Annotated in this window: 51 protein-coding genes, 1 tRNA gene and 1 pseudogene (1 of these 53 running past the window's edge); 24 read left to right on the forward strand and 29 right to left on the reverse strand. The window is 43.2% G+C overall.

Going from position 1 to position 48,231, the window contains the following annotated elements; genetic code table 11:
- The 18 genes from ACX0G7_RS09820 to ACX0G7_RS09905 form a co-directional block, all read right to left on the reverse strand.
- Nucleotides 1-2,382: the 5' portion of a DNA methyltransferase gene (locus ACX0G7_RS09820; RefSeq protein ID WP_458923285.1), read on the reverse strand. The gene continues 138 nt to the left of window position 1, outside the view; 2,382 of the gene's 2,520 nt are visible here — the first part of the coding sequence; it begins with the start codon at nt 2,380-2,382; its stop codon lies beyond the left edge, outside the window.
- Nucleotides 2,379-3,107 (reverse strand): hypothetical protein, encoded by a 729-nt coding sequence (locus tag ACX0G7_RS09825; RefSeq protein WP_458923286.1) that lies wholly within the window; start codon nt 3,105-3,107, stop codon nt 2,379-2,381. The genes ACX0G7_RS09820 and ACX0G7_RS09825 overlap by 4 nt, the downstream gene beginning before the upstream one ends.
- Nucleotides 3,061-3,819 (reverse strand): hypothetical protein, encoded by a 759-nt coding sequence (locus ACX0G7_RS09830; protein ID WP_458923287.1) that lies wholly within the window; start codon nt 3,817-3,819, stop codon nt 3,061-3,063. The genes ACX0G7_RS09825 and ACX0G7_RS09830 overlap by 47 nt, the downstream gene beginning before the upstream one ends.
- Before the next feature lie 37 nt (nt 3,820-3,856).
- Entirely contained in the window at nt 3,857-4,231 is a 375-nt protein-coding gene (locus ACX0G7_RS09835) for a helix-turn-helix domain-containing protein (protein ID WP_458923288.1), read from the reverse strand.
- Nucleotides 4,232-4,351: 120 nt separating this feature from the next.
- A complete protein-coding gene (locus ACX0G7_RS09840; RefSeq protein WP_458923289.1) occupies nt 4,352-4,633 on the reverse strand; it encodes a hypothetical protein in 282 nt (93 codons plus the stop codon).
- A 17-nt stretch (nt 4,634-4,650) separates the two neighbouring features.
- On the reverse strand, nt 4,651-5,211 hold the full coding sequence (locus ACX0G7_RS09845; protein WP_458923290.1) for a hypothetical protein: 561 nt from the start codon (nt 5,209-5,211) through the stop codon (nt 4,651-4,653).
- A 13-nt stretch (nt 5,212-5,224) separates the two neighbouring features.
- Entirely contained in the window at nt 5,225-5,488 is a 264-nt protein-coding gene (locus ACX0G7_RS09850; protein ID WP_458923291.1) for a hypothetical protein, read from the reverse strand.
- A 1-nt stretch (nt 5,489) separates the two neighbouring features.
- A complete protein-coding gene (locus tag ACX0G7_RS09855; RefSeq protein WP_458923292.1) occupies nt 5,490-5,792 on the reverse strand; it encodes a hypothetical protein in 303 nt (100 codons plus the stop codon).
- The gene (locus tag ACX0G7_RS09860) at nt 5,789-6,184 is read right to left on the reverse strand and encodes a hypothetical protein (RefSeq protein WP_458923293.1); all 396 of its coding nucleotides are present in this window, start codon (nt 6,182-6,184) and stop codon (nt 5,789-5,791) included. Before ACX0G7_RS09860 ends, ACX0G7_RS09855 begins: the two co-directional genes overlap by 4 nt.
- A gap of 8 nt (nt 6,185-6,192) precedes the next feature.
- Nucleotides 6,193-6,606, reverse strand: a complete 414-nt coding sequence (locus tag ACX0G7_RS09865; RefSeq protein ID WP_458923294.1) for a hypothetical protein — start codon at nt 6,604-6,606, stop codon at nt 6,193-6,195.
- 261 nt (nt 6,607-6,867) lie between these two features.
- Nucleotides 6,868-7,608 carry an MBL fold metallo-hydrolase gene (locus tag ACX0G7_RS09870; protein ID WP_458923295.1) on the reverse strand — a complete coding sequence of 247 codons (741 nt, stop codon included), beginning with the start codon at nt 7,606-7,608 and terminating at the stop codon, nt 6,868-6,870.
- Complete coding sequence (locus tag ACX0G7_RS09875) at nt 7,608-8,537, reverse strand: recombinase RecT (RefSeq protein ID WP_458923296.1); 930 nt, start codon at nt 8,535-8,537, stop codon at nt 7,608-7,610. The genes ACX0G7_RS09870 and ACX0G7_RS09875 overlap by 1 nt, the downstream gene beginning before the upstream one ends.
- A gap of 29 nt (nt 8,538-8,566) precedes the next feature.
- Nucleotides 8,567-10,588, reverse strand: a complete 2,022-nt coding sequence (locus ACX0G7_RS09880; RefSeq protein ID WP_458923297.1) for an AAA family ATPase — start codon at nt 10,586-10,588, stop codon at nt 8,567-8,569.
- Between the two features lie 91 nt (nt 10,589-10,679).
- Nucleotides 10,680-11,258, reverse strand: a complete 579-nt coding sequence (locus tag ACX0G7_RS09885; protein ID WP_458923298.1) for an HNH endonuclease signature motif containing protein — start codon at nt 11,256-11,258, stop codon at nt 10,680-10,682.
- Nucleotides 11,259-11,323: 65 nt separating this feature from the next.
- Nucleotides 11,324-11,470: a ribbon-helix-helix domain-containing protein gene (locus ACX0G7_RS09890; RefSeq protein ID WP_458923299.1), complete on the reverse strand. Its 147-nt coding sequence runs from the start codon at nt 11,468-11,470 to the stop codon at nt 11,324-11,326.
- Nucleotides 11,471-11,559: 89 nt separating this feature from the next.
- Nucleotides 11,560-11,895 (reverse strand): hypothetical protein, encoded by a 336-nt coding sequence (locus ACX0G7_RS09895; protein WP_458923300.1) that lies wholly within the window; start codon nt 11,893-11,895, stop codon nt 11,560-11,562.
- A gap of 431 nt (nt 11,896-12,326) precedes the next feature.
- Nucleotides 12,327-12,635, reverse strand: coding sequence for a hypothetical protein (locus ACX0G7_RS09900; protein ID WP_458923301.1), 309 nt, complete (start codon nt 12,633-12,635; stop codon nt 12,327-12,329).
- Nucleotides 12,636-12,711: 76 nt separating this feature from the next.
- The gene (locus ACX0G7_RS09905) at nt 12,712-12,930 is read right to left on the reverse strand and encodes a hypothetical protein (protein WP_458923302.1); all 219 of its coding nucleotides are present in this window, start codon (nt 12,928-12,930) and stop codon (nt 12,712-12,714) included.
- A 98-nt stretch (nt 12,931-13,028) separates the two neighbouring features.
- On the opposite strand from ACX0G7_RS09905, the gene ACX0G7_RS09910 reads away from it, so the two are divergent.
- The 3 genes and pseudogenes from ACX0G7_RS09910 to ACX0G7_RS09920 all read left to right on the forward strand — a co-directional run.
- A complete protein-coding gene (locus tag ACX0G7_RS09910) occupies nt 13,029-13,556 on the forward strand; it encodes a hypothetical protein (RefSeq protein ID WP_458923303.1) in 528 nt (175 codons plus the stop codon).
- A gap of 411 nt (nt 13,557-13,967) precedes the next feature.
- Complete coding sequence (locus ACX0G7_RS09915) at nt 13,968-14,519, forward strand: DUF4468 domain-containing protein (protein WP_458923304.1); 552 nt, start codon at nt 13,968-13,970, stop codon at nt 14,517-14,519.
- Between the two features lie 237 nt (nt 14,520-14,756).
- Nucleotides 14,757-14,816: pseudogene (locus tag ACX0G7_RS09920) on the forward strand (SHOCT domain-containing protein); the annotation flags it as partial.
- Here the strand turns inward: ACX0G7_RS09920 and ACX0G7_RS09925 are convergent.
- Together ACX0G7_RS09925 and ACX0G7_RS09930 are read right to left on the reverse strand one after the other, a co-directional pair.
- On the reverse strand, nt 14,809-15,957 hold the full coding sequence (locus ACX0G7_RS09925) for a phage integrase SAM-like domain-containing protein (protein WP_458923305.1): 1,149 nt from the start codon (nt 15,955-15,957) through the stop codon (nt 14,809-14,811). The pseudogene ACX0G7_RS09920 and the gene ACX0G7_RS09925 overlap by 8 nt on opposite strands.
- A 122-nt stretch (nt 15,958-16,079) precedes the next feature.
- Nucleotides 16,080-16,150: transfer RNA gene (locus ACX0G7_RS09930), tRNA-Cys, on the reverse strand.
- A gap of 111 nt (nt 16,151-16,261) precedes the next feature.
- Here ACX0G7_RS09930 and ACX0G7_RS09935 point away from each other — a divergent pair.
- From ACX0G7_RS09935 to ACX0G7_RS09960, 6 genes are all read left to right on the forward strand, one after another.
- Complete coding sequence (locus tag ACX0G7_RS09935) at nt 16,262-17,137, forward strand: nucleoside phosphorylase (RefSeq protein ID WP_458923306.1); 876 nt, start codon at nt 16,262-16,264, stop codon at nt 17,135-17,137.
- A gap of 69 nt (nt 17,138-17,206) precedes the next feature.
- A complete protein-coding gene (dapF, locus tag ACX0G7_RS09940) occupies nt 17,207-17,995 on the forward strand; it encodes a diaminopimelate epimerase (RefSeq protein WP_458923307.1) in 789 nt (262 codons plus the stop codon).
- Nucleotides 17,996-18,057: 62 nt separating this feature from the next.
- Nucleotides 18,058-18,996 (forward strand): magnesium transporter CorA family protein, encoded by a 939-nt coding sequence (locus tag ACX0G7_RS09945; protein WP_458923308.1) that lies wholly within the window; start codon nt 18,058-18,060, stop codon nt 18,994-18,996.
- Between the two features lie 11 nt (nt 18,997-19,007).
- Nucleotides 19,008-19,523: an NUDIX domain-containing protein gene (locus tag ACX0G7_RS09950; RefSeq protein WP_458923309.1), complete on the forward strand. Its 516-nt coding sequence runs from the start codon at nt 19,008-19,010 to the stop codon at nt 19,521-19,523.
- 125 nt (nt 19,524-19,648) lie between these two features.
- The gene (gene ahcY / locus ACX0G7_RS09955) at nt 19,649-20,977 is read left to right on the forward strand and encodes an adenosylhomocysteinase (protein ID WP_458923310.1); all 1,329 of its coding nucleotides are present in this window, start codon (nt 19,649-19,651) and stop codon (nt 20,975-20,977) included.
- Between the two features lie 171 nt (nt 20,978-21,148).
- The gene (locus ACX0G7_RS09960) at nt 21,149-21,577 is read left to right on the forward strand and encodes a tellurite resistance TerB family protein (RefSeq protein ID WP_458923311.1); all 429 of its coding nucleotides are present in this window, start codon (nt 21,149-21,151) and stop codon (nt 21,575-21,577) included.
- A gap of 6 nt (nt 21,578-21,583) precedes the next feature.
- On the opposite strand, the gene ACX0G7_RS09965 is transcribed toward ACX0G7_RS09960, so the two are convergent.
- Entirely contained in the window at nt 21,584-22,492 is a 909-nt protein-coding gene (locus ACX0G7_RS09965; protein ID WP_458923312.1) for a YihY/virulence factor BrkB family protein, read from the reverse strand.
- A 97-nt stretch (nt 22,493-22,589) separates the two neighbouring features.
- Here ACX0G7_RS09965 and ACX0G7_RS09970 point away from each other — a divergent pair, with 97 nt between their 5' ends.
- The 4 genes from ACX0G7_RS09970 (at nt 22,590) to ACX0G7_RS09985 (ending at nt 26,131) form a co-directional block, all read left to right on the forward strand.
- Nucleotides 22,590-23,105 (forward strand): hypothetical protein, encoded by a 516-nt coding sequence (locus tag ACX0G7_RS09970; protein ID WP_458923313.1) that lies wholly within the window; start codon nt 22,590-22,592, stop codon nt 23,103-23,105.
- Between the two features lie 238 nt (nt 23,106-23,343).
- Complete coding sequence (locus ACX0G7_RS09975) at nt 23,344-24,771, forward strand: T9SS type A sorting domain-containing protein (protein WP_458923314.1); 1,428 nt, start codon at nt 23,344-23,346, stop codon at nt 24,769-24,771.
- 111 nt (nt 24,772-24,882) lie between these two features.
- Nucleotides 24,883-25,188, forward strand: coding sequence for a YtxH domain-containing protein (locus tag ACX0G7_RS09980; RefSeq protein ID WP_458923315.1), 306 nt, complete (start codon nt 24,883-24,885; stop codon nt 25,186-25,188).
- Nucleotides 25,189-25,333: 145 nt separating this feature from the next.
- Nucleotides 25,334-26,131, forward strand: coding sequence for a DUF2452 domain-containing protein (locus ACX0G7_RS09985; protein WP_458923316.1), 798 nt, complete (start codon nt 25,334-25,336; stop codon nt 26,129-26,131).
- A 29-nt stretch (nt 26,132-26,160) separates the two neighbouring features.
- On the opposite strand, the gene ACX0G7_RS09990 is transcribed toward ACX0G7_RS09985, so the two are convergent.
- Nucleotides 26,161-26,853, reverse strand: a complete 693-nt coding sequence (locus tag ACX0G7_RS09990) for an aspartate/glutamate racemase family protein (protein ID WP_458923317.1) — start codon at nt 26,851-26,853, stop codon at nt 26,161-26,163.
- A gap of 189 nt (nt 26,854-27,042) precedes the next feature.
- On the opposite strand from ACX0G7_RS09990, the gene ACX0G7_RS09995 reads away from it, so the two are divergent.
- The 3 genes from ACX0G7_RS09995 (at nt 27,043) to ACX0G7_RS10005 (ending at nt 30,284) form a co-directional block, all read left to right on the forward strand.
- The gene (locus ACX0G7_RS09995; protein WP_458923318.1) at nt 27,043-28,098 is read left to right on the forward strand and encodes a threonine aldolase family protein; all 1,056 of its coding nucleotides are present in this window, start codon (nt 27,043-27,045) and stop codon (nt 28,096-28,098) included.
- A gap of 56 nt (nt 28,099-28,154) precedes the next feature.
- Entirely contained in the window at nt 28,155-29,807 is a 1,653-nt protein-coding gene (pgi, locus tag ACX0G7_RS10000; protein WP_458923319.1) for a glucose-6-phosphate isomerase, read from the forward strand.
- A 120-nt stretch (nt 29,808-29,927) separates the two neighbouring features.
- Nucleotides 29,928-30,284 (forward strand): hypothetical protein, encoded by a 357-nt coding sequence (locus ACX0G7_RS10005; protein ID WP_458923320.1) that lies wholly within the window; start codon nt 29,928-29,930, stop codon nt 30,282-30,284.
- A gap of 72 nt (nt 30,285-30,356) precedes the next feature.
- Here the strand turns inward: ACX0G7_RS10005 and ACX0G7_RS10010 are convergent, their stop codons facing one another.
- The 3 genes from ACX0G7_RS10010 to ACX0G7_RS10020 all read right to left on the reverse strand — a co-directional run bounded on the left by ACX0G7_RS10010 (nt 30,357) and on the right by ACX0G7_RS10020 (nt 35,016).
- Entirely contained in the window at nt 30,357-32,459 is a 2,103-nt protein-coding gene (locus ACX0G7_RS10010) for a zinc-dependent metalloprotease (protein WP_458923321.1), read from the reverse strand.
- Nucleotides 32,460-32,581: 122 nt separating this feature from the next.
- Nucleotides 32,582-33,034 carry a DUF3276 family protein gene (locus ACX0G7_RS10015; RefSeq protein ID WP_458923322.1) on the reverse strand — a complete coding sequence of 151 codons (453 nt, stop codon included), beginning with the start codon at nt 33,032-33,034 and terminating at the stop codon, nt 32,582-32,584.
- Nucleotides 33,035-33,174: 140 nt separating this feature from the next.
- Nucleotides 33,175-35,016 carry an ABC transporter ATP-binding protein gene (locus tag ACX0G7_RS10020; RefSeq protein ID WP_458923335.1) on the reverse strand — a complete coding sequence of 614 codons (1,842 nt, stop codon included), beginning with the start codon at nt 35,014-35,016 and terminating at the stop codon, nt 33,175-33,177.
- Nucleotides 35,017-35,118: 102 nt separating this feature from the next.
- On the opposite strand from ACX0G7_RS10020, the gene ACX0G7_RS10025 reads away from it, so the two are divergent.
- The 6 genes from ACX0G7_RS10025 to ACX0G7_RS10050 all read left to right on the forward strand — a co-directional run bounded on the left by ACX0G7_RS10025 (nt 35,119) and on the right by ACX0G7_RS10050 (nt 43,971).
- The gene (locus ACX0G7_RS10025) at nt 35,119-36,048 is read left to right on the forward strand and encodes an alpha/beta hydrolase (protein ID WP_458923323.1); all 930 of its coding nucleotides are present in this window, start codon (nt 35,119-35,121) and stop codon (nt 36,046-36,048) included.
- A gap of 93 nt (nt 36,049-36,141) precedes the next feature.
- Complete coding sequence (locus tag ACX0G7_RS10030; RefSeq protein ID WP_458923324.1) at nt 36,142-36,708, forward strand: biliverdin-producing heme oxygenase; 567 nt, start codon at nt 36,142-36,144, stop codon at nt 36,706-36,708.
- Nucleotides 36,686-38,209, forward strand: a complete 1,524-nt coding sequence (locus ACX0G7_RS10035; protein WP_458923325.1) for a GAF domain-containing protein — start codon at nt 36,686-36,688, stop codon at nt 38,207-38,209. Before ACX0G7_RS10030 ends, ACX0G7_RS10035 begins: the two co-directional genes overlap by 23 nt.
- Before the next feature lie 29 nt (nt 38,210-38,238).
- Complete coding sequence (locus ACX0G7_RS10040) at nt 38,239-42,720, forward strand: chemotaxis protein CheB (RefSeq protein ID WP_458923326.1); 4,482 nt, start codon at nt 38,239-38,241, stop codon at nt 42,718-42,720.
- 3 nt (nt 42,721-42,723) lie between these two features.
- Nucleotides 42,724-43,128: a response regulator gene (locus tag ACX0G7_RS10045; protein ID WP_458923327.1), complete on the forward strand. Its 405-nt coding sequence runs from the start codon at nt 42,724-42,726 to the stop codon at nt 43,126-43,128.
- Nucleotides 43,129-43,839: 711 nt separating this feature from the next.
- Nucleotides 43,840-43,971, forward strand: a complete 132-nt coding sequence (locus ACX0G7_RS10050; RefSeq protein ID WP_458923328.1) for a hypothetical protein — start codon at nt 43,840-43,842, stop codon at nt 43,969-43,971.
- Between the two features lie 109 nt (nt 43,972-44,080).
- On the opposite strand, the gene ACX0G7_RS10055 is transcribed toward ACX0G7_RS10050, so the two are convergent.
- Nucleotides 44,081-44,542, reverse strand: coding sequence for a DUF1801 domain-containing protein (locus tag ACX0G7_RS10055; protein WP_458923329.1), 462 nt, complete (start codon nt 44,540-44,542; stop codon nt 44,081-44,083).
- 83 nt (nt 44,543-44,625) lie between these two features.
- Between ACX0G7_RS10055 and ACX0G7_RS10060 the strand changes: the two genes are divergently transcribed.
- Entirely contained in the window at nt 44,626-46,035 is a 1,410-nt protein-coding gene (locus tag ACX0G7_RS10060; RefSeq protein ID WP_458923330.1) for an alpha-L-fucosidase, read from the forward strand.
- A 42-nt stretch (nt 46,036-46,077) separates the two neighbouring features.
- Here the strand turns inward: ACX0G7_RS10060 and ACX0G7_RS10065 are convergent, their stop codons facing one another.
- From ACX0G7_RS10065 to ACX0G7_RS10075, 3 genes are all read right to left on the reverse strand, one after another.
- Nucleotides 46,078-46,566 carry a CinA family protein gene (locus tag ACX0G7_RS10065; protein ID WP_458923331.1) on the reverse strand — a complete coding sequence of 163 codons (489 nt, stop codon included), beginning with the start codon at nt 46,564-46,566 and terminating at the stop codon, nt 46,078-46,080.
- A 145-nt stretch (nt 46,567-46,711) separates the two neighbouring features.
- On the reverse strand, nt 46,712-47,317 hold the full coding sequence (locus ACX0G7_RS10070) for a DUF4142 domain-containing protein (RefSeq protein ID WP_458923332.1): 606 nt from the start codon (nt 47,315-47,317) through the stop codon (nt 46,712-46,714).
- Between the two features lie 213 nt (nt 47,318-47,530).
- Nucleotides 47,531-47,653 carry a hypothetical protein gene (locus tag ACX0G7_RS10075; RefSeq protein ID WP_458923333.1) on the reverse strand — a complete coding sequence of 41 codons (123 nt, stop codon included), beginning with the start codon at nt 47,651-47,653 and terminating at the stop codon, nt 47,531-47,533.
- Here ACX0G7_RS10075 and ACX0G7_RS10080 point away from each other — a divergent pair.
- Nucleotides 47,652-48,143: a DinB family protein gene (locus tag ACX0G7_RS10080; RefSeq protein WP_458923334.1), complete on the forward strand. Its 492-nt coding sequence runs from the start codon at nt 47,652-47,654 to the stop codon at nt 48,141-48,143. The two genes, ACX0G7_RS10075 and ACX0G7_RS10080, sit on opposite strands and share 2 nt — an antisense overlap.
- The last annotated feature ends 88 nt before the right edge of the window (nt 48,144-48,231 follow it).

Here is a 48,231-nt window from a genome sequence, read left to right on the forward strand (position 1 = left end):
GCCAGTGGTACCGAGGCCCCCGAAAGGATCGAGCACCAAGTCCCCAGGATTTGAATACATTTCAATGATGCGGTCAACTTCATCAAATGGCATCGGGCAAATGTGGTTCTGCTGCTTGCGCCGGCTTTGTTCCATGTTCAATCCGTGCATGCGGTTCATATCGTTGAATATGAAATCAGAATTAGACTGCAGGGGGATTGTGGTAAATGTCCGGGAAAGTTTATCAGATTCGTCAAGGTCCTGCAATAGTTTCACGTGTTGATCGTAATCGTAGACGGTTGACTTATTGAATGTTTTCCACCAGCGCTGAATCTTATCAATTCCCCAGGACTTCATCTGTTGTGGTGTTAGGTATGTGTTTCCGGAAGACTTCCAAAAACAATCCGCATCTACCTGCCAGTGTGCAAGGGTGTAGTCTTTATCATGCTTAACTGGTTCATCTGCATAGGCGTTTGAATTTGATGTTGGAGGCTTCCTAAACAACCATATTTCTTCCGGGATGCCGGCCCCCATCTTCGTCGCATCTTTCCGCATCTCCGAATAACCGAGCCGGTAAGTTTGGTTGTTTTCTGCAACTACATCGGTCGGTATATAGTGCCATCCGATTGTGTAAAAACCGTGTTTTTCCATAGCTTCAGCCACCAGGTGAGTAAACCGGTGAACGATTGAGAACCCAAGGCCTGTGACGGATCCATAATGGATCCTGTTTTTCAAATGAACTGCGGCGATCCGGCCGGGTTTTAACTTGTCAAATAGTTTGGGGAAAAGAAAATCAGTCTGCCTGATAAAATCAGCGTTCGTTTCATTATGCCCGAAGTCGTTGTATTTGTCCGTGTATTCGTAATGATTACCGAAAGGGTAAGAAGAAAGGATCAGATCAACGGAATTATCTTCCAAGTGATCAAGCTCGAGCACACAGTCATTATTCGCCAGTGTAAAGGATTCTCCTTTCACTATTTTGCGGGAAACCACAAAGGAGCGTTTTTTCTCAGCGATATATTTCGAATGGTCAAGGCCATACTTCTGAATGATTACGCGCATCTTGTCCCGCATCTCATCATGCTCAGCCCATTTGCGCTTGATGTTTTGGACGATATCATATTCCTCAGGAGCGTAAAGGAACCACACGTCAACCGCTTCTGATGGGTTATAAAATCGATAAATCCTTTTCAGCGCCTGGTAGATGTCATTAAATGAATCATCTATTCCAACAAAAATACATTTGGAGCAATGCTTCTGAAAATTGCAACCGACCCCTGAAACTGACGGCTTGCTGGCCAGATACTGCAGGTTACCTTTGGTGAAATCAACAATCCTTTTTTCCCGAACGCTCCAATCCTGAGATCCGTATAAGTCGCCGTAATTTGCAAGCCCTTTGAAAACGTGGTTTAAAGCTTTGCGTTCATCTTCCAGGTGGTGCCAGAAGATGAAATGATCATCAGGAAATTCTGAAACGATATACCTCGTTTTTTCTACCCTCGAATCAATACCCAGGCGTTTAATTTTTGCCGCCTCGGATAGTCCTGATCGTGATTGTATAAACATTCTGGTTTGCCCGTCTTTTTCGGTACCGGCTTCGAAAGACTGATTGATAGGCACCTCAACCCAATGCAGCCGTAATTCCGGAAGTTCAAAACCTGGGTAATTGTATCCAAGATCCTTAGGACTGGTGATCGCGATACACCAGCTATGAACCCATAACCAAAAATCATCTTCGTGTTGTGGATGGATTGTGAGCTCTCCGGCTTTCACTGAATTCCTTTGAAAGAACCTGGTAAGTATCTGGCCACGGTCACATATTCCCAAAACGTGCGCGTAGTTGATAAGCTCGAGCCTTTCGTTTGGTGAAGGCGTTGCAGTTGCAATAAACTTGTATTGCACTTTCGCCAGCTGATGTTTTAAAGCCTCAGTTGTGTCGCTGGCCATGTTCTTCACATAATTCCCTTCATCCAGCCAGACAGCCGTAAACGCGCCAAAATCAAATTCCCCGTTCCTTACGCGCTCGTAATTGGTCACAACGATATCTGAATCATTTTCGAAGGCCTGCGCCTGGTTGGTTACGTAATCCATTTGTAAGCCCATGGCGGCAGCTTCACCAACTTCAGGATCCTTGTCAACAAAGGTATCAGTAGCACCCAGCTCCGTAACAATCAGACATTTTCCTCCAAAGCGCATCTGAAGCATTCGCATTACCTCAATACCGATTCGTGTTTTACCCATTCCAGCATCTGGCGCCACAAGCGCCGCACCCAATTCCAAAGCCCATAATGCGATATCCGCCTGATCAGGCCTGAGAGATGGATGCAAATAAGATCTATCTACCGCGATGCCTTTTTTCCTGGCAACCTTTATTTTTGATTCTAAAAATTCAGTGTAGTTCATTTTATCGCATTTATGTAATCCCTGATTAAAATTTGTTTAGCCAATCGTTCGATCCGCTTTTTTTCATTCCCTTCAAAAAATCCTTGTTGCAACATTTCCTTGAACTCGTTTTTCTCTCTGATCAACACCTTGTCCCCTGGATTCATTTCAAGGCCTTTCTGGATTTGATACTTCCTGTAGGCGATAGCATCGAGCAGATTCTGTTCTTCGTCCCATGGCGTCCACAGCCTTTGATTATCGACCAGCCATTGGTACAAGAACTCAGGCAGAAGATCGAGTGGCGTATTTCGCCCCTTATAGCCTCTAATAAAATCCTCAGTATTAATTTCGGGTTCGACAGGTTTCGGTTCCGGAAGCGTTTTTTGTTCTTCCAGTTTGGAAACTTCCGTTCTTGCCGCCAGGTAAGGGATCATAACCTCATCGATAAGACTAAGATTCATCTGCTTTCCCCAATCCTTAACAGTAGTTCCGTAGGTCCGGAAAGCATATTCCACTTCATCAGCGTTTACGGTTGAGTAAGATTCAGTCATTTTCTTCCGGAATTGATCCTGGAAGATCATCAGATACTGTTCTTCTGGCAATGTCCATCCTGTAATGATGTAGATCTTTACAAGTAAAGCCCGGGCATGAATGGACACTTCGGTTTCGTTCATTAGCTTGAAGCACTTCGATTTGTATTTAGCGGCCAGTATATCCGCCTCCCATGGCTCTAGCGTCTGCTTCAAGTTGTTCAAGCAGTTCGTCCGCTCCAGCTGATTTGTTGCGTTTACCAGTAAGTTGCTGATTGGTTCCATTTTTTGGGTATTTTTCTCTCATCCAGTTTAAAAAATATCGTGTCAAGTCTCCGATCTGCCGATACTCTTTCAATTTTATCGGAGGATCTGCCATTCGTTCGTATAGAAATACTTTCCATTGAGACAAAACGAAGTCGGTGTTCTTCCTTTTTGTTTTGGTGAATTGATTTTGCTCGGCAGCTTCTAAGGCCATTGCGGGGATCTTTGTTGTGTAGTCGAATGAAAATTTTAGGTTCTCCCCTAACAACCCCTCTTTAGAGTCTATTGTATTTTCATTTTCATTTTCATTTTCCATATGTAGATTCATATGTTCTACACTAGTATCTACACTAGTAGATTTATCGTATCTTTTTTGAACATTTTTCCTTCTACTTTCGGAAAAACTCTTTCGCTTATTTTTTTCCAGTTCCAATCTTTCATTAAAAAACAAACCGGTTTCGGTTCTCTTAAACTTTTTTTGGAGAGTACCCCATGCGGCGAAATCTGCTCCAAGAACAATTTTTATTTCTTCTACTGAAAGCGGACCTGAATTGAACTGAGCGTGCAATAGATCGATATAGCAGCCTTTCAAATGCCTGGTGAATGTTGCTGTTCCGCTATTCCAATCACCCCAATACCACAGTAATGCTGGGTCTTTTGCCATTGATATTTGATTTAAAATGAATGAGCCCCGCTCTGAATCATTGTAACCTTGCTCTAATGCTTGAAACTAATTCCGTGATATATTTGTCCCGAATGGATATAGCGTCGGCTATCGTGTCCCTGCCATGAACTGCGGTTGTATGATCACGTCCCAAAGCCGCGCCGATATAAACACAGCCGTAAGACAAATCTTTATGTGCGAGGTAAGAGAATAATTGCCGTCCTAACACATATTGCCTTTTATTGGACCTGGTTAACAATGTTTGCCAGGGCGTTTTCAGTTCTTCGGCTATCGCGTCTTTCAGTTTATTAACCGGCAATCTTTTTTTGGGTCGGAAATACACTTCGACTTCCTCCCCCACCAATTCTGATAGTTTTATCTTCGCATCGTTGAGTATTTGATCTTTGGTCATAACGATATTTTATCGGTGTTGAATTTTTGAATCGGTTTAATGCTTTTACGAAATCTCCGACAGTTGCTTTCGGATCTCTCTCCATCAGGCTGTACATGATTAAGAGCTCGTCGTGAAGAGTCATTTGTTTATTTCTTCGTAAATCTTAATGGCTTGATCCTTATCCTCTGGCTTCAGGTAGTATGCATTGTACTTTGAAGGCTTGCCCAGGACCGTTGTGAATTCTACTTTTTTGGATAAGACATTCACATGGTATTCTAATCTGAGGTCTGATAAACGGGTCCGAAAGGCATTCATCCGGGCCTCTTGTTCAGAAATGGTTTCCCGCTCGATTAGATATTTTAAAACCTGGGCTTTCTGATTTTTGGGTTGCGCCAGAAATAACATGGTTAGTTGTGACATAGATTTGGATTGAAGGATTATGTAAGAGAGAAATTTATTACAGCTTCCGATTCGGTGATTTCCAACGGCATGATACCTACAAACCCTTTGGCATCTCCTGAAGGAAACAACACCATCATTTCATGAGTGTCGTAAAACCGTGCAATCAGATTTTCGCTTGGGAATATTCTCCTGGCGATATCAATGAACTTAGGATTGAAGCAAACGAATGACTGCTTTTTAAACAGTGAATTAGCAACGGCATCGATTATCGACTTGTGATCTGGAAACTTGAAGTCGCATGAAATATTGAAATCAGCTTTAATGCCGCCTTTTTCATAATGGAGGATATCGCCTTCAACGGTTATCAAGGAAGCGTCCTGCACTTGCTCCCAAACATCCCGATGGATCAATTTTCCGTTCAATTGGCGGATTGTTTCATCTGCGAGGGATGAATATGCCGAAAGGTTTAATTGAGCGATTATATGGGCATTGGTTGCTGTAGCGATGCCGTCAATAATTTCAATATGCATCAGTGCTGGTCGAAGATCATCGTCTGATGTTGCCAGGTGTAAAGGAGGGAGGGTTTTCTTTGACATTGGGTTGTATTGTTTAGTGATTAAGATTTTGAATGAATCGAATTGCCTGGGCTGCTACGGACAAAGCCGACTGGTAAGCCTCATACTTATCTTCGCCCCGATACTTTACATTGTTGCAGACATTAACCAGGTTGCCAGCCGCACCTGAAACCCTGCCAGCCTGGGCGCAAATGTGTGCAGGGAATGATTCGTGTTCCTTCAGGCTATTTAGCTCCTGCAATATCTCTTCGATAATTGTAGTCTTTGAGTCGAACGGTATCGGGTTTGCTGTTGGCATTTTAAAAAAGTGTTTCAGATGATGAATCTGGTTTGAATGTTGATTTTGTTGGTTGCTTTTTTGCGGGTGCTTTCTGTGCCACGAATTCAGGCTGTGATTCGGTTTCGGTTATGTTCCCGACATTTCTGTCGGTGAGATGATCTGCGAAAACCGAAAACCTGCATTTTTCGCCCTGAACAATTAATAAAGGATGCCTTTCATCTGAAATGACTGTGACTTGTTCGTTTTGCAGCCCGTAAACCTTTGATGGATCCACATGACTGGTTATAGTTTTAGTAAGGCGATATGTTTTTTGTTCGCTCATTTGATCTTTTCTATGAGCGTTACTTTCTTCCCATTTACCTGGTCAACAATGGAAAGGCGTGAATATGACAAACCCAATGATTTGGCAAGTGCAGGATCCTGTTCTATAGTGCAATGGCAGTTTCTGCATGTAGGCAACCACGTTGACACATCGAGTAGATACTTACCACGGCCTTTCATGTGATGAACATCAGTCGTTTTGTGAGAACAACCGGTGAGTGTAGCTTTGCAGGTTGGGTTCTTTTTCTTAAACGGTATTAGCTTCCGATTGTATTCTGCCAGTAACCCTGCCTGGCGCTTACTGACCTTATTGATCGGCTTTACTTTCTTTTTTTCTTCGGTCGGTTTAATCCCGAGTTTCTGCAATCTTCGGTTTATCAGATATTGGCTCATAGGTTGGATTATACTTGTCCCTGATAGTTTTGCAATTTCGTTTCCTCTTTCAAGGCGCTTATGCATGTTCTCAGTGCATCTATGGTGTGAATGATAGTTCGGCTGCAACGCTCACAGATGTCGTAGTTGTAATTTTCCTGGGCACATTTCGAGGCTACGTAATCTTTCGCAAGCATCGGGCTGAAATACTGGCCATTAGCATGGCTGGAAATCATGAGCGTGTTATAAGACTTTACCTTTGCTGCATTCAGTTCAGCTTTTGCAACAGCCATCTGGTTGTTTACAAAGGCCATTGATGCGCATAAAGAACCCATTTGATCAACAAGCCAGTCAATGCTTTGTGATCCAGTATAACCTTCGGCAGCTTTTTCAAGCCATTCAAAAGCGTCTTCAACTCGTTTAATCTGTAAGGTGGTTTTCATTAAATTGGATATTGGTTTTGGATATGAAAGTTTCAGGCATCGGACCTTTTTGTTAGCCTTTCATACCACGCCTTGTGCTGTTCCTCAGTTCTCATCCAGCTTAGGCATGGTCGATCTTTTGGCATTGTGAGTGCTGTAATGAGGCCAAGCATTTCATCATACGTTAGTCCGTCCGAATACTTTCCTCCGGAACTCACCCTCCATCCATTTGGTCTATGTTCAATTACACTATTCTCTCTTAATTCAATTTCTATTTTCATATCAATAAGGTGTTTTATCGAAGTTTGGAATTATGAGCCCTGACGTTGCGATTGATACATTTTTACCGGTCAGCTCTTGTACTTCTCTCTGAAATCTTGCGGAATCACTGTTGTTGTCTGATAGGTGAATCAGCACGATATTGTTTACCTGGCTGAGATCGTTCGCCTGTAAGAACTCTTTGCAGGTTGTGATCGACATATGAGACTGTAAAACCCGATTGCGTAAAAACTTTGGTGATACTCCGTCCTTCACTTTCTGGTCAATGATGGACTGGCAATAGTTCGCTTCAACCAGGATGTTGTTCAAGTTGTCGAAGGTGTAAGCCACATAGTAGCTATCAGTCAGGAAAAGAACATTTCCGCATTCTTCGTGATGAATCAGGAAACACAAAGGCTCAGCGCAATCATGTTTAACATCAAAGGGATAGATTTTAAAGCCACCGATCGTAAATGTTTCGTGCTTCCTGATATCTCTTAGCCGGTTGCTGATGATTCCGATCGCCTCCCGGGTCCCTTTTGATGTGTATACATCAATGCCGGCTCCGATTACATTCTTAACGTATCCACTGTGATCCTTGTGCTCATGACTAAGTATGCAGCCCTTTATTTTTGATACCTGGAAGTTTATGGATCGCTTTACCTTTTCGAAGTTTACTCCGCATTCGATAAGCAAAGCCTCATTCTTGTTTTCCAGAATGTAACAATTACCGGCACTGTTGCTATTTAAGACTGTGAGTTTCATCAGAAATCAGGGCCGTTTGCAACACCGTTAGAAGATTCTTCCGCAACCATTTCAGTCTCGATATATTCACGCTTTAGCTGCGGAGGTGGCGTATTATTGATCTTCGGCTTATCCTGGGGTTTCGGATCCTTGTCAAACCCTATAGACTGTTTGTTGGCGTTCGTCTTGATCTCATGCTTAACGGTGGCCGCAACTTGATCTTCAAACAGAGCCGAATCATCCGATGAACCTATTTCCAGTTTTAAGGCACGGTTTATCACCGTCTTGCAGGCCATTTGGTCAGGAAATTTATTATGAGCGGGCGAATTACCCTTTGCACCTCCCATTGACCAGGCGTTACGGATCTGCGCTATGGTCATGATTTCGGTCTTGGTAGTTCCATCCTGAAACTCAACAATGGCGTAGGCTCCTTTTATTTTTTCCGGGATGCAGTTTTCGATCACCTGGATATGCTTGATAATTTCCTTTCTTCCGTTCCTGTGGTCGATCTTGTATTCAAATTCATCGCCTTCGTAAATAACCACCGGTACCACGTCTTTTACATTCGCCTCGCGCCTGGCGATTGCCATCGTGCCGATATACGATTCTTCGAAAACAAGCTTGTTACCGTAAACAATGAAATAGCCTTGCTTCTTAACAACCGATAATCCTTTCAGAACCATTTCCAGCAATGCAGTTGAAACACTGGCCGGGGTGCAGACTTCCAAGGCAGGTTTTTTATTCAGGTCGTAGGTTTCCTGAAGAACCAACCAGGCGGCCCTCACTGCATTTTCAGGGCTGTAATTGGCGGGCATCATAAGATCTCCGGACGTTTGAAAGCTGGTTATTCTCTCCAGTACTTTATCAATTGTACTTTCTTCGAATCGTTTTGGACTCTGCGCAGGCGTCTGAGCAGCTTGTGTTGCTGGCGTTTGATTTGTTGTAGACATTTATAAAAGTTTTGAAGATTAATAATTGGTTATGCGGTTGCCATTTCGCGGTTAGAAACGATGCGTATTTTTTTATCCTTTTCCGAAACGACAAGGTTGATAATCTGGCTGCTGGTGTCGATGATATCAGTAACTGACTCCCGGCCATCTATGAAGATTGGCGCATTGGTATTGTAGTGCTCGCACAAAGCATTTATTACATCAATACCGGCGTTTAATTTTGAAGCGGTATTTGCGTCAGAAAACGGCACACCTTTGATCAGGCACTCACAGCACGGCTCCACAGCACCATTTACCAGAGTATTGAACATCTTGAAAGTGACAACCGTAAATTTGTGATTGATGCGGGCCTGCATAGTGTCAATCTTCGCTTTTTCAAAAAGAGAAATATTGTATTCAGTACGCTCATGATCCGAAATGACGTTAGCGAGATTAGCCTCTTCCGTTTGTAGTTCATCAATCCTTTTCAGAGAACGTTCGCGGGTTGATTTTTCCTGAAGTGATCTCTTCAATTCATCGATTTCAGCAGTGATCAGCGACTTCTTTTTCTTCAGTTCGTCAAGGAAACTGGTATCGGTTTTTTCGGAGGATTCAAGTTCAGATTGGAGGCGCAAAACAGTTCCTTTCATTTCTTCCAGGATAGCATCATCAGCGAGTAAAGCCTCCACCTGAATTTCTTCATTGATAATGGAATCCTCATGGCGCTTTTTGAGGTCGGCAAGTTCTTCCTGAAGCACTCTGATATCAGCCAGAACCTTTTCAGCGGCTGCTGTTTTTAGTTCGATCTGTTGTTGGAAACCGGCTATCTCTGCTTTGTTTTGTTTTCCATCAGCTGACAACTGGGCCAAACGATCAGATTTATTTTTATTGAACTCTTTTGTAAGTTCTTCCTGCCTTGACTCTATTACTTCGGCATCGAAAGCACGCTTACATACAGGGCATGAAGTTGCATGATCGTCGAAATTGATCTGTTCAGCGTCAATAGCACTCCATTTCTTACGCAGGTTATCATTAGCGAGAGTAAGCGCACTTACTTTCTTTTCAGCGCTAGTTACCTGGGAACAAAGTCCAGCATGATCCTGCTGCATGTCGGAAATCTTGCGCTCGATTGAACGAATGGTGTTCACCCGGTTTTGCTGACCATCCTTGAATTTATTCCGAATGAGGTTTTCGTTTACCCGGATTTCGTGTTGTAAGCCTTGAATCTCTTTAACCTTACCGCTTTGCAGATCATTGGCAGTCTTAAGCTCCTGCGACTTACTGGAAAGAGAATTGTCGAGCGCTGTGATCTGTTCCTGCTTTTCGGAGATCCGGTGTTCGATTTCTTCATAATCCTGGTATTCCGGAATACTGCGGTTGATCTCATCAATCCTTGTAGGGATGAACTTAATTTCCTCGACGGCTTTTTTCCTTTTTGCAGCGGTTCTTTTTTTTATTTCGTCGATGGTGTCCCCTGATGTGAGCGCCGCGGCGATTTCAGTCCAATATTCTTTGTTTTCATCAGTAACCAGCATATCAAGGATATCGGTATCACTTATGTCCCCGGCCATTTTCATCAACACCTCACGGCGCTCCTGCCATTTCAATGAAGTATTGAAATAAAGAGGGTTGGTGAGCATTTTAAATAAGCGCTCTTCCACGATACCGGCAACCTTCACGCGAAATTCAGTTTCGCTTACTGGCACATCATTTACGAAATGAACCTTTTCGTTTCCTGTAAATCTCTCTTCCGGCTCCCCACGTTTCTTTTCCCATTTTTCCCGGTGAATTCTTTTGAGAGTGATTGTCCGGCCATCAACCTGAAGTACAGCCTGTACCTCGTTCTCTGTTTTCTGGCTCCGAATTCCTTCAATGGAAAGCGGCTTAATTTCAAAATCGGTTCGGTCATTACTGTCTTTAGAAAAAAGCAGCCAGGAAAATGCATCGAATATGGTTGTCTTGCCTGAACCATTGCGACCAAACAGACTTGTAATGCTTTCATTGAACTCAAGCTCCAGGCGCTTGATACCCTTGAAATTTGTGATCGAAAGCTGTTTTAAAATGATTTGCATACTTTTACTTTTTGGCTTTGATTGAATTCCCCGCACTAGACCTGCGGGGTTTTTTATGTTTGGTTGGTGTGTTAAAGGATGCCGGGGATTGTTACTTTAACCATCCCCACGTTTTTCGACTTAAGATGTGCTGAATAGTCGATTTAGGTATCTCATATTTATTCATAATGTCAACTACCCTAGTTCCGCACTGTCTCATAGATCTGATATTTTTCACTGTATCAGGATCAAGCTTGCGCCCTCCTGCGCGAAGCTTTCTAGCCATATCAACCATATTATCCTTTCTGGTTCCTGCGAATAAATGTTCCGGGTTTACGCATTTAGGATTATCGCAGGAATGACAGACAGTTATCCCAACGACATTTCCTTTATGAATTTGGTAAGAGTACCGATGTGCAAACCATGCCTGTCCTGAAAAACTAAACTGCCCATACCCTTTGTTATTAACCGATCCGGTCCATTCAATACATCCGGAGTCACGTTTCCTAATTTTACTGTAGAATATGCTTTCACCACTAGTTACCGCACCTCTCACAACAGTCATAGCTCTAACGTACTTTGATATTGTAGGCTTAGAGAAACCAGTCAATTTGTGTATCGCGCTAAAAGAATTCCCAGAATCATAAAGCTGGACTATGTGCTCAATTACCCGATTAGACTTAATGTTCATTTTTGTAGCTTTAAAAATGCAGGGCTGAGATCAACCCCGCCTTAATCCGTACCCTTTATGAAAACTTACTTTCTCTTAACCAGAGCCTGAATGGCGTTCCTGATTGCCTCAGATTGATTCGTGTTGTTTTTTTTACAATAAGTTTTGAACTGCTTTTTCAATGATTGAGGCACATTTCCTTCAAGTGTTATCATCTTCTTTTTCGTAGACATAGATTTTTATATTTGAGGGTTAGTAAACTTTTAAAAGAACCAGGTTGTAGAAACAACCCGGTTAACGATTGCTTGCCATATGAAAAGAGTTAACGTGCATATTTACCTGCGGCGCCATTGTGTATGTTGTATAACTTCTGTACATAAGTCGCCACAATATTTTCATCTACATATCTGCGGTGGTAATTTCTGAAGTCCTCAATACCATCATTAATTTTATCCAGGTCGGGGTTTTCAAGGCTGGATAAATAATCAGCATATTCGGTGTAGGCCATTTGCAGATCAAATTCAGCGGTGTGAATCGCTTTCAATACCCAGCTCCAAAAAGCAACAGGATTTGATACAATAACCAGTACAATAGATACTCCCGCTGCGGCAATAGCCAGATCCCAAAATGATTCGGTGGTGAAAAATTGCAATTCCATTTTTACAGTTGGTTAGTTGTTAATTGATGCGTCCATCGAATAGAGCCTGGCGACATTTAGAATATCCGTCCACGTTAGACAGGGATAACCTTTTTCCTTGGCATACTTTTTAAGTATCTTGATATATGCGATTGCCGGAATCTTGTCGGAGAGCATTTTTCTTGAAATAATACCTGGTGAAAAAAACAGCTACCGTAAAAACGGTACTGGCACACGCGAAAGCAATTAGTTGGGCATTCATAGGTCTAGGGTTAATTATCGGGGTTGGTTTTTCAATTGTTCGGTTTTGGACGGGATGGTATTGGATGTGAATCCCTTTCGGGTGCAGGTGGTAGAAACCACCCGCTTTTTTCTGTAAAGCCTTGCGGCACTATCTTTTGGCTGGCTTGTAACCCATGCCCCCAACATACTTGCTCGATGCGCAGCGAGTATCATATATTCCCCTGCAGCTGAACAGCAGTGAAACGAGGATTGCGATTGTTGCCAGGATCAGTATTTTTTTCATGTTGGTTGATTATGAATTGTGGTGGAATAGATTCGAGTAGATAGAGAAAATGTGTTCCGTCTTTTTTCCATTTAATAATTCCCTGGTCACGAGCACGACGCATACGCTGGTTATCCCAACCCGTTAGATCGTGGATCCATCCGACAGACACCCAGGTTTCTTTGTTCTGGTTCTCAAGGATCAGGCTAACCTTTTGATTGATCCGATCGAGATATTTTTTCAGGTCGTTGTCCATTTCTGTTATTATGTGGGATGGATAAAATTTCTTTTGGGTAAGTGTTTTTGCGTAGTATGTTTACTGTCTCTTTAGATTATGCGTTCACATGTTCTTTTTCCAGTATCTCATCGTTAGACAATCCAGTTTCTGACTGAATCACTTCAATTGCTTTTGCTGTTGTCAATGCGCCGTTCTCTTTGTTTTGAGTGATTAATTTATTGATCCAGAGCTCCGAGAAATTCAATTCCAATGCAAGCCTCAACCTGATACCTCGGGGAGTTAATGCCAATATTGCTTGTTGAGTAAGTTTCATTGTATATTTGTTTTACGATTGTTCTACAGATCAAATATAGAGCAATTATCGAACAAACGGACAGATTGTAGAACATTATTCAAACTATTTTAGACACCATGTTGCAAAAGTCGGATATTGACAATTTTTACGCAGATGTTGAGAGGCTAAAACTTAAGTCACCCGTAGCTTCCATAGCGAAACAGACCGGAAGTTCACGGGGAATGGTCAGCGAATATCTAAGCGGAAAAAAAGATCCAAGTGCGAACTTTATTAGAAAGTTTTACGAATCTTTCGCGCACTTGCTTAATCCACAGGATGCACCGGCAGACAAAACAGTTGACAGAACAGAAAGATTGTTGAAGGTTCTCGAAGACGACAGAGAGAAACTTATGACTCAGATGACGACGGTAAATCAGTTGATTTTAACAAATTTGAATAAGATCCTGGATTTACAAACAGATCTGTCCTCGACTTCCCGGAATACTCTCGGACTACTAAAAACAACTGCGAACCATATCGCTGAAATTCAGGGGAAGGTTCAGGGACGCAAACCGGAGACGATAAAGGCCGAAATAAACAAAGAGACATTAAATGAGCTGCGTTCTTATAAGGACATTCCAGTTTACATTGACGGCAAGGATTAGACATATAAGATCTGGTTCGTTGTATTTTTATAATTAAGATAATTGGAGTGAAACAAAAAAGACGTGGAACCTCAGATCTTCAAGAGGCACCGCTAAGAGCCTACACTCAGAAACTGAAGCCCACGCCGTAGCGTGAGCGCATATCCTCTGAGTGTGTTTTAAGAAATTTAGCGGTTTCCTTGAAACAGAGTCGAACGCTTGAATATTTTTTCGATAGCAATATTATACACTTATCATATTTCAACAAATTAAAGTAGACCATATTAAATAGAATCACTTACTAAAACGATTGTTCTAAAAATTTAAATTGCTTACGGTCAACACATTAAAATTCTTTAATGCTAATGATGTGCAGATAGATTATTCGATATTGTTTCAAATCAATCCCTAAATAAACAGACACTTAGATTTATGAAAAAACACTTAGTCTCTTTCAGCTTCATTGCCCTTATAATGATTCCAGGAATGCTGGTTTCCCAAACTAGCGAACCAGTTTCCTATACTGGCGTGGTTGAGGTCAGCGGGATGACCAAGGATCAGCTTTTTGCGAATGCCCGGCAATGGTTTAATAAAACCTTTGTGAGTAGCAACCAGGTAATTCAAATTGCCGACAAGGAGTCCGGCGAACTAAGTGGAAAAGGAATCATGCAATTGAGATTCACATCAACTTTTAATGGTTCTAAAAAACAAGAAGCTTATAGCGACTTCACATTAGACATTGCGATCAAGGACGGAAAATACAAATACGATCTCTCTCAATTCAAAATATACCCTATTGCATATCGGAATCAACCGTTTCCGTTATACCGTGACAACAAATGTCCTGTAAAATATTCCTTCATTAGGCAAAGCGCGATGGATGAATATTATGCATCATCAAAAGATGCGGTATCTCAAAAAGTGACAGAATTGGTAACTAGCCTTAAGATAGCAATGGAAAAAAAATCCGACATTGGGTTTTAAATCACTTACCATTATTATCAAATCCTATGGCACATCCACTACTTATTTACGCAAACATGCGTCTGGACATTGAGTCAGGCAGAAATCTTGACAAACACCTACAAGACCTGGAAGAGGTAATTATCGATTTGAATGAGACAATAGCAAACGCAAAATCCAGCGGTCAGGAAACAGCTATCTGGGATAACTTGAAAAACGAAGTGTATTTTCTCAAATACCGAATTCTAGAAAAAAGTTGATGCCGGCGCAATTACCCAGGACGAATACGACGCAATGAAAAAGAAGCTGATTAATTAAGCCCCTCCCATGCCCGGGCGGTTTCAGCATTGATCTTGTAACCGGTTACTTTATAATAATTCTCGAGGCAAGTTTTTACCGTGATACCCATGAGCTCGGCGGCAGTTTCACAGCTGATACCCCGGTTTGCACAAAGCGTGATTGCAAACGTATGCCGGCCGGTGTGCGTGGTAAGGTGTTTTTTTATGTTTACTTCCTCCAATGCAGCGATCTTCTTTAGTTTTTCATTGATCGTCGGCTCCTGAATTGTCAATGGCAATTTTTTCATGTCCTTAATTATTCTGGCCAGTGGTTTACTGATCATCATGCTCACCCATTCCCCGTTTTTGTCGGCTCGCAACTTCAACCGACCGCCTTCCACATTTTTGGCTACATCAAAAGCAATCCAATCTGAGATCCGCAAACCGGTATAACACCCAAACATGAAATAAAGCGCGGTCTGTTTGAGCACCGGATCTTTCATCAGGTGATAATTTTTCTCCCATCTTTCCAGTTCTGGAATTGTCAAATGATCTTTACCTGGCGCCTCATAAACCGGCATTTCAAATTCATCAAAGGGGTAACAGGTGATTATTTTTTTCTTTCGTGCTGCATTGAACAGGGTCCTGATCGCTTTGATCAGTTGATAAATGTAATTTCCGTTGACGGTTTCCCAAAGATGGTTTTCATATCGGGTCAGGTAATCAGGGGTAATTTCCTCAAATGATAGATTGCGGGAACCATGAAACAATTCCAACCTAAGCAGATGCTTTCGGTAGTTTTCAATCGTTGCCCCCTCCCTTTTGTTTTTGACCTGTTCACTAAATTCCGCGGCGAAGTCGAATATGTTGTGCAGATCCCGGGTGCTTGACGCCTGGCGCTTCACGGCTTCGGCGGTTATTATCTCATCCTTCAGGTGCGCCTCAGTAATGATCTTAACAATGTTCCTTCGTCGGTGTTCAACATCAGCATTGATCAGCGCAGCATCTTTGTGGGTTGATCTTACCTGAGTGTTGTTAAGATCCCAATATTTTTCATGAATGAAATGCCCTGTCGAAATATATCTGACCTGACTTGCAATGCTAACTTTGATGTATATTGGTAAATATCCTTGCTCATTGGGGTCGTGTTTCCAAAGTAAAGCCTTAACTGAGTACTTCATTTTTCCTAACGATTTCCTAACGAAAATAAGCACTTTTTAGCACGCCTAAGCACTATCTAACATTTTTAAGCAACAAAAAACCCGCGACCAGCGCGGGTTTGCCAATTCTAGGCGTACTTCAGAGGTCTCGAGCGGATTCGAACCGCTGTAGGAGCTTTTGCAGAGCTCTGCCTAGCCACTCGGCCACAAGACCATCTAATCAAATATATCACCTAAAAGCTTCAAGCGCAAGGCCTTCACTTCCGGGGAGCGCAAAAGTAAGGAATTTTGTATGATATTTGAATAATTATACCATAGCTTTTTTATGCAGCCGATCCCTGAATCTGAATTGATTATCAATAGCCGCGGAGCAATTTATCACCTTGATCTGAGACCCGAAGAACTCGCGCCGACCGTGATCACGGTTGGCGACCCGGAGCGCGTTCAGCTGGTGAGCAAACATTTCGACTCGGTGGAAACCAGGGCATCGCACCGGGAATTTGTGTCTGCGACCGGCATGCTGGGGAAAAAAAGAATAACGGTGATCTCAACGGGTATAGGCACGGACAATATCGATATCGTACTGAACGAACTCGATGCACTCGCCAATATTGATTTCGAAACCAGGCTCATCAAACCTGTCCTTACACCACTGCAAATCATCAGGATAGGCACTTCCGGCTCGCTGCAACAATCTATCCCTGTCGACAGCTATGTGATGTCGACCCACGGGCTCGGGATTGATAACCTGCTGAATTTTTATCGCCACCAGGAAAACGAAGAAGAAAAGGAACTGTTGCAGTCCTTCATCACCCAAACGCAACTTCATCACACCATTGCCCAGCCATATATCAGTACCTGTAGTCCCTCACTGGCGAAACACTTCGTGGGAGAATTTCATAAGGGTATCACCGTCACCTGCCCTGGTTTCTACGGGCCTCAGTCCCGGATCCTGAGGCTTGGTTTGAGTCATCCCCAGCTGCAGGCGAGGCTCACCGAATTTTCGTTCGGAATGCACCGGATCAGTAATTTTGAAATGGAAACTTCCGGGATCTACGGACTTGGCAAAATGCTCGGGCACCATTGCCTGAGCCTGAGCGCCATTGTTGCAAACCGTGTTTCCAAAGTATTTTCGAAGGATGGAAGTAAACTTGTTGAACAACTGGTTGTTAAAAGCCTGGACATCATTGCTGGCATCTGACCGAAAAAGTGACCGCAAAGACAATTGATTGGAGAAAAAAGAACAGATTTAAAAAGAGTATACAGGGACATGAAGATTCATTTTTATAAATACCAGGGTACAGGGAACGATTTTGTGATTCTTGACAACAGGGACGGTGTCTACTCGGGTCTCAGCCAACAACAGGTCAACTTTATCTGCCACCGCCGTTTTGGCGTCGGTGCCGACGGCCTGATGTTGCTCAACAAAAAAGAAGGCTATGATTTTGAGATGATCTATTATAACGCAGATGGAAAACCTGGTTCAATGTGTGGAAACGGGGGACGCTGCCTGGTCAAATTTGCCAATGACATCGGTATCAAAAAAACACTCTATAAATTCCTGGCTACTGACGGAGAGCATGAAGCTGAAATTGACCAGGAGGATGGTATAATCAGTCTTAAGATGCAGGACGTAAATAATGTTGATGAACAACGCGGTGACTATATCCTGGATACCGGTTCACCACATTTCGTGAGGATCGTTAATGAACTGGATGAACTTGATGTGTTTGAAGAGGGCCGGGAAATAAGATATAATAACACTTACAAAGAGAAAGGAATCAACGTAAACTTCGTAAGTGTGAAAGGGGATTATGAAATTGCTGTCCGTACCTATGAGCGGGGAGTTGAAGATGAAACTTACTCCTGCGGCACCGGCGTCACCGCCTCCGCTCTTGTTTGTTATCACAACGACAATGGCTTCAACAATGTATCCGTACATACGAAGGGCGGTGACCTGACCGTTGAATATGACCGCATCGATGACGACCGTTATTCCAATATATGGCTATGCGGACCGGCGAAAAAGGTATTTGAGGGCGAACTTGAAATAGCTTAACTATTCTGCTTTAATTTCAGATCCTGCTGTACTTCTGACCGAAAACTTTTAACTTGCCGCCCTTGATACAGCATTTCAAAAATATTAACCATCAGACCGTAGAAATTGACAAGGCGGAAAACGGATCCTGGGTTAACGTATTGCCCCCGCTCCGCCAGGAGGAATTTACGGAACTTTCAAACTCACTGGATATCCCGTTGGACTTCTTAACGGATTCACTGGATATAGACGAAAGGTCAAGGTTTGAAGAGGAAGACAATGTGAAACTCATAGTTATCAAGACGCCGACCGAGAACAATTCCTTTAATGAAAGCGATGCCTACTATATCACCATTCCAATTGTAATTATTCTAACGCATACTCAAATTGTTACCGTCAATTCATTTGAGAACAGTGCCATAAAAAAGTTCCTGAACAGTTTTCAAAATCGTCATCCCGACAACCGGAAAATGATGATGCTTAAGATCGTGGAAAAGATTATCCAGACTTATATGGAATCTCTCAAGGAAATAAACCTCCGTCGTAATGCGCTTGAGCAAAAGCTCTATGCGGCAAACCGTAATGAACAATTGCTGCAACTGATGAGAATCCAGAAAAGCCTGGTGTATTTTATCACCGCGTTGCGGTCCAATGAACTGCTGCTGATGAAAATAGAGAGGACACATTTTCTTGGCCTGAATGAAGAAGAAAAAGAGTTTTTGGATGACCTGATCGTTGATAACTCGCAGGCTCTCGAGATGGCTAATATTTATACAAATATTCTTAGTTCAACCCTTGATGCTTTTGCGAGCATCATCGCCAATAACCAGAATGAGGTCCTGAAGCGTCTTTCTGTAATTACCATCGTCCTTACTTTTCCGGTACTTGTGGCTAGTATTTACGGCATGAACGTACCTATCCCCTACGCCAGGTCACCTTATGCATTTTATATCCCGGTATTTTTATCATTGATCATATCCCTGGTGATTGGCTGGTTCTTCCTGAGAAAAAAAATATTCTAACTTCCGGATCTATGCATGGTTTCAATGTAAGGGTATACGGCATTTTAATGGGAGAGAACAACCAGTTGCTGGTTAGTGACGAATTTATCAGGGGCGGCTACTACACCAAGTTTCCCGGCGGGGGTCTCGAATTTGGTGAAGGGACCAGGGACTGCCTGAAAAGAGAGTTTATGGAAGAGATGTCACTTGATGTTTCGGTCGGTGAACACCTGTATACCACTGATTTCTTCCAGATGAGTGCCTTTAATCCTCAACACCAGATCATATCTATCTATTATTTCGTCCGGGCGCTGGAAGATATCAAAGTGCCGATCAGAACCAGGCCATTCGACTTTGATGCCGGCCAGCTGGAGTTATACGCAGAAAAACAAGAGATCGAGACTTTCAGGTTCATAAACTGGGAGGATCTTTCAGAACAGGACGTCACATTACCCATAGATAAACATGTCGTCAGACTCCTGAAGGACAGGCTATCCGGTTCAGATCTCAATACCGGGAACTACGGCATTTTCCAGGCCGGATTGTAATACAACAGCTCAAGCCGGTTAATTTTGGGAAAATGGGATAGCCCTTGAGAATCAGGGGCTTACTGTCCACATTCGAAGTTGCTAAAGTATAAGGAGTATATTACCTTTGCCAAAATTTTTCTTATATGTCTATAACATCATCATTGAACGTTGACCTCACCTTACCCTATAAAGTCAAAGATATCAGTCTTGCCGAATGGGGACGCAAAGAAATCCGCCTGGCCGAGGCTGAAATGCCGGGTCTGATGTCCCTGAGATCTGAATATGGCGCGAGCCAGCCTCTTAAAGGTGCCCGCATAGCAGGATGCCTCCACATGACAATACAGACAGCCGTTTTAATTGAGACCCTTGTTGCCCTGGGTGCTGAAGTAAAATGGAGCTCATGTAATATATTTTCTACCCAGGATCATGCTGCGGCTGCAATCGCTGCTGCAGGAATCGGTGTTTATGCCTGGAAAGGTCAGACACAGGAAGAAGCTGACTGGTGTATTGAACAAACCCTGTTTTTTGGAAAAGCTGATCGCCCGTTAAATATGATTCTTGATGATGGCGGTGATCTGACCAACATGGTTTTCGACAAATACCCTGAATTCGTTCAACATATCCGTGGTCTTTCCGAAGAAACCACAACCGGCGTACACCGTTTGTACGAGCGTATGGCAAAAGGCACATTGCCAATTCCTGCAATCAACGTAAATGACTCCGTTACGAAATCAAAATTCGACAACAAATACGGTTGTAAAGAATCATTGGTTGACTCTATTCGCCGCGCTACTGACGTGATGATGGCTGGTAAAGTTGCCGTTGTTGGTGGTTATGGAGATGTAGGTAAAGGTTCTGCAGAAAGTCTTCGTGGAGCCGGTGCCCGCGTAATTGTCACTGAAATTGATCCTATTTGCGCATTACAGGCTGCAATGGATGGTTTCGAAGTTAAGAAAATGATTGATGCTGTTAAAGAGGCTGACATCATCGTTACTGCGTCCGGTTGCCGTGACCTGATCACTGAAAAGCATTTCAGATTGATGAAGGATAAAGCAATTGTTTGTAATATCGGTCACTTTGATATTGAAATAGATATCGCGTGGATCAATACTAACTACGGTCATACAAAAGACACCATCAAGCCACAGGTTGATTTGTACAATATCGATGGAAAGGATATCATTATCCTGGCTGAAGGCCGACTGGTTAATCTGGGTTGTGCTACCGGCCACCCAAGTTTTGTAATGAGTAATTCATTTACAAATCAGACTCTTGCCCAGATCGAGCTTTGGACCAACCACTCAAGCTACGAGAATAAGGTTTATGTTCTTCCTAAACATCTCGATGAGAAAGTAGCACGTTTACACCTTGCAAAAATCGGTGTTGTGCTGGAAGAACTGACCACTGAACAGGCTGAATACCTGGGCGTACCGAAGAACGGTCCGTTTAAAGCAGACCAGTACAGGTATTAATATCTGTCATTATAACGATAGGAGTCCCGGCCGCAAAGCCGGGATTTTTTTGTGCGTTTAATTATGCGGTTATCCATTTACGTTATCAGATATCGTATATCTGATACTTTGCGGAATACTATGGCGAACCGTGCATGGCACCAAAGTTGCTGACTGCACTGAAAAGACTTCATGACTTATCAAAGCGAAATAAGATCACAGGAACAGGCCATCTGCCATTTGTTTTTTCATTGCTGCCTCAAGGATGGCACTTTCAGTGATGATGAGCTGACTGAAGTCTCCTCAAAGCTGGTCGATGTCGGCCTGTACAAGCAACTCAATTTTAAGGATGAGATCCAGAGGTATAAATCGTATGGTGAATCAGTGATTAATGACGCCGGCTACCTGGAATTCCTGGTAAAGATGATAACGCCGGTAAATACACTTGCCCTGTATTCATATTGTGTAGAGCTTGTTCTTAGTGATTCGACGTTAAGTGTCGGCGAAGAAGCGCTCCTGGGAAGGATCGCTGGTTTACTGCAGATCGAACCCGCAGAACAGGATGTAACCAAACGTTTAATGGCACAGCGAAGAGTTGTGAAAAGCGAAAATATTGTCTGATCGTATCTATTCACTGCTTTTCCCAAATTTTCCCGGATCGATACCGTTACCCGTATTCGCTGCCCAGTAATAGGTAAACATCGCGCCATAATAAAAGATCATCGATACATAAAATACGAACAGCAGGACAAGTACAAAAGATCCTGCTGCCCCATATATATTCTTAATCCTGCTGAGTCCCAGCAGGGATCCTAATACAAGTTTGCCGATCGTAAAGAGCACCCCGGTAAACAAGCCACCGGTTATTGCCACTTTCCATTTTGGTTTTCCTTCAGGCAATAACCGAAAAAGCACGCTGAACCAGACGGTCACGATAAACAGGGATATCACCTGATTTATTGCGATGATGACTGCTGTTCCTGCGTTTGACCAAAGGCTTTTTATATATGGATTCAGTACAGCTTGCAGGGCTTCCGCCAGTAGACCCGCTATAAACAAAAGGCCGGTAAGCAGGATAAGTGCCATGGATTTAAGGCGTGGAATTAATTTTCTTACGTTTTTGCGTCCCTCTGATTTAATCTTCCATAGCTGGTGAATAGAGTCCCGTATTATTTTAAATAACGTGGTCGCTACAAACAGAAGGAAAATAAAGCCACCAATAGCTATAAACCAGTTAACGGCCAGTTCCCGGAATCCCTTAAGGGTCTGCATAATCATCGAAACACTATCCTTCCCAAAAAATGCCCGCAGGTGTTCAGCGAGGCTTTCATTTATGTCTGTTGGTTCGAATATAAATCCCAGGGTCTGGGTAAGAATGATCAGTATAGGCGGCAATGCAAATGTTGCGAAAAATGCAGTTGCACCGGATAGTCGCAGGGGATCATTGTCCCGGAAACCCGTGAATGCCATCCGCATGGTTTTCAACAGAAGCTTGAATTTATTCTCTCCCAATCGGGTGTATGTTTCTGAATCCATTAGCCTGTGCTTAAATTATTGTGAACCAGCCGTCCGTGGTTATTTCTACCCAAATAAGCGGGCATGTTTATTTTAAGGCTAAAGTAAAATTAAACATATGACAAATGTAATGTCCGATAAAAAGACCGATACCAGGAACACCGATCTGCCAGATTCAAAAGAGGACCAGGAAAAACTTAAGCCGGAGATTGTGATTATGGATATGCCAGAGGTGCAGGATATTCCCGGACAGGAACACATCAGGGTGCCGGATATGAAAGAAATGCAGGATGTAACCATCAGTTCCGCTGACGAAGAGGCTGAAGAATTACTCAGTGAAATCAATACCGGACCTGGAGTTGATGAGGATCGGGATAACAATGAAGCTTTCGCCGCTGACAGGGAAAGGTCGCTTCGTAAGTCAGCTGCCCAGCCTGGTGACGAACCATACAAAAATGAGCGGAACATGCGGCTTGATGAGCAGGATGACGATAATGAAGAGCTTAATGAAAAAAGTTCAGGTGCTAACCGGTTCGGGGAAGACCTTGATGTGCCCGGTGCAGAGCTGGACGATGCTGATGAAAAGAGAGGAGAAGAAGATGAAGAAAATAACCAATACAGCAGACCGGATTAAGATTATCAGAAGGAAGATATAGAGCGGCATGGTTGCCGCTCTTTTTTTGCCCGGTAACTTCCCGAAGCGGGAACCCGAATCTTAAAGTTGGAAAGAGGGACAGCGATCTGTAATCATAAGTGATTCACATTCATAAGGTTACAAGAGGGCATAATGCTTGTAAACATCATGTATCTGTAACCTGAATATGAGTCTGTACTTTATGAAATCTGTGAAGCCCCAAATAAAAGCTCAATATGTGAGTGAAACTTTGCTTAACAGGCTGCTAAGCATCCGGTCAATCCTCCCCTGCCTGATCTTTATAATGGATTTTTTTTCAAACACCGTTTATTCTCAATCGCACTACCGGATCACCGAGATCATTACTGATTTCAACGGCTACTGGAAATCAGGTGCCGGGGCAATAAACCCGGTCAAACCGGATAACAGCCATAACCTCCTGGCATTTTCACACAGTGGTGTACGCTATTCAACCGGAGTGAATGATGCAAGCCTTGTTTCCCATGGAGATCAGTTTGTTGCTGGCGACTATCGTGCACTGCCGGTGAGCACTATTACGGGAAGCGTCACCGGAAACACAAAAATAGGGCTCGGTGAACAATACGATGGTGTTACGAATGGCAAGAGCAATCCATCCCCGACCAACAATATACCCTTCTATCTTACCGATGGGATCAAGGGATTGAATATCGGAACTTGCGTGGCAAATCTTCCCGCCGGCTCTCTTTCATTTGCAATCAGCAATATTCAGCTTGCGGCCATAAATGATAATGTTCCGGATATCATCATAACACAAACTGCAGATCCTTCGGGCGGAGAATTTGACCGCTATGAGTTCACCGACATCAACGGTAATCGCATCGGAAACCATGTTGACATTATCCTTAGCAATATTCCAGCGGTAGGAACGTGGGTTGCCGACTTTTATGAAGCCAGCTTAAACCCTATGTCATTAGGTGCGGGCTTTACAAAAACGGAGCGTGCACTCCGTTTATGGACGGGTGATTTCGGAGTGTTCGGAATAAATGCCACCAATATTTCAAGAATTGCATATTTCAAAATTACACTTAGCGGCAGCTCTGATGTCGGTTTCGTAGCTTACAATAATAATGCGTTCAATGTTAACCTCGTTCTTCCTACAATACTAAAGTCGTTTACAGGGAAAACTGCAGGGAATAATATCCAGTTAAACTGGAACACTGAGTCAGAAAGCAACAGTGACAAGTTTATTGTTGAAAGAAGTTCAGATGGTAGTTCATTCACGGCGATAGGAACCGTTGATGCAGCCGGAAATTCGAACAGGCCAAAACAATACACGTTCACCACAAATGGCAACAAAAAGAACAGTTATTTCCGGCTTAAGATGCTTGACATCGACGGCAAATCAAAATATAGTCCTGTGGTAACTGTCAACGGCTTTGGACCGGAGACAATCACGGTCTCTGCTTTTCCAAATCCCGCTTCGGGTTATGTTTTCATTTCACATCCTGGGAGATCAGCCGGCGGGACTATTAAATTATACAATGCCCTGGGAATTCTGATGACCCAGTTAGCGGCGGATGGCGATAAAAGCAGGATTGATCTTACGCGATTTACAAAAGGAAATTATCATGTGGTTTATGATGGTGACCCAGAAGTTAAAGGCATTACGATCGTGAAGCAATAGCTACCAAAACTATATACTTAAACACTATCAGCAGCACAGCCTTTATTCAAACTTCAATCTGGCAAGGTTATTGAAAAACATAAGTTTTAAACAGTTCAAAAAAGCCAGAATATGAGTATACAAAAAATCTTAATCGGAACACTTGCCGGTTTTGCCGCCGGTTTAGCTATAGGGGTATTAAATGCACCTGAAAGCGGAGAAGAAACGAGAAGGAAAATAAATCAGAAGGCTGATGACATCAAGAACCGCGTAAGGCGCTTCAAACATACAGGAGCACAGGAACTTGAAGAACTTAACAACATTTTCCAAAATGAAGTTCAGGGTTTACAGGAAGACGTCCGGAGACGCGTTCTTGACCTGATACAGGCTGCCCGATCCGGTGCCAGTAACCTGAAGCAACATCTTCATTCAAACTAATAATAGCTCACGGGATCAAACGAGGGGGTCGTCATTTTAAATGACGATCCCTTTTTTTGTGTATAAAATACCTCAGATCACAATCTTTTGAAAGCTTCAAACACTTTGATACTGATCTTTGTCTAACAACAAAATGAATGGCTGAATGATCCTAAATGCTTACAATTTTTTAGCTTCCTGGCAATTGTTCCCTGAAAAGGGCGAATATGAATCAGGGCACCGTCCAAAATCAGGTTATTATAAAATTTGGGATTCAGGTAATGGAAAACAACTTACCGTATTACATACCTGGGTATCCCTGGAGAATGATGCCTTTAATTCAGAATTCACCATCACCCCAGATGGTGAACTTCATCCCTTCGAAGACACACAGCTCGCGGACGAAGTAAAAGTTACTATTGAAGACAGCAGCAATCTAAGGTTCTGTTTTTATAACCATAAGGAGGAAATTCTTGAAGTATTGCATACCATTACTCCAAATGGTATGTTGAAGATAAGGCAGAAGGGGTTTACCAAAGAAAAACTGCCTTACACAAATGTGGAGGTCTATCATAAGCAATTAAGTGTATTACCCTATGCGGCTTCAGTTTCCGGTGCTGTTATCAGGCCCACAGAAGAGGGTATGATCAGGCACAAGGCCCTTACAGCCATGGAGGAACAGACGAACATGCAGATGGACCAGATCCGTAAACAGATCGAACTGCTTGCGGTTCAGGCCCGGGAGATTGTTAGCCGTAAGGAATTATCAATGTTGATCTATAACGCAAAGCTGAGTTTCTCGCCCGTTATTGGCCAGGTTTATTATTTATACGAAAAGCAAAACAACGAACACCAGGTTTCGATGATAAGTCCAAGGGAATGGGGTAATGGAAACGGGCCGTTCAAAAGTTTTGTTGCCAAAGTGAAGTTGCTGGCCGATCATACATGGGTGGAGGTTCCCTGAGATCGTCCGGCCATTTGCATGCACCAATCTCAGCTTAGCGCAAATTCCACTGCTGAGCTGGCATGTAACAAGGTCGTATCGAACAGCGGTAACTCAAAATCTTCCTGTGTAATCAGCAAAGGAATTTCTGTACAGCCAAGAATTATCCCTTCTGCACCGTTGTTCCTTAATTCTTCCATTACTGTCAGCAACATAGATTTTGTTTCAGGCAATAACAATCCTTTTCCAAGCTCATTATAAATTGCCGCGTGTATCAGATCTCTGTCGAAGAGATCAGGAATGAGTGTATTTATTCCCAACGACGTTAATTTCTCCTTGAAAAAATCGAGCTCCATGGTATATTTTGTTCCCAGCAGCCCTACTTTCTTCAAACCCTTCCGGCTAATGGCTGCACCCGTTGCTTCAGCGATATGAAGCAGGGGAATTTTTACGGCCTGCTGCACCTCGGGCGCGATCCGGTGCATGGTGTTTGCCCCAATGATCAGGCAATCGGCCCCTGCTGCTTCCAGCTTAATAGCGGCGTCGCAGATGATGGTTGTAATACCCACCCAGTCGTTCTGGTCGGTCAGCGCTTTGATCTCACCATAATTCACTGAGTACAGAATAATCTTCCCGGCATGTAATCCTTTCAGTCTATGATTGATTTGTTCATTGATGATCCTGTAATAATCCACTGAAGATAACCATGAGATGCCTCCGATAATACCGATTGTTTTCATCATCTGATTGTTTTGAATATTAATGGATCGCCGGCTGAGAAGCTGTTCATGAATTTCGGAACTCATGGACTCTTGGTCATTAGCGGATTTGTCATATCCGTGTCAGTGAAGATCCATCTTTAGCTTATTATGAGGCCAAAGATAAATGGAATTAATATTTGTGCTAATTTTCACCCTTATCAAGAAGTCATTATGATTGATTTGCGTTCTGATACGGTTACGAAACCGACGCCCGCCATGCTCGAATTTATGACGAAGGCGAAAGTGGGAGATGATGTGTTTGGAGAAGATCCTACTGTGAATGAAATCGAATCCATGGCAGCAGAAATGTTTGGAATGGAATCGGCTTTGTACTGCCCTACTGGTACCATGAGTAACCAGATAGCGATAAAAGCGCATACCCATCCGGGTGATGAAGTTATCTGTGACCGTACCGCCCATGTATATCAATATGAAGGTGGCGGTATTGCCTTTAATTCCGGAGCTCAGACCAGGCTGCTCAATGGTGATCGTGGCCGTTTCACAGCGGCAATGGTACAGGAAGCGATCAATCCCGATGATGTACATAAGGCACATACCTCACTGGTTTGTATCGAAAACACTTCAAACAGGGGCGGTGGCAGCTGTTATGATTTGTCAGAGATCGGATCCATACGCGAAACCTGTGATGCCAATCATCTTATGCTTCATCTGGATGGTGCCCGACTTTTTAATGCGCTGGTCGCGACCGGGCAGTCAGCAAAGTCGTATGGTAAACTGTTTCATTCAATCTCTGTTTGTCTGAATAAGGGGCTCGGGTGCCCCATCGGAAGCATACTTATCGGTGATCATCAATTCATAAAAAAAGCAAGACGGATAAGAAAAGTATTCGGGGGCGGAATGCGCCAGGCAGGATTTATGGCTGCAAGCGGAGTGTATGCACTCAGGCATCATATTGACCGGTTACAAGTTGACCATCAACACGCGGCCAGGGTGGGTAAGCTTCTTACAGGTAAAGAGTTTGTAAAAGGTGTACTTCCGGTTGAGACCAATATTGTGATCTTCGAAGTAACTGAGGGCATCAATCCAAAATGGCTGGTACAACAGCTGGCAGAGCAGAACATCAGTTGTCTTGCCATTTCTCCCACCCAGATCCGTATGGTTTTCCACCTTGACGTCAGTGCTGCAGATGTTGAACATATTATTCAGGCCCTGGATTCAATGCATGATGTGTCTGCTTTGCGCCCCACACAAAAAATGGACATTTAAATCATAAGTCCTGTTCCAGGACATCACCATAAATTATTCAGATCTCAATATTTCTTATGCTCAATACTATTAATCCAACCACAACAGTTGCCTGGAAGAAATTGCAGGCCCATAAATCCGAAATTGAATCAACAAGGGTCAGGCAACTGTTCAGGGAAAATAAACAACGTTTCGCTGATTTCAGCATTGAGGACAATGACCTGGTTTTTGACTATTCGAAAAACCTGGTGACGGCTGAAACGATGAAGTTGTTACTGGCACTTGCAGAAGAATGCAAATTGAAAGATGCTATTGAAGACCAGTTTACCGGAGCAGCAATCAATGTAACTGAGGGTCGTGCAGTGTTACATACTGCGCTGCGGGACTTTTCTGGCAATGCAGTAATGCTCGATGGCAGTGACATCATGCCATCGGTCAGGCAAGTTCAGCAGCAGATGAAAACTTTCTGCGACAAAGTGCATAGCGGAGAATGGAAGGGATATACAGGTAAAAAGATAAAGTACATCGTTAACATAGGGATTGGCGGAAGTGATCTTGGTCCGCTGATGGTCACTGAAGCGCTCAGACCTTATTGGGTAGGTGGCATACAAGCCTACTTCGTATCAAATGTTGATGCCACGCACATAGCAGAAGCCCTGAAAAAAGTGACTCCGGACGAAACACTTTTCCTGATTGCTTCAAAAACGTTTACCACCCAGGAAACGATGACCAACGCACAGACAGCCAGGACATGGTTTCTTGAAGCTGCGAAAGACGAAAAAAATATCGCCCTTCATTTTGCAGCGTTATCGACCAATGAAAAAGATGTGGTGAAATTTGGCATCGATCGGTCAAATATGTTTGAGTTCTGGGACTGGGTGGGCGGCCGGTACTCTTTGTGGAGCGCTATTGGTCTTTCGATTGCGCTAACAATCGGTTATGACAATTTTGAAGATCTTCTCAAAGGGGCGCATTACTCAGATAATCATTTCCGCAATGCTCCGTTTGAAAAAAATATTCCAGTGATCATGGCATTGGTGGGCTTGTGGTATACCAACTTTTTCGGTTCCCAAACGGAGGCTATACTTCCTTATGATCAGTACCTGAACCGTTTTGCGGCCTACTTCCAACAGGGAAATATGGAAAGTAATGGGAAAAGTGTCGGCCGGGACGGAAAAGCGGTGAATTACGCTACCGGTCCGGTGATCTGGGGCGAACCTGGAACTAACGGTCAACACGCATTTTACCAACTGATTCACCAGGGAACTTTAATCATCCCCTGCGATTTTATAGCCCCTGCCATCAGTCATAATCCAAATGGAGATCATCATATCAAGCTTCTTTCCAACTTTTTCGCTCAGACCGAAGCTTTGATGAATGGCAAGACGGAAGGCGAGGTACTGACTGAATTACAGGCCGCGGGCAAAACGCCGGATGAGATAAAAAAAATTGCTCCATTTAAATCCTTCCCCGGGAACCGGCCAACAAATTCAATCATGGTAAAATTGATCGATCCGTTCACACTTGGCAGGATGATTGCTCTCTACGAACAGAAGATTTTCGTGCAGGGTGTTATATGGAACATCTACAGCTTTGATCAATGGGGTGTGGAGTTAGGCAAGCAGTTGGCGAACAGGATCTTACCCGAACTGGTATCAGATGAACCTATTAACGCTCACGACGATTCTACCAATAATCTCATAAATTTTTTCAAGAGATTAAGAAAATAATCAATCAATTAAAAGAATAATTCCTTAATTTAAATTTTCCGGCAAAGACACAGGTTTCCTGCCACCCGATATCCACCCTCAGTATACAACAACCATTTCAAAACAAAATCTCTTAAGCGCATGCGAAAATTGATTCCCGTTCTATTGTTTACATTTTCCGGTTCGATCGCTTTCTCACAAACTTCAACTGAAAAAAGTACAGATAGTAAAGAAAATAGTTTCGCGGAATCTTTAAGACTTGAGATTGTTACAGGGATCAAAAAAAAGATGGCTACTGATACAGCTTTCAATCAGTCCCAACAGGTAATGAATGATTTTTACAAAGCTTGCGGATTGACGCCATCCATCCAGAAATGTGTACATCCGCAGCCAGGGAAAAATTTCAAATCAGCACCCGAAGTATTGACTCCCGCACTTGCTGAAATGAACAGATCGGTAGCAGTTAAAAAAGACGAGGAAACCGGAAAATCTAATTGATAATTTTACAACCGAATGAATATATGCGCAAGCCCTCTCACGAGGGCTTTCGCTTTTAAATACTGTTGCGATTTATTGTCTGATGATTTTCTTTGTCACTGTTTTTTCACCTGCCTGCAATTTCAACATATACAGTCCGGGCGCCAGATGATGATTACTTACATCCATTTTAAAAGACTTCTGACCCGGCGGTATTTGCCTGAATGTGATTCTCCGGCCATTTACATCCATCAATTCCAGGGTTACCGTCCCGGAATACACTTCTGCAAAAGCTACGTCTATAACATCTTTGAAAGGGTTGGTTACCCTGACCAGGTGTGAGTTCGGCTCCTGGTTGTTGCGGATGATAATTGTGGAACTGTATTTGGCCTCTCCTCCCCGATCGATTTGTTTTAACCGGTAGAAATACAACGGCAGCTTTGCATTTTTGTCGCTATATGAATAATCCCGCCTATTTGGAAGGGAAACCACATTACCAATTTTTTCAAATGCACTACCATTGTCAGAACGCTCAATTTCGAATGTCCTGGAACCGGTCGATAGTGGGATACCCCATTCAATCAGAACATCATCGCCCGCTTTGCGGCCTTTGAAATACTTGTAATCCACCGGCAGAACTCCGGCAATGAACACCGGAAAATCTTCCGTCTGGCCGTACACCGGTTGATAACAACCGCTGGTGATCAGGTTACCATAAATGGAAGTCTCCTCATTAATAACGCGCATGCGCAGAACTGTGTTTGCGACTGCCGTACCTGGGACCGTGAAACTGGTTGTGAGTCGGGTGATTGAAGCACCGGGCGCGGCTATTTCATCAGCATAAACGATTCTCTCGCCGTCTTCAAATCCGCCATTGTTGTTATAATCGACGTAGATGGCCAATTGTTGTTTATAATACTGGCTAAAAACATCGGCGCTGAGTGAATAGGATGCAGCATGACTTAACGGGATAAGGTGCAGCGGGCTTCCTGATTTATTCACATATCCGGGATCGGTAGCGGTCAGCCCTGACGAAAATGCCCGGTCTTCAACCCGGAAACCGACCAGGCCGGCGTCAAAAGTATTCATACCTGCCACTGAAGATGCCGAGGGGCAGATGGGCACCGGGTTAGTGAAACTGTAAGGATAAGAGGCTGAAGTCGCCCAGGACGATGCCAGACTGGCCCTCCACGGCAAAGTCATAAAGGCCATCATCCTGGCTTTTTGGTCCGCGGTAAACAATGTGAATCGGTCCGTATAGTTCATAAAATTATGCTCAGTATTGATACTGTATAAACCGCCTGTACAGGGATTAACTCCTGTTCTGGCAACGAAGTTCGGCTGGGTGATCGGATCGGTGTCGCAGATATAGTCACCCGTAGTTGAGCAGCTGCCAGGTAATGTCGAAGCGCAGGTATCCGGGTTGCCGGACTGTCCTGGTCTCCATCCCTCGAAGGGGTGTGCGAGTCCGAGCGCATGACCAATTTCGTGCGGCAGCGTTTTCTGGTTCGGTTTCATAACCCTTGCAAGCATCACCGCGCCATCTGTATTGGTGAACACTCCGGGGTACTGCGCATAGCCTGCCACAAACGCACTACAGCAAGCTCCATCGTTTCCGTCAATCCTGTTCACAATGTATAAGTTGTAATACAAATCCGGGCTCCACCTAACGAGGCTTTTCAGGTAGGCATCACTGAGGCCATTGGCTGTCTGTAATCTCACTCCGTAATTTACATAAGTCGGATCTGAACTGAGGTTGACACGATTGATTCCCGTCGTCGCGTTATTGGAAGGATCCCTGGTGGCGAGTTCAAACCTGATCCCGATATCACCAACCCCTTCCCCTCCCGGTATTGAGCCATCAAAAACACTGTTGAGATAGGCGATTGCTCCTTGAATATCAGCCGTAGATGGGTTGTGGATTGATCCCTCTACTCCGCCGGTATGAATTATATGAACCACAACGGGAATTGTGTAAATAGCCGCCTGCATACCATAATAAGAGCCAATCAAAGATGCTGCTTTTTGTTGCTGCACAAGTTTGGCAACAACTTGTTGGTTCTGTTCAGAAATTTCACGGAGTTGGCTGTTTGAATTCAGTTGCTGCTCAAGGAAAACGTCGGAGCCACAGGTTTGAGCTACCACCTGAGCATAGGTAAGACAGGCTATTATAAACAGGGCAAAACGGCGTTTCATGGGTTTATTGGATATTAGACACCCATTAACGTTTACATCAGATTACTTATTATTAAGCTTGCGATTCGGAGCAAAAAAAAAGCTCCTGATTTACAGGAGCTTAAATATCTTAATTATACGTATTACCACTTATCAACTTCTTCGGAAGCGCTGGTGTTTTCAACCGCGGCAGTAATTACAACAACCGGCGCTGCTGCTGCTATCGCAACCGTTGCAACTTCGGGCTCAACTACCCTTTCAACGCTTTCAGAGTTGTATTCCCCTTCTATTTCTCCACCTTCAACCTGGTCGTGGTTATAAGCGTCGAAATCAAAGTCAGGCATGAGGTCTGTTTTCACATAATCCACTGCCTCGGTCAATGCCTTCAAAAACTTATTAAAGTCTTCCTTGTAAAGAAAAATTTTGTGCCTGTCGTACCCATTCTCATTGAACTTCTTACGGCTCTCAGTAATGGTAATGTAATAATCGTTTCCACGGGTTGCTCTTACATCAAAGAAGTAAGTTCTTCTTTTTCCAGCCCTGATGCGCTTACTGTAAACGCTTTCCATTCTTTTTTCATTATTGTCGTACGCCACTTTTAGATTTTTTTTTACAGTTAGGAATAATCTGTCTCACAAAATAGTAGTTACAAATATAATATTGTTTTTGAATCGACAAAATTTCCTTAAAAGTTTTTCCGATACTTAATACATTGACTAACACAAAAGAATAGTTGCTATCCGTTTTCTACCTCAACATTTTCCTGCTCGTGTCTTTGTTGATTATACAGGAATGTGTAATATCCGTTACGTGCAATTAATTCGTCATGTGTTCCCTCCTCCACTATTTTGCCGTCTTCAAGCACAATTACCTTATCAAAATCAAGCAGGGTAAAAATCCTATGGGTGATGATTATGGCTGTTTTGTTTTCGAGGAACCGGTTCAGATTCGTCAGAATTTCCTTTTCAGTTTTTGCATCAACGGCACTAAGGCAATCGTCAAAAAGAACGAACTCCGGACTACCTATCAGGGCCCTGGCAATAGAGATCCTTTGCTTCTGACCGCCGCTCAGTGTTACTCCCCTTTCCCCGACCATGGTGTCGTATTGCTTACTGAAACTCATGATCTCCTTATCCACATAGGCATTCGAAGCAGCCGCTTTTACTTCGTCCATGCCCGCGTCTGGTTTTCCAAACCTGATGTTATTGGCTACTGTGTCACTGAAAAGGAACACGTCCTGCGGAACATAGCTGATCCGGTTTCTCAGTTGTTTCAACGGAAACTGGTTTACCGGAACGCCGTTGATTTTTACACTTCCGCTACCGGGATCGTACATCCGAAGCAGTAATTGTGCTATTGTCGTTTTGCCCGCGCCGGTATGACCGATAATGGCAATTTTCTGCCCTTTCCTGACATAGAGGTTGAAATCCTGAAGCGCATGGATGCCCGTATTAGGATAGGTGAAGTTTACATTATCGAAGTGAATATCGCCGGCAACCGGCGACATAACGGGTTTTACCGGCTCTTTTATGACTGGTTCCGTCTGTAAAAACTCATTGAGTCGTTTTTGTGAAGCGGCACCCCTTTGTATCATGCTGGCCGTCCACCCGATGGCGCTTACCGGGAAAGTGAGCAGGTTTATGTACATCACAAATTCCACAATCGTACTTACGTACTCTCCGGAAGAATCATTCGCAGCATATAACCCCCCGATCATGATTGTCAGCAAAGTACTCAGGCCTATTAACAGGGTCATGGTCGGAAAATAGATCGACTCCACCCCGGCCAGGCCGATTGCGCTCCGCTTATAATCCTCACTGTTGATGTTAAAAAACCTGAACATGGCTTTTTCCTGCACAAAAGATTTTATCACACGGATCCCGGAATATGACTCCTGGGCATTTGTGGTAAGATCGGCGAGCTTGGCCTGGATGTTCTCGCTTTTTTTATTGATAATATTATTTACGACATATATCGTGATTGCCAGGATGGGTAACGGGCTGAGCACATAAAGCGTTAGAAGGGCATCTTTCTTAAACATGTAAAAAAGACAGAAAGATATCCTGAACACAAGGTTTACAAGATACATGATTGCCGGGCCGGTATACATTCTCACCCTGCTCACATCTTCAGCAATCCTGCTCATGAGGTCACCTGTACTGTGTGTTTTATAGAAGTTTGCATCCAGTGTCAGATAATGCGCAAACACTTCATTTTTCTGATCAAACTCGATGTGTCTGCTCATTACGATAATGGTCTGGCGCATCAGGAAAAGGAAGAATCCACTGAGAAGTGCGAATATGAGGATTGCAGCTCCGAAAAATCCGAGACGTTGTGCAAAACTCAGGTTATGCCCGTTCAACTCCTTGATAAAAACATCCACCAGGGGGTCATAGTTGCTGGTCCGGAGATTGGAACTATCACCTTCCACATATTCCTGGATCATATTAAAAATATAACCGGTAATCTGCGGGGCCAGGATTGCGAAGTAATTAGAAAGTACGATGAATAATATTCCGAATCCGAAGCGATACCTGTATTTCCAGAAGTACTTGTTTAGAACAGAAAGATGTTTCAGCTTTTTTTTTTGCGAATTTAGGCAATCTCGTCCAGATCGGAATTCGGCTCAATCCGGCATTGAAAACAATTTTGTGCAGCTATGCGTATATTAATCAATTATATGAGAAAATTTACGCTGTCGCTTTTATTTTGCTGGTACATGTTGCCAGTGGCCGCCCAGGATCACAGATACCGGAACCTTGTTTTTCCGGCCGTTTCAAAAGAGAAAAATATCTATTATGGTCAACCCGGCGCGGAAAGAAGAAAACGTTATCACCTTGATTTGTACACACCGGCTAAGGATTCTGCCCTGAACCGCCCGGCAATAGTACTGATGCACGGAGGCGGTTTTAAATTCGGATCGAAAAACAATAGCAGGATGAAAATATGGGGAAAGCACTTCGCCCGTATGGGTTATGTATGTGTCGCCGTTAATTACAGGTTGAGTAAAAAGAAACCGCTCAACAGGTTCAATGATCTTGTTGAAGGCTGTGCAGAAGCAGTTTCAGATGTTGATCAGGCTATCCTGTACCTGAAGCAAAATGCAGTGAAGCTGGGCGTAGACACAAATGCGATAATTCTTGCGGGACATTCAGCGGGCGGAATGATCGCCCTTCAGTCAGTTTACAGTAGCCAGGCTGAAATGAAACATCTCATCGATGCCTCCCATCCAGTGCCTGATCAGATTTTTCACAATCCCAGGGGCGTGCTGTCTGTGGTTAACTTCTGGGGCGCAATTTATGATACGACATGGTTGCAAAATGCACGGGTTCCTATTGTTAGTGTACATGGATCAAAAGATCGTGTCGTGCCAATTAATTATGGGGAAACACCTATGTACGGAAGTACAATAATTCACAGGCAGGCAGAAAAACTGAAAATTCCAAACGCGATAAAAATTTTCCAGGGAAAAGGACATGAGCTACAGCGCCATTTCAACCCGATATATGCAGGGCCTGTTGCACGGAAAAGGTGGAGGCAGGCAGCCGACTTCGCAGCTGTGTTTTTGTATAAAGAATTTTTTAATTCAATGCCCTCTTCAAAACCTTAGGTGTCAGGAGTTGAGTGTTTTTACATAAGTAGTATCTTTGCCAGCTGCGTCATCGGTGTTCCAGTGGCCTGATTGGTGATTAAAATGAGATAGATGTTTTCAAAAGAATTGAAAGAGTATACGGCTGAAGCGCATACGGATCTTGAAAGAAAAATGATACCTCATCTGAAAAAGATTTCTTCAAGGGATGAATATGTGAACCTGTTGGATTTTATGCACGGCTTTTATGAGCCTCTTGAAGAACGACTCGCTCCATTTCTACCTGAAGGACCCAGTCACTCACCCTCCGCAAATATTGTAAAGGATATAAATGAACTGGATGCCGGATATCAGTTATCAGGCAAAAAAGCGCCGGGCTTACCGGATATCCATTCTGCTGCAAATGCGTTAGGGGTGTTATATGTCATCGAGGGTTCCACGCTCGGCGGCCAGATCATCACAAAAATGTTATCAAAGCAAATTGAGTCAGACTCAACCGGGGGATTCAGCTTTTATAATCCTTACGGTGAGGAAACGCTGGCCAACTGGAACAACTTCAAAAAAAAACTTGATCAGCCGTTCGATGAAAATGAAAAAAAAGAAATCATTGAGGGCGCCAATGAAACTTTCCGCACTTTAAACAACTGGATTTCCAATTATGACGGATACAAACACAGGTAAATATGATTCCGCATTTTGTGGAAGCCTGCCCATACACCTGATAAACGTAATACAACCCTACGGTGCTGTATTAATTTTTGCCAGCGACACTTTAAACATCCTGCAGGCCAGTGTTAATATTGACAAGGTGTCTGGCGTAGAGGCTGAAAAGATGATCAATTCCCCTTTGTCTGATTATGTTTCAGCTCCGCAGATTTCCATGTTAAAGGAGAGGTCCGCAGACTCAATGACGGGGAAAACGCCCTTCGTTCTCCGGATCGGGGAATCCAACTTCCTGGCCATACTTCATAACACAGGGGCTTACTATATTCTTGAAATAAATTTTGATTCCACCAGGGAGCTCGGGAGTTATTCATTCATTGATGTATACCAGGAACTGAAGGCAGCAATCTCAGCCATCGAAACATCAACAACTGTTGAGGACGCCGCTGCTATCACGGCAGCTGAACTAAAAAAAGCTTCTGGCTTTGATAAGGTGATGGTATACCGGTTTGACGAAGAATGGAACGGTAACGTACTCGCCGAAGAGAAAGAACCGGACATGGAATCTTATAAGGATTTCACTTTTCCGGCTTCGGATATTCCAAAGCAGGCAAGGGATCTTTACCTGAAAAATCCTTACCGTTTCATTCCCGACAGGAATTACAAACCGGTCAAGCTATTTCCGGTGATGAACCCGGTGACCGGATCGTTTATTGACCTGTCTGATTGTAACATCCGTGGCGTAAGCGCCGTGCATATTGAATACCTGAAAAATATGAATGTTGTCGCTTCGATGTCCACAAGGATACTCGAGGGCAATAAACTCTGGGGTCTTATTGCCTGCCATCATAAGTCGGTAAAACCCATGAGCTATAAGGTCTGTGCAATGTTTGAACTATTGTCTGGTATTATCTCAGCAAAAATCAGCGCTCTTAGTAACAATCACAACCTGGTGATCAATAACCGTTTGAAAGATCAGTATAGCCGGATATTGGAAGAAGTTTTCCGTTCCGGCAACATGACCGGAACATTTCTTAATGGCAGGCCCAACATCATGCAATTGTTTGAAGCAGGTGGTGCGGTAATCGCACAAAAGTCCGGATTGATCAAAGCGGGACGTACACCCGGTGACGACGAATTGGACGACTTGTTGCTCTGGTTGAATGCAAAACAGGTTTCAGATGTCTATTTCACTGACAGTCTTAGCGAGCAATATGACAGTGCAATTGCATACAAGGAAGTCGGGAGCGGCTTGCTTGTTATTCCTGTTAATGCTTCGGAAGGAGAGTTTGTGATATTGTTTCGCCAGGAAATCATACAGGTAAATAACTGGGGTGGCGATCCTTCAACCAGGATAAATTTTGAAAGTGATATGAAGACCTATCATCCAAGGTTTTCGTTTAAGCTTTGGCGTGAGCAGGTTACTGGAATATCAATGCCCTGGAAACGTGAAGAGATCGAACTGGCACGTACGATGAAAAATTTTATATCAGATTATGTTTTAACTACAACTAAATAACTAAAAGGCCTGACAAGTCTGGTAGCAAAATGATCTCAACAAACGAACATTGCATAGTTGCAATCGGAGCTTCTGCCGGAGGGCTTGAGGCTATCCATGAATTTTTTGATCACATGCCGGGGCGACCGGATGTTTCTTTTATCATTATCCAGCATTTGTCTCCGGATTACAAGAGCCTGTTGGTTGACCTTGTGTCCCGCCATACCCACATGCAGGTAGTTGAGGCAGGAGAAAATATGATGCTTCAAAAAAATTGCATCTACGTAATTCCGAACAATAAACTGATGACAATAGAAAAGAACCGATTGGTTCTTGAGGCAAAAAAAACCAACTATTCCCCCAACACTGCAATAGACTTTTTTCTCTTTTCACTGGCAAAAGACAAAAAACATCGGGCTATAGCTGTGATACTTTCCGGTACCGGCTCTGATGGTACGAAAGGCATTGAAATGATTAAAAAAGCCGGAGGTATGATAATCGTACAGGATCCGGAAACTGCAAAGTTTAATGGCATGCCCAATAGCGCCATACAATCGGGCAATGCAGACTTCATATTGCGCCCGAAGGATATGCCGGAAGAGATCCTGAACTATCTGCAGGAGCCTTCTCATCTTCAGATGGAGTCTATCGACGAGTCAAAGCTCGATGAAATATTCACCCTCATTCATGAGGAGGCAGGAAACGACTTTCATTATTACAAGTTGCCAACGATCAGCAGGCGCATTGTCCGCCGGATGATCCAGGTAGATATCAAAAACATCGATGAGTACCTTGAGCGGCTGAGAACCGATCCCGAAGAATGCAGGCAACTTGGTAAGGAATTCCTGATAGGTGTCACGAAGTTTTTCCGGGACAACGACGCATATGATGTGCTCGGCAAAGAAGTGCTCTCAAAGGTGATCGCTGATAAACCCGCCGGTGAAACGCTGAAAATCTGGATCTGCGCCTGTAGTACCGGTGAGGAAGCATACTCCATCGCTATATTAATCGACAACATCCTGACTGAGCAAAACAAACAGCTGGAAGTAAAGATCTTTGCCACGGATATAGATCAGGCGAGCATTGAATTTGCCGCAAGAGCCTGTTACCCGGCCGCTATCGAAAAGGATGTACCCAGGGATGTTTTAAAAAAATACTTCTTACGGAAAGACAACCAGTATCAGATAGTTCCATCAATCCGGAAACAGATTGTGTTCGCACGTCATAACGTGCTGAAGGATCCGCCGTTTATAAATAACGACCTCGTGTCATGCCGGAACATGCTCATTTACATGAGTCCATTGTTGCAACAAAAAGTGCTTTCTGTTCTGTTGTATGCAGTTACTATTGACAAATATCTTTTCCTGGGATCAAGCGAAAATTCGGCATTGATCAGGGAGCATGTAGTAGATGTAAACACGAAGTGGAAAATTTACAGGAAGACCAGGGAAACAAGAATAAGCTCTAATTACCTGCCGGAGTTAGGTGAGCGAAGAATAAGCAAAACGGATGCAAGATATTCCCCAAGACCTCCCGAGCCTGCACGTAAAGGGCTTTGGGATGATCTGAAAGAAGCTTTAAACGAAGACCTCAACTTTGCCGCCTTTCACATAGACGCATCTTTCAACATCATGGATTCTGCCGGTAGTTATGGCAAGTTTCTCACCTTACCGAAAAAGCACCTGCAACTGAACCTGTTGTCAATGGTACCCACCGAACTGTACCTGATGCTCAGTGCGGAAATCAAGAAGTCTGTAAAAGAAAATAAAACAGTTAACCTTAAAAATATTAAATACAGGAAAGAGGACCTGATATATTCCTGGCATGTGCTGATAAAGCCGGCTACCCCCTATACATTAATCGTTATTACGGAGACAGAGATTGTGCGGGCTGACCCATCGCTTCCTCAGGTGGAATTGCAGCGGGATGATGTAACCAGTGACTACGTAAAGTCCCTGGAAGCCGAGTTAAGCGAAGTCAAGGGTCACCTTCAGTTTGCGATTGAAGACCTCGAAACAACAAACGAGGAATTACAGTCGAGTAACGAAGAGTTATTATCTGCTAATGAAGAGTTGCAATCGAGTAACGAAGAACTGCAAAGCCTGAATGAGGAGTTACACACCCTGAACACGGAACACCAGATCAAGATAAAGGAGCTGGTTGAGTTGAATGACGATCTAAACAACTATTTCAGAAGCGTCGATATCGGGCAGGTTTTTCTTGACAAAACATTGCGTATCCGAAAATTTAATACTGCCTCGGCTACGACTATCAATTTTATTGAATCTGATATCGGGCGACCGATATTTCATATCTCTAATAATATCCGGTATGATGGGTTTATGAGCGACCTGGAGAAGGTGCTTCGTACCAATGAAGTCGTTGAGAAAGAGGTTAGCCTTTCTAACGGCAAAAATATCCTGATGAGGATAATGCCTTATCTCACAAGGGAAAAGGTAAATAGCGGCCTTATTATTTCTTTTGTAGATATCACGGTGATCACCAACCTGAACAATATTATCAGGACGGTATTAAATGCAAATCCGAGTATGATCCTCGCTTTTGCGGCTAAGAGAGAACAGAACAGCATCGTCGACTTCGAACTGTCTACTGCAAATCATGCGGCAGAGCTTTTTTTACCGGCCGAACGCGTTGGAGAAACATTGTCACTCAAAAAAGACATACCGGTTTTGGCAGATGAGGGTCTTATCGAAGTCTTTGCCGAAATAGTTAACAAAGATACCAGGCTGAACACAGACATCTACATCCGTTCTACCGGTAAATGGTACAACCTGATGTCCGCTAAAATGATGGATGGAATAGTTGCCACGTTCACTGACATAACTGCAAAAAAACTTACCGAGGAAAAAATCCGGAAAAATTATGTCGAGCTTATCTCCGTGAAGGATAATCTCAAAAAGGCAAATGAAGATCTTGAAAACAAGGTAATTGAACGAACAAGGGCGCTCGCGACAAGTGAAGAGCGGTTCAGGCTTGTGGCAAGGGCGACGAACGATGCCTTATGGGACTGGGACTTTGTAAACAACACCACCTGGTGGGGCGAAACCTTTTATAAATTGTTTGGTTACAGCCAGACATCTCCGGAAACCGATCGCAGGTTCTGGCTTGATAAGATACACCCCGATGACCGTGAGCAGGTCAACGCAAGTATACACCAGGTTATAAATACTGACAAAACGCAATGGAGTTGTGAATACCGTTTCCTGCGGGAAAACGGAACTTATGCGCATATACTTGATCGTGGGTATGTATTACATGATGAGTTTGGTACCCCGTTCAGAATGCTTGGGTCGATGTTTGATGTGACTGAACTCAAGCAAGCCGAACAACAGGTAGCGAGTTCAATTGCTCAAAGAAAATTCCTGGCGGAATCAATGCCACTGATCGTCTGGATTGCCGACCAGCATGGGCAATTAAATTTTATAAACCGGCAATTTGAGGTTTATACCGGCGTCAGTTATAAGGAAGCGCTTGGAGATGGGTGGAAAAAACTTATCCGGCCGCAGGACCTTGACCCCCTGGTCTCAAAGCTCACGCAAAGCCTGCAGGATAAAACAGATTTTAGTCATGAATTGCGTTTGAAACACAGGAACGGTGATTTCAGGTGGAATATTCTGAGATCAAAGGTCTCTAAGGACGAGGACAATAATCTTATCGATGTGGTTATCACAATCAGTGACATACATGAGCATAAGGTAATGAATGAGCTGCTTGAAAATAAAGTCAAAGAAAGAACCAGGAAGTTGAACGAGCTTAACCAGGCTCTTGAGGTAAGCAATCATGATCTGTTGCAGTTTGCTTCAGTTGCGTCTCATGATCTGCAGGAACCTGTGCGCAAAATTCAGATGTTTACTAAATTGCTTGCAGACAAATACAGCAACGAGTTAAGTGCGCCGGCATCTAATTACCTGAATAAGATTATTCATGCCTCGGGCAGGATGAAACTCTTAATAACTGATATCCTCAATTATTCGAGGTTATCTGCATCGGATAATAAATTCCAGGTAACTGATCTTGGTCGCCTGCTCGCTGAAACGCTGGAAGATTTCGACATCACCATTAAAGAAAAGGCTGCTGTTATTACCTATGAAAATTTGCCGGCAATAGAAGTTATCCCTGGCCAGATCAGGCAGGTATTTCACAACCTTATCAGCAACGCACTTAAATTTTCCAGACCAGATGCAAGCCCGGAAATTTATATTTGCGGACAGAAGGTTGCCGGGATGGACTTTGAAGCCGCCGGCGATGAAAGCGGAAATTTTCTGAAGATTATTTGCCAGGACAATGGGATTGGCTTTGATCAGAACTTCGCTGGTGAAATATTCAATCTTTTTCAGCGGCTGCATTCGAAAGATAAATACGAAGGAACCGGCATTGGGCTATCAATAACCCAAAAGATCATTGAGAAACATGATGGACTCATCAAAGCGGAGAGCGAAGAAGGCTTTGGCGCCCGATTTGTCATAATTTTGCCCGTTACACAGGAAATAAAGGCATACCATAAAAATTAGACAATGCAACCTAAGACCGTTTTGCTCGCCGATGATGATATCGATGACCGGGAGATGTTCCAGGAAATACTTTCAGACAACCAGCAGGTACAGTTGGCCGGCAGTGTTGAAAACGGCCAGGAACTACTGAGTTTCCTATTAACACTGGATGGCGAACGTTTGCCCGACCTGATTGTACTGGATCACAATATGCCAAAGTTAAACGGGCTTCAAACGCTTGATGCGTTGAAGAAAAATGATAAATACCAACACATACCGGTTGTTATTTTCTCTACGTATTGCGATAATAAGTTATTGACAGAATGCACCAACCTTGGTGCGGCTATGGTATTCACCAAACCTTCTTCCTTTGATGAATATGCGGATATGATTACAACGTTCCTCGAGATAATTCCGAAAAAACAATGAAAATATCGCTGCCTGGTGCTGTGCCAGGCAGCCATTTTGTTACAGACCTCCATCAATTTCATCCCATTTTCCCAGCCTTTCCGCGGTTTATTCTCCAAAAATCGATGAATCAGGGCCGTTCAGCGAATAAGTTCTGCATCGCGATATTTTTTTTTCATCTTTATATCACAGTACGAAACAAGCACAATCAGTCCAATCCTTTGAAAACGACCCACCCTGAACATCACTGATCGAATCCTTTGAAAGCCCTTAATTCAACCCTAGGTAAAACCAACCAACCCTAAGTAAAACCAACCAACTCTAAGTGAAACCTGCCAACCCTAAGTAAAACCCGCCAACCCTATGTGAAACCAACCAACCCTAAGTGAAACCTGCCAACCCTAAGTAAACCAACAGATCCTTTTAAAAACCAGCACATCCTTTGAACAATCAAGAACCAGCCACTTATCTTAAATCATGACACGAATTCAAGCCTGGAAAACCATTCCAATCATTAAAAGACTTCCGACCCTTCGGGAAAACCAAAAGAAAACTTAAATCATCTTTTAAAAACCAGAAAGATCCCCGGATGATGCTATTTAATGCCTATTTTACAATCTAAACCAGGTATTGATTTATCGTTTAAAATGAGCGAATTATCAATGATCAGAATGATCACTACCCGGCTTAAATCAAGACAGCACTATTAGCACAAATTAAATAAGTCAAACTGTGAAAACTGTAATCCAACTGCTGAAAGACACTGTACAGGTTCTAAAGAAAGGATATCCGACACTTAAGCCCGCTGTGGTGGTTCGTAAGAAACAGGAACGTAACTTACCTGTAAAACGAAATCAGCCTTAATAACAAAGTCTTCTTACACTAAATTGTTTGCCCATAACAAATTGCTGCACTTGTTGCAGACCTTACCGCTTTAGCAGCGGTTTTTCCCATGCACGTAACAGTAGACGCGTCATCCTTTCTTATCAAGTGTTCTCTCATATAGACTCACCCATTCATTAACACTCATTTTTGAAACAAGCTCACCGATGAGTTTCAGGGGGATGGTTTCAGGCCTCTTAAATCTTATGCAGCTCTTGCCCATATCGAGCTTCGTTGTAGAATGCGCCGGGTAATTTGTTACAAACCAGTCCAACAATTTTTCATTGGCATACAGTCCCATATGGTATAGGGCTATGAAATTTTTCTGCGAAGCAATGGCAAGGAAAGGCAATGGCAGTTTTGGGTTAACATGGTATCCCGGCGGATATAGATCATGCGGAACTGCATAGCCAATCATACCATTGGCAATGCCCTCAGTAAAACCTGGTGGAAGATTTGAGACGATCACATTCCTTAAACTTGTTAGTCCCTGCTTATGATGTTCAGGGCATGCTTCAAGATATTCAAGCGGTGTTGCTGCAGAACTCAACATAAATCGTGTTTAAGATTCTAAAATACGAAATGTCAAAGGCAAAAGCTTTCATCATATCTTGCAACTGTAAAGATTGACATACAATGAAAGCGAAGTCACTTGTTATTTTCCTGTTTTGGATCTCCTCAATCAGCAGCTGTTTCATTGCCCGGGGGCAGACCTCAGCAAAACCTTCTGCTGAGACACTCGCACCGCTGCAGCAAAAGTTTATTGACTATCGGTTCGGGATGTTTATTCATTATAATATTCCCACTTATATGGACCATGACTGGGCCGACCCGGAGGCCCCTGCGTCTACTTTTGCGCCAACGAGCGTGGATTGTGATCAGTGGGCAAAAGCTGCTAAGTCGGCAAACATGACCTATGGTTGTCTTACTACAAAACACCACAGCGGCTTTTGTATCTGGGATACAAAGACCACTGATTACAGCGTAATGAAGAGTCCATATAAAAAGGATATCGTGGCAGATTATGTAAAGGCTTTTCGTGACAACGGGCTAAAAGTCATGTTATATTATTCGATACTGGATACACATCACAAGCTCCGCCCGCACCACATTACAAAAAAACATGTTGATATGGTAAAGGCTCAGATCACTGAGTTACTGACCCGTTATGGCAAAATTGAAGCATTGATCATTGACGGCTGGGATGCTCCCTGGTCAAGAATTTCCTATGATGAAATCCCGTTTGAAGAAATTTACCTGCTTGTTAAATCGCTTCAGCCGGAATGTTTGCTGATGGATCTCAATGGTGCAAAATATCCCGGCGAAGGCATGTACTATACTGATATCAAAACCTATGAGATGGGTGCCGGTCAAAAACTCGCTAAAGAATCATCACCTATGCCTTCCCTTGCATGTCTGCCTATAAACGGATCATGGTTCTGGAAAACAGACTTTCCATCCAGGCCGGTCAAGGATCCTGAGAAGCTCGTAAAGGAAACGCTTATCCCACTAAATGAAGCAAGCTGCAATTTTATTCTGAATGTGGCTCCCAACCGTGACGGCCGGATTGATGAAAATGCATTAACTGCTCTTAAACAGATTGGCGCAACCTGGAAAAACGAGGGCCCGTTGACAAAGCTGCCGCCGCTGGACGCACCAGTGATTTCATCTAACCTTGCCTTGAACAAACCATCCAATTCAAGCTGGAGTGATGATATGAACATAATGGATTTTGCAAATGATGATGATTTCAAATCGGCATGGATTTCTAATGCTACTGTCAAACAGCCATGGATCGAAATTGATCTTATGAAACCCGAACGATTCAATATGATTACAATCGCGGAGAAGTCCGCCGACATACGACGGTATAAAATTGAATATTACAACAATGGCAAATGGTCGCCTTTGCTAACCGGTGATAATCCAAGGAGATTCAAGTTTCACCGGTTCCCGGAGGTCACAGGAAGCAGGATCAGGTTGTCTATACAGGAGTTCACGCATCAACCTGCTATCACTGAGATCGGAATTTACCGCGAAAAATAATCATTACGAAGCATATGCCCGTTGAAGATGATCACGCACTGTTCATGATTCATCGAGGACCGAAGCAAGGGTTTTGAGCACCTCGTTAACATAATGTAATTGAACCCCGATACCTTCCATCGGTTCAGCATCGATCCTCCGGCAATGCAGGACCCTGTTTTGATAGGTAATAGCGAAGTAAGCAAACAACTTATTCCCGGACTCCGGCACGGCAGATGCATATCCCGTAATACCAATTCCATATTCACTGTCAAACCTGGCTCGTATATTCTGTGCCAGTTCCATAGCAACCTGCTCAGAAACGCAGTTCACCGCCAGGGCATGCCTGGGTTCTATATTTAACTGTCGAAATTTTTGATTGGCGTTGTAAACGGTCATGCCTCCCTGGAAAAACTTTATAGTATCCATTGTGTTGGACATGGCAAACTGAAGCAGGCCACAGGTCACGCTTTCCGCTATTGAAATTGACTCTCCCTTTTTTAATAATTTTTCCCTGATTGCTGTCAGTGTATCATCATCAAATAGTTTCATTGAGGACCGTGTTTTTAAGTTATAGTTTATAAGTTATAAGTCGCTAAAAAGTACATAAAAAGGCCAGGATAAACCTGGCCCTTTTGTGTTAAGCAAAAAATATCAAGAACTAATTCAATCCAGGATTAAATCTCATCTTGTTATACTACAAAGACTTGTTAAGTGATCTCGCAGCTTCAAGATGTGATCTTAATTTAGGTAAGGTATTATCTACAAAACTCTTCACTTCAGTATCCTTGGTATTCTTGGAAGTTTTTTCAAAAAGATTTACTGTTTTTTCGTGGTCATCCACCTGCATTTTCATGTAGGCCTTATCAAAGTCTTTACCTGTTTTCTTCGCAAGATCAGCCGCAGCTTCTTTGTGATCATTTGAAACAGTGTCTGGCAATGTAACATTCTTCTTTCCTGCCAGTTCTTTCAGACCTGCATTTGCCCCGGTATGATCGGTAACCATCATTCCGGCGAATTCTTTCACTTTCGGATTTGTCGCCTTTTCCTGGGCCATTTTACCTGCGGCAACTTCGGCCATACCTCCGTCGGCTGCTTTAACGAAAAAGTCAGCGGTTTCTTCGTCAAGGGTGGTCGTTGCAGTTGCAGTATTACCAGCTGCAGTGGTCCCTGAATCTTCTGCCCTATCTATTTTTGCTTCGTTGGCAGAATCTGCTGTCTCGACAGCGTCAGTCTGCTCAGCATCATTACATGCAAAGAAAATGGAACAAATAGCGATTAACAGTGGTGTTGCTTTTTTCATATACTAAATATTAGGTTTTTAAAATAAAGGGCCTGCAAAATTTTGTCTATTTAGGTTAATCAAGTTTTAGGCCAGCCCCTGTCTTATAGGGGCTCCCAACGCTTATTATGGTGAGCAAGATGTACGAAAAACACACCTTTTCATTAAACGAGATGCGCTTTTTGAGTAAATTAATGCCCGTTAAGCCAATATACCGATACACAATACCTGCTCCTATGGAACCGGCCCGACCACCACCAGGTACAGTACCACGGGTATTAATATGTTGTTTTGATTTTCTATAATTTTATACCAGGTGTAACCTGGCAAAATATTATTGACATAACTATCAACCATGCACAACATGTTGATCAAACGATATATTCATCAACTTCAGCAGGCATATTATGGTGGTAACTGGCTTGATGAAGACATGGAAAAAAAGCTGAAACTGGTTAATGAGGAAAATGCCTGGACCAAACCAATGGGATATGTTCATAGTATAGGTGAAGTGGTGTCACATATCCTTGAATGGCGTAAGGAATTGATTGAAAGACTGGAGTTCGGCAGACACGCTAAACTGGTGGATGATTCTCCAAACAACTGGATAGCCAACGAAGTATTGAAAAAAAACGGATGGTCATTTCTTAAAAATCAACTCGAAGAATCGCAACATACACTGATAGCCCTGCTGGAAAAAAAAGATGAGTCGTATCTAAGCAGCATCTGGTCGGGCAACATGACTTACGAATGGTTGGTCATCGGACTGATAGAGCACGACATTTATCATCTTGGCCAGATCGGCCTTATCTATAAAATGATCACTTACCACAATAATTCAAACTAAAAAGAAATTCAGGGTATGAATTGGTAGGAAAGTTGACTATACGCCCTGGAAGCTTTACAATCACATAGTACTGTTGAGTAACTAATCT

The sequence above is a fragment of the Flavitalea antarctica genome, from assembly GCF_054461535.1.

Bases quoted from the DNA above. Each gene is read 5' to 3' on its own strand.
- ACX0G7_RS09830 (WP_458923287.1), bottom strand. From the start codon at position 3,819: ATGGCAAAAGACCCAGCATTACTGTGGTATTGGGGTGATTGGAATAGC.
- ACX0G7_RS09835 (WP_458923288.1), bottom strand. From the start codon at position 4,231: ATGACCAAAGATCAAATACTCAACGATGCGAAGATAAAACTATCAGAA.
- ACX0G7_RS09840 (WP_458923289.1), bottom strand. From the start codon at position 4,633: ATGTCACAACTAACCATGTTATTTCTGGCGCAACCCAAAAATCAGAAA.
- ACX0G7_RS09845 (WP_458923290.1), bottom strand. From the start codon at position 5,211: ATGTCAAAGAAAACCCTCCCTCCTTTACACCTGGCAACATCAGACGAT.
- ACX0G7_RS09850 (WP_458923291.1), bottom strand. From the start codon at position 5,488: ATGCCAACAGCAAACCCGATACCGTTCGACTCAAAGACTACAATTATC.
- ACX0G7_RS09855 (WP_458923292.1), bottom strand. From the start codon at position 5,792: ATGAGCGAACAAAAAACATATCGCCTTACTAAAACTATAACCAGTCAT.
- ACX0G7_RS09860 (WP_458923293.1), bottom strand. From the start codon at position 6,184: ATGAGCCAATATCTGATAAACCGAAGATTGCAGAAACTCGGGATTAAA.
- ACX0G7_RS09865 (WP_458923294.1), bottom strand. From the start codon at position 6,606: ATGAAAACCACCTTACAGATTAAACGAGTTGAAGACGCTTTTGAATGG.
- ACX0G7_RS09870 (WP_458923295.1), bottom strand. From the start codon at position 7,608: ATGAAACTCACAGTCTTAAATAGCAACAGTGCCGGTAATTGTTACATT.
- ACX0G7_RS09875 (WP_458923296.1), bottom strand. From the start codon at position 8,537: ATGTCTACAACAAATCAAACGCCAGCAACACAAGCTGCTCAGACGCCT.
- ACX0G7_RS09880 (WP_458923297.1), bottom strand. From the start codon at position 10,588: ATGCAAATCATTTTAAAACAGCTTTCGATCACAAATTTCAAGGGTATC.
- ACX0G7_RS09885 (WP_458923298.1), bottom strand. From the start codon at position 11,258: ATGAACATTAAGTCTAATCGGGTAATTGAGCACATAGTCCAGCTTTAT.
- ACX0G7_RS09890 (WP_458923299.1), bottom strand. From the start codon at position 11,470: ATGTCTACGAAAAAGAAGATGATAACACTTGAAGGAAATGTGCCTCAA.
- ACX0G7_RS09895 (WP_458923300.1), bottom strand. From the start codon at position 11,895: ATGGAATTGCAATTTTTCACCACCGAATCATTTTGGGATCTGGCTATT.
- ACX0G7_RS09900 (WP_458923301.1), bottom strand. From the start codon at position 12,635: ATGGACAACGACCTGAAAAAATATCTCGATCGGATCAATCAAAAGGTT.
- ACX0G7_RS09905 (WP_458923302.1), bottom strand. From the start codon at position 12,930: ATGAAACTTACTCAACAAGCAATATTGGCATTAACTCCCCGAGGTATC.
- ACX0G7_RS09910 (WP_458923303.1), top strand. From the start codon at position 13,029: ATGTTGCAAAAGTCGGATATTGACAATTTTTACGCAGATGTTGAGAGG.
- ACX0G7_RS09915 (WP_458923304.1), top strand. From the start codon at position 13,968: ATGAAAAAACACTTAGTCTCTTTCAGCTTCATTGCCCTTATAATGATT.
- ACX0G7_RS09925 (WP_458923305.1), bottom strand. From the start codon at position 15,957: ATGAAGTACTCAGTTAAGGCTTTACTTTGGAAACACGACCCCAATGAG.
- ACX0G7_RS09935 (WP_458923306.1), top strand. From the start codon at position 16,262: ATGCAGCCGATCCCTGAATCTGAATTGATTATCAATAGCCGCGGAGCA.
- dapF (WP_458923307.1), top strand. From the start codon at position 17,207: ATGAAGATTCATTTTTATAAATACCAGGGTACAGGGAACGATTTTGTG.
- ACX0G7_RS09950 (WP_458923309.1), top strand. From the start codon at position 19,008: ATGCATGGTTTCAATGTAAGGGTATACGGCATTTTAATGGGAGAGAAC.
- ahcY (WP_458923310.1), top strand. From the start codon at position 19,649: ATGTCTATAACATCATCATTGAACGTTGACCTCACCTTACCCTATAAA.
- ACX0G7_RS09960 (WP_458923311.1), top strand. From the start codon at position 21,149: ATGACTTATCAAAGCGAAATAAGATCACAGGAACAGGCCATCTGCCAT.
- ACX0G7_RS09965 (WP_458923312.1), bottom strand. From the start codon at position 22,492: ATGGATTCAGAAACATACACCCGATTGGGAGAGAATAAATTCAAGCTT.
- ACX0G7_RS09970 (WP_458923313.1), top strand. From the start codon at position 22,590: ATGACAAATGTAATGTCCGATAAAAAGACCGATACCAGGAACACCGAT.
- ACX0G7_RS09980 (WP_458923315.1), top strand. From the start codon at position 24,883: ATGAGTATACAAAAAATCTTAATCGGAACACTTGCCGGTTTTGCCGCC.
- ACX0G7_RS09985 (WP_458923316.1), top strand. From the start codon at position 25,334: ATGATCCTAAATGCTTACAATTTTTTAGCTTCCTGGCAATTGTTCCCT.
- ACX0G7_RS09990 (WP_458923317.1), bottom strand. From the start codon at position 26,853: ATGATGAAAACAATCGGTATTATCGGAGGCATCTCATGGTTATCTTCA.
- ACX0G7_RS09995 (WP_458923318.1), top strand. From the start codon at position 27,043: ATGATTGATTTGCGTTCTGATACGGTTACGAAACCGACGCCCGCCATG.
- pgi (WP_458923319.1), top strand. From the start codon at position 28,155: ATGCTCAATACTATTAATCCAACCACAACAGTTGCCTGGAAGAAATTG.
- ACX0G7_RS10005 (WP_458923320.1), top strand. From the start codon at position 29,928: ATGCGAAAATTGATTCCCGTTCTATTGTTTACATTTTCCGGTTCGATC.
- ACX0G7_RS10010 (WP_458923321.1), bottom strand. From the start codon at position 32,459: ATGAAACGCCGTTTTGCCCTGTTTATAATAGCCTGTCTTACCTATGCT.
- ACX0G7_RS10025 (WP_458923323.1), top strand. From the start codon at position 35,119: ATGAGAAAATTTACGCTGTCGCTTTTATTTTGCTGGTACATGTTGCCA.
- ACX0G7_RS10030 (WP_458923324.1), top strand. From the start codon at position 36,142: ATGTTTTCAAAAGAATTGAAAGAGTATACGGCTGAAGCGCATACGGAT.
- ACX0G7_RS10035 (WP_458923325.1), top strand. From the start codon at position 36,686: ATGACGGATACAAACACAGGTAAATATGATTCCGCATTTTGTGGAAGC.
- ACX0G7_RS10040 (WP_458923326.1), top strand. From the start codon at position 38,239: ATGATCTCAACAAACGAACATTGCATAGTTGCAATCGGAGCTTCTGCC.
- ACX0G7_RS10045 (WP_458923327.1), top strand. From the start codon at position 42,724: ATGCAACCTAAGACCGTTTTGCTCGCCGATGATGATATCGATGACCGG.
- ACX0G7_RS10055 (WP_458923329.1), bottom strand. From the start codon at position 44,542: ATGTTGAGTTCTGCAGCAACACCGCTTGAATATCTTGAAGCATGCCCT.
- ACX0G7_RS10060 (WP_458923330.1), top strand. From the start codon at position 44,626: ATGAAAGCGAAGTCACTTGTTATTTTCCTGTTTTGGATCTCCTCAATC.
- ACX0G7_RS10065 (WP_458923331.1), bottom strand. From the start codon at position 46,566: ATGAAACTATTTGATGATGATACACTGACAGCAATCAGGGAAAAATTA.
- ACX0G7_RS10070 (WP_458923332.1), bottom strand. From the start codon at position 47,317: ATGAAAAAAGCAACACCACTGTTAATCGCTATTTGTTCCATTTTCTTT.
- ACX0G7_RS10080 (WP_458923334.1), top strand. From the start codon at position 47,652: ATGCACAACATGTTGATCAAACGATATATTCATCAACTTCAGCAGGCA.
- ACX0G7_RS10075 (WP_458923333.1), bottom strand. From the start codon at position 47,653: ATGGTTGATAGTTATGTCAATAATATTTTGCCAGGTTACACCTGGTAT.